This window comes from Paenibacillus sp. ALE2, from assembly GCF_054113385.1.
In genome coordinates this window covers 4,482,640-4,540,310 of sequence record NZ_CM134213.1, presented here as the reverse complement: position 1 = coordinate 4,540,310, position 57,671 = coordinate 4,482,640, and the positions used below count along the sequence as shown (strand labels likewise).

At 42.0% G+C, this 57,671-nt stretch carries 34 protein-coding genes (2 of these 34 only partly in view); 26 read left to right on the top strand and 8 right to left on the bottom strand.

The annotated features are described in order from the left end of the window. The 3 genes from ACXHJ1_RS19695 to bglS form a co-directional block, all read left to right on the top strand. Positions 1-11,562 carry the 3' end of a non-ribosomal peptide synthase/polyketide synthase gene (locus ACXHJ1_RS19695; protein WP_457905093.1) on the top strand. The gene continues 30,729 nt to the left of window position 1, outside the view, so 11,562 of the gene's 42,291 nt are visible here — the last part of the coding sequence; its start codon lies beyond the left edge, outside the window; its stop codon occupies positions 11,560-11,562. 1,358 nt (positions 11,563-12,920) lie between these two features. Beyond that, positions 12,921-14,828 carry a carbohydrate-binding protein gene (locus ACXHJ1_RS19690; RefSeq protein ID WP_107733611.1) on the top strand — a complete coding sequence of 636 codons (1,908 nt, stop codon included), beginning with the start codon at positions 12,921-12,923 and terminating at the stop codon, positions 14,826-14,828. A gap of 197 nt (positions 14,829-15,025) precedes the next feature. Then, entirely contained in the window at positions 15,026-15,739 is a 714-nt protein-coding gene (gene bglS, locus ACXHJ1_RS19685; RefSeq protein ID WP_017426919.1) for a beta-glucanase, read from the top strand. 135 nt (positions 15,740-15,874) lie between these two features. Here bglS and ACXHJ1_RS19680 read toward each other — a convergent pair whose 3' ends face one another. Then, positions 15,875-16,885, bottom strand: coding sequence for an AraC family transcriptional regulator (locus ACXHJ1_RS19680; RefSeq protein ID WP_457905092.1), 1,011 nt, complete (start codon positions 16,883-16,885; stop codon positions 15,875-15,877). A 431-nt stretch (positions 16,886-17,316) separates the two neighbouring features. Here ACXHJ1_RS19680 and ACXHJ1_RS19675 point away from each other — a divergent pair, with 431 nt between their 5' ends. The 12 genes from ACXHJ1_RS19675 (at position 17,317) to ACXHJ1_RS19620 (ending at position 36,400) form a co-directional block, all read left to right on the top strand. After that, a complete protein-coding gene (locus tag ACXHJ1_RS19675) occupies positions 17,317-18,297 on the top strand; it encodes a family 43 glycosylhydrolase (RefSeq protein ID WP_457905091.1) in 981 nt (326 codons plus the stop codon). A gap of 15 nt (positions 18,298-18,312) precedes the next feature. Beyond that, positions 18,313-19,695 carry a PTS transporter subunit EIIC gene (locus tag ACXHJ1_RS19670; protein WP_457905090.1) on the top strand — a complete coding sequence of 461 codons (1,383 nt, stop codon included), beginning with the start codon at positions 18,313-18,315 and terminating at the stop codon, positions 19,693-19,695. A 16-nt stretch (positions 19,696-19,711) separates the two neighbouring features. After that, entirely contained in the window at positions 19,712-22,135 is a 2,424-nt protein-coding gene (locus tag ACXHJ1_RS19665; protein ID WP_457905089.1) for a glycoside hydrolase family 3 N-terminal domain-containing protein, read from the top strand. Positions 22,136-22,267: 132 nt separating this feature from the next. Continuing rightward, a complete protein-coding gene (locus tag ACXHJ1_RS19660; RefSeq protein WP_457905088.1) occupies positions 22,268-23,449 on the top strand; it encodes a serine hydrolase domain-containing protein in 1,182 nt (393 codons plus the stop codon). 57 nt (positions 23,450-23,506) lie between these two features. Further along, entirely contained in the window at positions 23,507-24,376 is an 870-nt protein-coding gene (locus ACXHJ1_RS19655) for an SMP-30/gluconolactonase/LRE family protein (RefSeq protein ID WP_457905087.1), read from the top strand. A 634-nt stretch (positions 24,377-25,010) separates the two neighbouring features. After that, on the top strand, positions 25,011-27,677 hold the full coding sequence (locus ACXHJ1_RS19650; RefSeq protein WP_457905086.1) for a glycosyl hydrolase: 2,667 nt from the start codon (positions 25,011-25,013) through the stop codon (positions 27,675-27,677). A gap of 86 nt (positions 27,678-27,763) precedes the next feature. Continuing rightward, the gene (locus ACXHJ1_RS19645) at positions 27,764-28,309 is read left to right on the top strand and encodes a PTS sugar transporter subunit IIA (RefSeq protein WP_107733604.1); all 546 of its coding nucleotides are present in this window, start codon (positions 27,764-27,766) and stop codon (positions 28,307-28,309) included. A 325-nt stretch (positions 28,310-28,634) separates the two neighbouring features. Continuing rightward, on the top strand, positions 28,635-32,276 hold the full coding sequence (locus ACXHJ1_RS19640) for an S-layer homology domain-containing protein (RefSeq protein ID WP_457905085.1): 3,642 nt from the start codon (positions 28,635-28,637) through the stop codon (positions 32,274-32,276). Positions 32,277-32,542: 266 nt separating this feature from the next. After that, on the top strand, positions 32,543-32,995 hold the full coding sequence (locus tag ACXHJ1_RS19635) for an RrF2 family transcriptional regulator (protein ID WP_025364889.1): 453 nt from the start codon (positions 32,543-32,545) through the stop codon (positions 32,993-32,995). Positions 32,996-33,182: 187 nt separating this feature from the next. Next, complete coding sequence (locus ACXHJ1_RS19630; RefSeq protein WP_457905084.1) at positions 33,183-34,220, top strand: NAD-dependent epimerase/dehydratase family protein; 1,038 nt, start codon at positions 33,183-33,185, stop codon at positions 34,218-34,220. 509 nt (positions 34,221-34,729) lie between these two features. After that, entirely contained in the window at positions 34,730-35,431 is a 702-nt protein-coding gene (locus tag ACXHJ1_RS19625; RefSeq protein WP_016820924.1) for an SDR family oxidoreductase, read from the top strand. Between the two features lie 336 nt (positions 35,432-35,767). Beyond that, complete coding sequence (locus ACXHJ1_RS19620) at positions 35,768-36,400, top strand: GNAT family N-acetyltransferase (protein ID WP_457905083.1); 633 nt, start codon at positions 35,768-35,770, stop codon at positions 36,398-36,400. A 22-nt stretch (positions 36,401-36,422) separates the two neighbouring features. Here the strand turns inward: ACXHJ1_RS19620 and ACXHJ1_RS19615 are convergent, their stop codons facing one another. Continuing rightward, the gene (locus ACXHJ1_RS19615; RefSeq protein ID WP_019687280.1) at positions 36,423-37,232 is read right to left on the bottom strand and encodes a MerR family transcriptional regulator; all 810 of its coding nucleotides are present in this window, start codon (positions 37,230-37,232) and stop codon (positions 36,423-36,425) included. A 341-nt stretch (positions 37,233-37,573) separates the two neighbouring features. Between ACXHJ1_RS19615 and ACXHJ1_RS19610 the strand changes: the two genes are divergently transcribed. The 6 genes from ACXHJ1_RS19610 to ACXHJ1_RS19585 all read left to right on the top strand — a co-directional run bounded on the left by ACXHJ1_RS19610 (position 37,574) and on the right by ACXHJ1_RS19585 (position 46,239). Further along, entirely contained in the window at positions 37,574-38,314 is a 741-nt protein-coding gene (locus ACXHJ1_RS19610) for a LytR/AlgR family response regulator transcription factor (protein WP_457905082.1), read from the top strand. 1 nt (position 38,315) lies between these two features. Next, positions 38,316-39,617 (top strand): GHKL domain-containing protein, encoded by a 1,302-nt coding sequence (locus ACXHJ1_RS19605; protein ID WP_430212984.1) that lies wholly within the window; start codon positions 38,316-38,318, stop codon positions 39,615-39,617. 123 nt (positions 39,618-39,740) lie between these two features. Next, the gene (locus ACXHJ1_RS19600; RefSeq protein ID WP_457905081.1) at positions 39,741-41,783 is read left to right on the top strand and encodes a serine hydrolase domain-containing protein; all 2,043 of its coding nucleotides are present in this window, start codon (positions 39,741-39,743) and stop codon (positions 41,781-41,783) included. Positions 41,784-42,331: 548 nt separating this feature from the next. Then, positions 42,332-43,315, top strand: coding sequence for a LacI family DNA-binding transcriptional regulator (locus ACXHJ1_RS19595; protein ID WP_457906188.1), 984 nt, complete (start codon positions 42,332-42,334; stop codon positions 43,313-43,315). Between the two features lie 198 nt (positions 43,316-43,513). After that, positions 43,514-44,749: an oligosaccharide MFS transporter gene (locus ACXHJ1_RS19590; protein WP_457905080.1), complete on the top strand. Its 1,236-nt coding sequence runs from the start codon at positions 43,514-43,516 to the stop codon at positions 44,747-44,749. Between the two features lie 11 nt (positions 44,750-44,760). After that, positions 44,761-46,239, top strand: coding sequence for a glycoside hydrolase family 32 protein (locus ACXHJ1_RS19585; RefSeq protein WP_457905079.1), 1,479 nt, complete (start codon positions 44,761-44,763; stop codon positions 46,237-46,239). A gap of 312 nt (positions 46,240-46,551) precedes the next feature. Here the strand turns inward: ACXHJ1_RS19585 and ACXHJ1_RS19580 are convergent, their stop codons facing one another. Further along, positions 46,552-47,535: a LacI family DNA-binding transcriptional regulator gene (locus ACXHJ1_RS19580; protein WP_025364899.1), complete on the bottom strand. Its 984-nt coding sequence runs from the start codon at positions 47,533-47,535 to the stop codon at positions 46,552-46,554. A gap of 348 nt (positions 47,536-47,883) precedes the next feature. Here ACXHJ1_RS19580 and ACXHJ1_RS19575 point away from each other — a divergent pair, with 348 nt between their 5' ends. After that, the gene (locus ACXHJ1_RS19575) at positions 47,884-49,272 is read left to right on the top strand and encodes an MFS transporter (RefSeq protein ID WP_045245378.1); all 1,389 of its coding nucleotides are present in this window, start codon (positions 47,884-47,886) and stop codon (positions 49,270-49,272) included. A gap of 758 nt (positions 49,273-50,030) precedes the next feature. Here ACXHJ1_RS19575 and ACXHJ1_RS19570 read toward each other — a convergent pair. The 3 genes from ACXHJ1_RS19570 to ACXHJ1_RS19560 all read right to left on the bottom strand — a co-directional run bounded on the left by ACXHJ1_RS19570 (position 50,031) and on the right by ACXHJ1_RS19560 (position 52,499). Continuing rightward, the gene (locus tag ACXHJ1_RS19570; RefSeq protein WP_457905078.1) at positions 50,031-50,963 is read right to left on the bottom strand and encodes a poly(ethylene terephthalate) hydrolase family protein; all 933 of its coding nucleotides are present in this window, start codon (positions 50,961-50,963) and stop codon (positions 50,031-50,033) included. Between the two features lie 433 nt (positions 50,964-51,396). Continuing rightward, entirely contained in the window at positions 51,397-52,368 is a 972-nt protein-coding gene (locus ACXHJ1_RS19565; protein WP_457905077.1) for an alpha/beta hydrolase, read from the bottom strand. Further along, the gene (locus ACXHJ1_RS19560) at positions 52,365-52,499 is read right to left on the bottom strand and encodes a hypothetical protein (protein WP_016820903.1); all 135 of its coding nucleotides are present in this window, start codon (positions 52,497-52,499) and stop codon (positions 52,365-52,367) included. Before ACXHJ1_RS19560 ends, ACXHJ1_RS19565 begins: the two co-directional genes overlap by 4 nt. 350 nt (positions 52,500-52,849) lie before the next feature. On the opposite strand from ACXHJ1_RS19560, the gene ACXHJ1_RS19555 reads away from it, so the two are divergent. Continuing rightward, positions 52,850-53,365 carry a TetR/AcrR family transcriptional regulator gene (locus ACXHJ1_RS19555; RefSeq protein WP_457905076.1) on the top strand — a complete coding sequence of 172 codons (516 nt, stop codon included), beginning with the start codon at positions 52,850-52,852 and terminating at the stop codon, positions 53,363-53,365. An 87-nt stretch (positions 53,366-53,452) separates the two neighbouring features. On the opposite strand, the gene ACXHJ1_RS19550 is transcribed toward ACXHJ1_RS19555, so the two are convergent. Together ACXHJ1_RS19550 and ACXHJ1_RS19545 are read right to left on the bottom strand one after the other, a co-directional pair. Continuing rightward, complete coding sequence (locus ACXHJ1_RS19550; RefSeq protein ID WP_250247415.1) at positions 53,453-54,340, bottom strand: HAMP domain-containing sensor histidine kinase; 888 nt, start codon at positions 54,338-54,340, stop codon at positions 53,453-53,455. Between the two features lie 187 nt (positions 54,341-54,527). Next, entirely contained in the window at positions 54,528-55,205 is a 678-nt protein-coding gene (locus ACXHJ1_RS19545; protein WP_016820900.1) for a response regulator transcription factor, read from the bottom strand. A 204-nt stretch (positions 55,206-55,409) separates the two neighbouring features. Between ACXHJ1_RS19545 and ACXHJ1_RS19540 the strand changes: the two genes are divergently transcribed. The 3 genes from ACXHJ1_RS19540 to ACXHJ1_RS19530 all read left to right on the top strand — a co-directional run. Then, a complete protein-coding gene (locus ACXHJ1_RS19540) occupies positions 55,410-55,835 on the top strand; it encodes a glycoside hydrolase family 3 N-terminal domain-containing protein (protein WP_457905075.1) in 426 nt (141 codons plus the stop codon). Between the two features lie 452 nt (positions 55,836-56,287). Beyond that, positions 56,288-57,253, top strand: a complete 966-nt coding sequence (locus ACXHJ1_RS19535) for a poly(ethylene terephthalate) hydrolase family protein (RefSeq protein ID WP_290409878.1) — start codon at positions 56,288-56,290, stop codon at positions 57,251-57,253. Between the two features lie 249 nt (positions 57,254-57,502). Beyond that, positions 57,503-57,671, top strand: the 5' end (the start) of a protein-coding gene (locus tag ACXHJ1_RS19530; protein WP_457905074.1) for an alpha/beta hydrolase family protein. 1,340 nt of this gene lie beyond the right edge of the window; only the first 169 of its 1,509 coding nucleotides appear in the window; its start codon is at positions 57,503-57,505; the stop codon falls past the right edge of the window.

Here is a 57,671-nt window from a genome sequence, read left to right as displayed (position 1 = left end):
CTAGATTATCTGCAAGAGGTCAAAGAGCATGCGCTCCGTGCGTATGAGCATCAGGAATATCCGTTTGAAGAGTTGGTTGAAAAGCTGAATTTAACGCGGGATACGAGCCGGAATGCGCTGTTTGACACGATGTTTGAGCTGAAAACATTTGAGCAGCAGGAGTTCGAGCTGGAAGGTCTGGCCTTCAAGCCGTATCCGACGGACAATCATACATCCAAATTTGATCTGACCTTGGATGCCGTAGAGCAGCCAGAAGGTATTCTGTGTAGTTTGGAATACAGCACGGCGCTGTACAAGCCGGAGACCATCGCACGCTTGGCACAGCATTTTACTGAACTCGTACGTGCGATTACACTTCATCCACAGCAGCCACTGGCAGCTCTGGATATGGTAACTGTCGAGGAGAAGGCACAAATCCTCTATGGTTTTGGAGATGTAGGCGTATCGGAGGTTGCGGCTGAAGCAGAAGTCTTATTCCATGCCTATGTGGAAGAACAGGCACAGCTTGTGCCAGATCATGTGGCGGTGGTGTACGAGGAGCAGCAGCTTACGTACCGCCAGCTGAACGAGCGTGCGAACCAATTGACGCGCAGACTGCGAAAAGAAGGCATTGGACGCGAATCCATTGTCGGCATTCTGAGTGAACGCTCGGTAGACATGCTGGTCGGCGTACTAGCGGTATGGAAGGCTGGAGGCGCCTATGTGCCGCTGGATGCAGACTATCCGTCCGAACGGATTCGTTTCATGCTGGAGGACAGCGGTGCGACGGTGCTGTTGACTCAAACCAGTTTGCAGGAGCGCACGCAAGCATGGCTGAATGAAAGCCAAGGGGCTCTGGGCGAAGGAAAGACCGAGGGTGAGTTGGAAACAGCGGTTAGCGCTGAAACGATGGAAAGAGACAGCCTCAATGAGGGTGTAAGCTTGAAATCAGATTCGAAGTCTGGCCGCGAAGCAGCATCCGAGCTGGCAACAGGGCTGCGTCTGCACACTGTACTAGCATTAGACGATGAGTCGCTGTATACCGGAGATGTCACAGACGTCGATCACATCAACGAGCCGCACGATCTGGCGTATGTGATCTATACGTCCGGTACAACCGGGCGTCCGAAGGGCGTCATGATCGAGCATCGCAGCTTGGTGAACACGGCTGCGGCCTATCGCCGGGATTACCGTCTGAACCAGTTCCCGGTACGTCTGCTGCAACTGGCCAGCTTCTCCTTCGACGTGTTCGTCGGCGATATTGCACGGACGCTCTATAATGGTGGCACGATGGTCATCTGTCCGAAAGACGACCGCATTGATCCAAGCCGTCTATATGGCTGGATTCGCGATTATCAGATTACCGTGTTCGAATCGACGCCAGCCTTGATCGTACCGTTTATGCAGCATGTGCATGAACACGGGCTGGACATGAGCAGTCTGGAGCTGCTGATTACGAGCTCAGACAGCTGCAGCGTGACGGACTACCGAGTGCTGCAAGAACGGTTTGGCGCAGATATCCGTATCATCAACAGCTATGGCGTCACGGAAGCGGCGATCGACTCCAGCTTCTACGACGAAGAGCTGTCGAAGCTGCCAAGCAGCGGGAATGTGCCGATTGGTCAGGCATGGCTGAACGCACGCTTCTACATCGTAGACAGCCAGTTGAATCCAGTGCCGATCGGCGTACTGGGCGAGTTGTGCATCGGCGGCATCGGGGTCGCACGGGGGTACCTGAACCGTGCGGACCTGACAGCCGAGAAATTCGTAGTGAACCCGTACGTACCGGGTGAACGTTTGTATCGCACTGGCGATTTGGCACGGTGGATGCCAGACGGCAATGTAGACTTTATCGGCCGGATGGACTATCAAGTCAAAATCCGGGGCTATCGGATCGAGTTGGGCGAGATTGAAACGGCGATTCAGCGGGTGCCGGGTGTGCGTCAAGCCGTAGTCATCGACCGGACGGACGAGCGTGGACACAAGTATTTGTGCGGATACATCACGGGAGAAACCGAGCTGCGGATCGAGGAAGTACAGGCCGCGCTGGAAGCCGGACTGCCAGCGCACATGGTGCCAGCACGGCTGATGCGACTGGAGACGATCCCGCTGACCAGCAACGGCAAAATTGACCGTAAGGCCTTGCCGGAACCGGAAGGCAGCATCCATACGGGAGCAGCCTATGTAGCCCCGCGTACCAAGGTGGAGCAAGTATTGGCTGCGGTATGGGCCGGAGTGCTCGGCGTGGAGGCCGTAGGCACGCAGGATAACTTCTTCGAGCTGGGCGGCGATTCGATCAAAGCGCTGCAAGTATCGTCCCGCTTGCTACAAGCAGGCTATCGACTGGAGATGAAAGACCTGTTCAGCCATCCAACGGTGTCTGCATTGGCGCCGAAAGTCCAATCCGTTACCCGATTGGCGGATCAAAGCGAAGTGGTAGGCGCGGTGAAGCTGACACCCGTTCAACACTGGTTCTTGGAGCAAAACCTGGCGGATGCTCATCATCACAACCAGTCCATCATGCTGCATAGCAAGGATGGTTTTGATGAAGCGGCACTGCGCACAGCGATGGATCAAATGGTTAGTCATCACGATGCACTGCGGATCGTTTTCCGTCCTACCGAACACGGGTATGAAGCTTGGAATCGCGCGGTGGGTGAGGGTGAGCTGTATACGCTGGATCAGGCAGACTTCAGGAAGGAGTCGGAAGTGTCTGCGGCGATTGAGGCCAAAGCGAATGAAATTCAGGCGGGGATTCATTTAAGCGAAGGACCGCTGGTGAAGCTGGGGCTGTTCCATTGCCCCGATGGAGATCATTTGCTGATAGCTATTCATCACTTAGTAGTAGATACCGTTTCTTGGCGCATTTTGTTCGAGGATCTTACGACAGCCTACGAACAAGCATTGAACGGACAACCGGCTCGTCTTCCACACAAAACGGATTCGTTCCGTACCTGGGCTGAGGGACAGTCTCACTATGCGAACGGTCCAGAAATGGCAGCAGAGCTTGCCTTCTGGAGAGAAATGGAACAAGGGGTGTATGAGCCGCTTCCAAAAGACGAATCCCCTTCTCATTCCTTGAATAAAGACAGCGAGCTCATGACAGTCACGTGGACAGCTCAAGAAACGGAGCAGCTGTTAAAACAAGCACATCGTGCCTACAACACGGATATGAATGATTTGCTGCTGACCGCACTCGGCCTGGCTATTCATCGCTGGGCGGGGATTGAACGAGTGCTCGTCAACCTGGAAGGCCATGGACGGGAATCCATTCTGCCGGAGCTGGATATTACGCGTACTGTTGGCTGGTTTACGACCCAATTCCCGGTTGTGCTGGATATAGGCGCGGGGCAAGATCTTTCACAGCGCATCAAACAGGTGAAAGAAGGGTTACGCCGGATTCCGCAAAAGGGTATTGGCTACGGTATGCTGAGATACCTGTCCGCGGCATGTGAGCAAGAGCGTTTTGGAACCGAACCTGAAATCAGCTTTAACTATTTGGGACAATTTGATCAGGATATGCAAAATCAATCCATTGGCGTGTCTCCTTACGCTAGCGGTGCCGAGCTGAGCGCACATGCAGCCAGATCGCACACGCTGGATCTGAACGGACTGATTTCAGAAGGTCAATTGCAATTGACGATCAGCTACAGCCATCAGGAATATCGCAAGGAAACGATGGAGCAGCTAGCCGAAGCGCTCAGAACCAGCCTGCAGGACATCATCGCACATTGCGCGGACCGCAAACAGCAGGAGCTGACGCCAAGCGATGTCAAGCTTAAACATGTAACCTTGGCCGAGCTGGATCAGTTAGTAGAGCGGACTCGTGACATCGGGGAACTGGAAAATGTATATGCCTTGACACCGATGCAAAAAGGCATGTTGTTCCATAGCCTGATGGATGCAGCGTCAGGGGCTTATTTTGAACAAACGACCTTTGACTTGCGTGGTCGCTTCCAAGCAGATATTTTCCAAGATAGCTTGAATCATTTGGCGCAGCGGCATGAGATCTTTAGAGCTAATTTCATTAGCGGCTGGCAGGATGAGCCCGTGCAGGTGATTTTCCGGCGCAAGGATGTTGGTTTCAGCTATGAAGATTTGCGTCATTTGGATGATCAGGAACGTGACGCATATGTGAAGGAATTTATTCGCCAGGACAAGGCAGCCGGATTCGATTTGTCCCGGGATGCGTTGATGCGCGTGGCGATTTTACGGACAGGTGATGAGGATTATTACTTTGTGTGGAGCTCTCATCACATCCTAATGGATGGCTGGTGTGTGGCGTTGGTAACGGATGAGGTGTTTGAGGCTTATTTTGCAGCCGTAGAACATAGAGAACCAAAGCTCGCCCCGGTGACTCCATACAGTCAGTATATTGAGTGGCTTGAAGCCCAGGATGTAGAAGCAGCAACCTCATACTGGAAAGATTATTTGCTGGGCTATGATCAACAAACGTCGATTCCAACCGGAAAAGTCGGCGCAAAAGCGGACGGTGCACAATTTGAGCATGTGTTGTGCGATCTAGGTAAGGATTTGACAGGGCGCCTGGAAATGGTAGCCAAGCAGTACCACGTGACCCCGAATACATTACTGCAAACAGCCTGGGGCTTACTGCTTCAAAAGTACAACAGTAGTGATGATGCCGTCTTTGGCGGTGTTGTGTCGGGTCGTCCAGCTGATATTCCGGGGATCGAAAATATGGTGGGCTTGTTCATTAACACCATTCCCGTACGTATCCGCAGTGGAGCTGAGGACACCTTTGCCGACCTGATCAGAGTGAATCAGCAGCAGGCGCTGGCTTCTCAAGATTATGAGACGTACCCGCTGTATGAAATTCAAGCCTTGACCGAGCAAAAGCAAGAGCTGATCAACCACATTATCGTGTTTGAAAACTATCCGGTGGAGGAGCAGGTCGAGCAGCTTGGCGAAGGTGCAGCGTCGGATTTTGTAATCAGCAATGCAGGCATGATTGAACAAACGAACTATGATTTCAATCTGGTCGTCATGCCGCAGGAAGCGATGAAAATCCGATTCGAATATAATACAAAAATATTTGATCGGGAAGCCGTGGAACGGACTCAGGGACATTTAATACAGCTACTGGAACAAGTGGTAGCGAATCCGGCCATTCGGGTGCAAGAGCTGGATGTGTTAAGCGAGCAGGAACGCGAGCAAATTCTCAGCGTATGGGGAGATACAGCCGCCGAGTATCCAAGCCAGCAAACGATCCATGGTCTGTTTGAGACACAAACGGCGCACACACCAGAGCAGCCAGCGTTGTACTTCGAAGGAGAGCAGTTGAGTTATCGCGAGCTGAATGAACGTGCGAATCGTCTGGCTCGTACTTTGCGCAGTCAAGGCGTGACAAAAGATCGGCTGGTGGGTCTGATGACCGAACGCTCGATAGACATGATCGTGGGCATGTTAGGGATTTTGAAAGCCGGAGGCGCATATGTACCTATCGATCCGGCGTATCCGGAAGAGCGTATCCGCTACATGCTGGACGACTCGGGAACAGAGCTGTTGTTGACGCAAAGCCATCTGGTGGACAAGGTAGCTTTTGACGGTCACATGCTGGTGCTGAATGGGGCACAAAGTGTGTATCACGAGGATGGTTCTAACCTGGAGCCGTTGTCCGGTCCGAACGATCTAGCGTATGTGATCTATACGTCGGGTACGACGGGGCAGCCGAAGGGTGTTATGGTGGAGCATCGCAATGTCGTACGTTTGGTGAAAAATACAAACTACGCACAGTTGGATGCTGACACGCGCATATTGCAGACAGGCGCTATTGTTTTCGACGCATCCACCTTCGAAATTTGGGGATCTGTATTAAACGGTGGACAGCTTGTGCTAGTGAGTCAGGATGTCATTTTGGATGTGCTCAAGCTTAAGGATGCTGTCCACAGCTACGGCATTACCACGATGTTTTTGACCACACCGCTCTTTAACCAGCTGTCTCAACAGGATTTGACGCTGTTCGAGGGGATACGGGAGCTGCTGGTCGGTGGTGATGTAATGTCCGTACCACATATGAACCGGGTGCTGGAGGCCCATCCATCCCTGCGAATTAGTAACATCTATGGCCCGACTGAAAATACGACCTTTTCAACAGTGCATGCGATCATCGGTGTGCAATCGGAATCAGTGCCAATTGGCAGACCGATCCATAATTCGACAGCGTATGTCGTGGACCATTCGATGCGGCTTCAGCCCGTCGGGGTATGGGGTGAACTGTTGGTAGGCGGTGACGGGGTGGCACGTGGATACCGCAACCGTCCGGACCTGACGTCCGAAAAGTTCATCGACAGCCCGTTCCGCAGTGGAGAACGCTGCTATCGCACAGGCGACATGGTACGCTTGAATGCAGACGGTACGCTGGAATATAAGGGGCGGATCGACGCGCAGGTGAAAATTCGGGGCTACCGAATCGAACTGGGCGAGGTAGAAACGCAGCTGTTGAAGCTGGAGGCAGTGCAAGAAGCTGTGGTCATCGCACGAGAAGATGAGCAAGGGCAAAAGCAGCTCTGTGCTTATGTGGTCGCCAATGAGGAAGTTGTCGCAAGTGTGCTACGCAGCACTTTGAGCCAGAAGCTGCCAGGTTACATGATCCCTTCCTATCTGGTACAGCTGGAGCAGATGCCGCTGACACCAAACGGCAAAATCGACCGCAAGGCCCTGCCAGCACCAGAAGACAGCCTGCAAACCGGAGCCGACTATGTTGCACCGCGAACGTGGGTCGAAGTGAAGCTGGCGCAGATTTGGCAGGATGTGCTAGGCCTGACGCAGGTCGGCGTAAAGGAAAACTTCTTTGAGATTGGTGGACATTCACTGCGGGCGACGACACTGGCCTCGAAGATTCACAAGGAGCTGAACAAGCCGCTTCCCCTGCGCAGTATTTTTGAAGCACCAACGATTGAGCAACTGGCCGTTGTATTGGAACAGCTGGATCAAGTAACGTATGCGTCCATTCCGGTAACGGAAGAACGTAGCTTCTATCCCCTGTCCTCGGCGCAAAAACGACTGTACGTGCTACATCAGTTCGATCCGCAGGATGTGAACTACAACATGCCATCGGTGCTGCAAGTGAGCGGTCCGCTGGACGTGAAGCGAGTGGAACATGCATTCCGTCAACTGATCGCCCGTCATGCGTCCTTGCGCACCCGCTTTGATCTGATCGACAGTGAGCCGATGCAATGGGTTGAGGACACTGTGCCGTTCGAGGTGGAATATACGAAGGTACAAGAAGAAGGTGCGACTACGGATACAGACACGAGGGTCGGCAAGGAAGTGGATGAGCTGGTGAGTTGCTTTGTCCGTCCGTTTGATCTCAAAGCTGCGCCGCTGTTGCGGGTGGGCCTAGTAGATCTGGGCGTATCCGGAACTGAGCAGGAACCGCAGCATGTACTCATGCTCGACATGCACCACATCGTTTCGGATGGGGTGTCTATGGGGGTACTAACTAATGAATTTGTCCGCTTGTATGACGGTGAACAGCTAGCGCCATTGCGGATTCAGTACAAAGATTATGCTGTATGGCAACAAAGTGAGACCCATCAGGAATGGATGCAGCGTCAGGAAGCCTACTGGCTGGACACCTTCCGGGGGGAACTGCCTGTACTGGATCTACCGACGGACTTTGCCCGTCCGTCGATACGAAGTACGGCAGGCGATACCGTGGTGTTTGGGCTGGAACGCGAAGTGAGCGAACGCCTGAAGGAACTGGCGGCGCACACAGGCTCTACCCTGTATATGGTGCTGCTGGCGGCATACACCGCACTCTTGCATCAATATAGTGGCCAAGAGGACATCGTTGTCGGCACGCCGATTGCCGGACGACCGCATGCCGATTTGGAGCCAATCCTCGGGATGTTCGTCGGTACGTTGGCATTGCGAAACTATCCGACAGCGGAACATACCTTCCGCAGCTACGTGGAAGAAGTGAAGGTTCGGGCCCTGCAAGCCTACGAGCATCAGGACTATCCATTTGAGGAACTGGTGGAAAAGCTGAATGTGAAGCGGGATATGAGCCGCCATCCATTGTTCGATACGATGTTTACCCTGCAAACGACCGAGGAAGGCGAACTGCAACTGGCAGATCTGAGCTTCCGTCCATACGGCTTGGAGCAAACACCAGCGAAGTTTGACTTCACGCTGGAAGCCAGAGAGGAAGAGGCAGGCATCCAGTTCGGATTGCAATATGCAACTGCGTTGTATCAACGGGAAACCGTTGAACGGATGACACGTCACTTTATTCGCTTAGCCGAAGCCGTGGCGGTAAACCCGGATGCGAAGCTGGGTGAGCTGGAGCTGATTACGACCGAAGAAACCGAACAGATTCTGGAGGTGTTCAATGATCCGAACGCGCACAGCATGCGTGGAACACTCCAAGGTCTGTCGCTCAGCGAGCGTTTTGAAGAGCAAGCGAAAAACAGCCCTGAGCGGATAGCCGTTGTATCTGGGGACATAGGTCTAACCTACGCTGAGCTGAATGAGCAGGCGAACCGGTTGGCCCGTGTGTTACGGGCGAAAGGTGTTGAAGCAGATCAACCGGTAGGCGTACTGCTGGAACGTTCTGCGGATCTTCTGGTGAGCATTCTGGGGGTACTGAAGGCCGGAGGCGCGTATGTGCCAATGGATACGATGTATCCACAGGAACGGATCGACTATATGCTCCAAGACAGTGGGGCAAAGGTCGTGATCACCAGCAGAGCCGCCAGCCTTTCGCTGAGCTTGCCATCCACAGTACAAGCTATCGTTCTTGACGATGAGGACGTTCAAGCTCAATGGGGAGCACAGGATGCGAGCAACCTGATCCCTGTCGCCGGCCTGCATAACCTGGCCTATATGATCTACACGTCAGGTACAACCGGTCAGCCGAAAGGGGTTATGATTGAGCAAGGCAGTGTCGGCAATCTGGTAGACGCTTTATATGAGCGAGTGTACAGTCGGTATGATCAGCCGCTTCACATCGCATGGCTGTCCGCATTTGTATTTGACGCTTCGGTGAAGCAGATCTTTGCCAGCTTGCTGCTAGGTCATACCCTGCATGTGGTATCCCGTGACGTCAGCCTGAGCGGAGAGCATTTGATCGCCTACTACCGCACGCACCGAATTGATCTGTCGGACGGCACACCAGCGCATCTGCATATTTTGAACGAAAGCGTCAATGTGACAGAAGCGCCGGATGTGAAGCATTACCTGATCGGGGGCGAAGCCTTATCCGTGCAGCTGGTACAGGGGTTCCTGCACAAATGGTCCGGGTATCATCCGGTCATTACGAACGTGTATGGTCCGACCGAAGCGACCGTAGATGCAACCGCCTATACGATTGAAGATGTAGAGTCGCTGAATGTACTGCTGGAAAAAGGGGAGCACACGGTATCCATCGGAACGCCGATAGCCAACCAGGCTGCGTACATCTTGAACACTCGACAACAGCTGGTACCGATCGGTATCGCGGGTGAACTTTATATCGGAGGGGCAGGTATCGCACGAGGATACCTCAACCTGCCGGAACTGACGGCTGAGAAGTTTGTTCCGAATCCGTTTGCTGATGCGACGGCCGCTGATCCAGCGGACAGCACTTACGCAAACCGTATGTACCGGACAGGCGACCTGGCACGGTGGCTGCTGGATGGCAGTATCGAGTATTTAGGCCGGATCGACCATCAGGTCAAAATTCGCGGGTATCGGATCGAGCTGGGCGAGGTGGAAGCACAGCTGCTGACCGTGGACGGCATTCAGAAAGCCGTAGTCACGGCATGGGAAAACGAAGACGGACACAAGGATCTGTGTGCCTATATCGTAGCTTCGGAGTCGCTGAGTCTACCGGAACTGCGAAATGCGCTGCAGCCGAAGCTGCCGGATTACATGATCCCGACGTATGTGGTACAGCTGGATCGTTTCCCGCTGACGCCCAACGGGAAAATCGACCGGAAGGCATTGCCAGCACCAGAAGCACGCCTTGAAGGAGGCCTGGAGTATGTGGCACCGCGGACGCCACTGGAGGCCAAGCTAGCCCAAATCTGGCAGGATGTCTTGAAGCTGTCCAGCGTAGGAGTCACCGACTCATTCTTCGATATGGGTGGACACTCCCTGCGGGCCACGACGCTGGTGGCCAAAATCCATCAGGAACTGGGCAGCCGAATTACACTGCGTGAGGTGTTCCAGCACTTTACGATTGAGCAGCAAGCCCAGCTGATCACCGCGCAGGGCACAGACACCTATACGGTGATCCCTACAGCTGCCAAACAGTCTTACTATCCGGTTTCCTCGGCTCAAAAACGACTGTATATTTTGAGCCATCTGGACGGTGGGGAGGTCAGCTACAATATGCCGGGTGTATTAGTCGTGGAGGGGCCGCTTCAGGTAGATCGACTGGAGGATGCGTTCCGTCAGTTAATAGCCCGCCATGAAACGCTGCGAACTTCCTTTGAAATGGTGGATGGTGAGGTTGTGCAGCGAGTTTACGATCAGGTAGCGTTTGCAGTAGAGCGCCTGCAGGCCCATGAGTCTGAAGCCGAAGCCTATATCGAGTCTTTTGTACGCAGCTTCGATCTTCAGCAGGCACCTCTGCTGCGTGTCCGTCTCATTCAAACCGGACCCGAACGTCACCTCCTGATGTACGACATGCACCATATTATTTCAGACGGTGTGTCGTCTAACAATATCGTGCAGGAGCTGGGACAACTGTACGAGGGACAGGCCTTGGCACCGCTGCCCATTCAGTACAAGGACTATGCCGTGTGGCAGCAGCATGAAATGCAGCGTGAATCATACCAACGCCGGGAACAGTTCTGGCTGGAGCATTTAGCCGGAGAGTTGCCTGTACTGGAGCTGCCGATTGCTTACCCTAGACCTGCTGTTCGCAGCTTCGAGGGAGCAATGTATGAATTTACTGTTGACTCGAATGTATCCGAGCAACTGCGCCGAATCGCGGCACAGACCGGAAGTACGCTGTACATGGTGCTACTGAGTGCCTATACCGTCCTGCTGTCCAAATACAGTGGTCAGGACGATTTGATCATTGGTACGCCGGTAGCAGGCCGCTTGTTGCCTGAACTGGAGCCACTGATCGGCATGTTCGTTAATACACTAGCCATCCGGCACCAGCCGCAGGGCAACCAAACGTTCCACAGCTACCTGCTGGAAGCCCGAGAACGTACGCTGCAAGCCTTCGAGCATCAGGATTATCCGCTTGAAGAACTGGTGGAAAAGCTGGATGTAGCGCGGGATGCAAGCCGTAATCCGTTGTTTGACACCATGTTTGTACTGGAAAATACAGAGTCACAGGAAGCGCAACTTGAAACGCTGTCCTTTAGTCCTTATGTTAAGGAACACAGGACCTCCAAATTCGATTTGACCTTGTCCATGAGTGATGAAGACGGGCAGATCAAGGGTTCCTTTGAATATTGCACGAAGCTGTTTGGCGCAGATGCTATTGAACGATTAACCGGAGATTTGATAGCGATCCTGTCCCAGGTTGGAGCTAATCCAGATTTGCTATTAAGCGAAATTCAGGTGAACTCGGACGAGCAGCCGGAAGGCTTCTCGCCGGATTCCATCGACTTTATTTTCTAAATCAGTTTTCATTTTTTTAAAAGAAATGATTTCAGTTTGCAGGCAAGGGTAGCGGCTCAAACCGACGGCCCTGGCCTGCAAAATATTTTTTTCTGATATAACAACGATCCATTCTCATTTCGTTGCTCTCTCAAGTTTCGAAACATGCTCAGTCTGCTTTTCACCATTTGAAAAAAAGGCCAATTCCAGCACTCATTCGGTCAACGGTTCATCTGGACTATGTGCCTCACGAAGCACGTAAAGCCTCATTAAAATATCGGGCTATCCAATCCCTTCGGCATTGGTGGCCACAATCGGTCATCGTTATTAAGCGTTATGAGCCATAAATGGATATAAATGATTAAACCTCAGGGACCTTATCCATCTAGAAGGAGCCCTGAGGTTTTTTGTCATTGAGCAGGAAGGCCTTGCCTGTAGTAATACGAAGCGGTCTCAAAATCTTTTTGGTGATAATAAGCTTCAGCTATAAGGATATACAATCCGCTCAATTTTTTATGAGCTTGCTTTTGTTGATATATGGTGCGAGCTAAAAAGAAGTGATCCAGAGCTTGTGCTCCAGCTTGCCAATCCGAAAATTGGTTATTTCACTGGACAAACCATTGTCATGGATGGCGAACGCTATATGCAATAATCATATTCGTTTATGCCTGACAAACAGCTATGGGTTAGACGATAACCAGGTTGAAGAGACAATGCTTCTGGATCTTCCTCATCGGAACGATACCGACGGTAGTTATCTTGCCTTAATCAAGGTTGTAAATCGGCGCTGTCCAACAGAGGAGAGCGCCCGATTTTAGAAATAACCTAACTCAACTTTCGGTGGACCAAGCCTAAATTGTGATGTATTTAGCGGGTGGATTTTGCTCAATAACCCTAACAGACAGTCTGCCCTTAATTTGCTCGCCTACAATCAAACTCAACCCACTCAGGGCAAATATTATACTTAAACGGTTACGGAAAAACGTCAGTATTTCACAGAGCAAATCGGTAGGTTACATCCCTTTTGGTGTGCTCTTATAAATTAGAATGATATTGTTATATTTGATAGAGTATGGTATGATCGTTCCAAATAAATCCATTATTATGAATTGAATTACATATTAGTGCTTAATATTTTATATTCTATACTTTATTCAATTAATACTGAAGTTCACAGCATAAGGACAGAGATAAGTAAGTATTGACTTCTCTTGTAGAGCGTTTCCAAACAATAATTTGTAAGCGGTTTCAGATTATTTCTATCCCTTACCACTCTTTACGTCAGTTCTCCTTGCGGGTAGAGGTCTGAGCATATTCTTAAGTTTGATAAATTTACGGATAGCTCAGCTTTAGACCATATAAAAAACGGAGGTTATGTTATGATTAGAAAATGTCTAGTTTTATTTCTTTCCTTCGCTTTATTGCTCAGCGTCTTTCCCATGCTAAATGTAGATGCTGCCAATCGACCACTGGCAAAGCTACCTGGAAATTCCAATCCTCTAATGGATCATAAATTGGGAGCTGATCCCTATTCATTGGTGTATGATGGAAGAGTGTATATTTACATGTCAAGTGATACGTACGTGTATAACAAGGATGGATCGATTAAAGAGAACGACTTCAGTGCGCTGGATCGTATCCAGGTCATATCCTCTACAGACATGGTGAACTGGACGGATCACGGAACGATACCAGTCGCAGGTGCCAACAACAAAAACAGTGGAAGAGGCATTGCCAAATGGGCCTCTAACTCTTGGGCTCCAGCAGTTGCGCATAAAAAAATAAATGGCAGAGACAAGTTCTTTTTATATTTTGCCAATGGGGGAGCAGGTATTGGTGTCCTAACAGCAGACACGCCTATCGGACCTTGGACAGATCCCCTTGGCAAAGCGCTTGTGACACATAGTACACCTGGGATGGCTGGCGTGACTTGGCTTTTTGACCCGGCTGTACTGGTAGATGATGATGGCACGGGATACCTGTATAGCGGTGGCGGAATTCCTAATGAGTCGGATCCGGCTTCCATTGCAAATCCTAAAACCGCCAGAGTCATCAAATTAGGCGCAGATATGACCAGCGTTATTGGAAGCGCCACCACTATAGACGCTCCTTACCTGTTTGAAGATTCCGGTATTCATAAATACAACGGCAAATACTACTATTCGTACTGTATCAACTTTGCCGGAACACACCCTCAACAGTACCCTGCAGGTGAAATCGGTTATATGGTTAGCGACAACCCGATGGGTCCCTTCACTTATAAAGGTCATTTCCTAAAAAATCCGTATACGTTCTTCGGCGTTGGAGGCAACAACCACCATGCTGTATTTAATTTTAAGAATGAATGGTATGTCGTATACCATGCCCAAACGGTCAGCAAGGCTCAAATTGGAGCTGGAAAAGGCTATCGCTCTCCGCATATTAATAAGCTGGTGTACAAGGAGGACGGAAGCATCTCTGAGGTGCAAGGGAATATGACAGGAATCGCTCAGCTATCCAATATGAACCCATATACCAGAGTTGAAGCGGAGACCATTGCCTGGCAAGCAGGCGTTACGACCGAACCCACACAAGCCAGTGGCGGCCCGATTAGCAATCTGAATGTGACCAACATCCATAATGGGGACTGGATCGCTGTCGGGAAGGCTGATTTTGGCTCTGCCGGAGCGAAGACATTCAAAGCTAATGTGGCTACTAATGTCGGTGGCAACATTGAAGTACGGCTTGACAGTGAAACAGGCCCTCTAGTCGGCTCCTTGAAAGTACCTTCAACTGGAGGTATGCAGACCTGGAGAGAAGTAGAAACCACGATCAATAATGCAACGGGGGTTCACAACATCTATCTGGTGTTTACTGGGTCAGGCAGCGGCAATCTGTTGAATTTGGATGCCTGGCAGTTCACTCCCAACACGGGAGGGAATACGATAACCAAGGTTGAAGCCGAGAATATGAAGATTGGCGGCACTTATGCAGGCAAGATCAGTGCACCGTTTGACGGGGTCGCTTTGTATGCCAATGCTGACTATGTATCATATTCACAGTATTTTGCCAACTCTACGCATAATATCTCAGTGCGGGGGGCTTCAAGCAATGCTGGTACGGCCAAGGTGGACTTGGTTATTGGCGGAGTAACTGTAGGTTCCTTCAATTTCACGGGCAAAACGCCGACTGTCCAAACCTTGTCCAATATTACTCACGCTACTGGAGATCAGGAGATCAAACTCGCCTTGACGAGTGATGACGGCACTTGGGATGCCTACGTGGATTTTATTGAATTTTCATTATGATCGCTCATATAAACAGTAGTTGTTTTGGAGCTTTTGCAAAATCGAGGGACCCGCCCTGTTATTCCAAGAGAACGCTATTAGCGGGTAAATGTCCAGGCAAGCTCTATTATTTGGTTTTCGGCAGATCATATTACGTTTGCTGGAAACCACGTTCCACAACTTTCATTCATATTTGAAATTGTCCTTGGAGGTGTATGATGAAGAAGAAGTCTTGGTTTACGCTGATGATCACAGGTGTGATTTCTCTGTTTTTTTCGGTAAGCGCATTTGCGGGGAATGTGTTCTGGGAACCATTAAGTTATTTTAATTCAAGTACTTGGCAAAAGGCAGATGGGTACTCCAATGGGCAGATGTTCAATTGCACTTGGCGTGCCAACAATGTTAACTTTACGAATGATGGAAAGCTCAAGCTGAGTTTAACGAGTCCGGCGAACAACAAATTTGATTGTGGGGAGTACCGATCAACGAACAATTACGGATATGGCCTGTACGAGGTCAGCATGAAGCCTGCTAAAAACACGGGAATTGTCTCATCCTTTTTCACGTATACAGGACCTTCCCATGGCACGCAATGGGATGAAATAGATATCGAATTTTTAGGAAAGGACACGACAAAAGTACAGTTTAACTATTATACCAATGGAGTCGGTGGGCACGAGAAAATTATCAATCTTGGCTTTGATGCTTCAACGAGCTTCCATACCTATGCTTTCGATTGGCAGCCAGGGTATATTAAATGGTACGTTGACGGTGTTCTGAAACATACAGCAACCACGAATATTCCGAGTACGCCAGGCAAAATTATGATGAATTTATGGAATGGTACCGGAGTAGATAGCTGGTTAGGGTCATATAATGGAGCAAATCCGCTGTACGCCGAATATGACTGGGTAAAATATACGAGCAATTAGTATGATTACAGCAGAAGAGGCAGCCCTATAGGGCTGCTTTTGCCTATACAGGGAGAGATAGCTGAATAGACCCCGCTAGGGGATTTTTTAGTTAGCATAGTGATGGTATGAAAAACTTCAAAAAAGCAAATATTTTCACTTAAATTTTTGAATAGATTTAGAAATAGAATTGTCTCGAAATTCTTTTGGTGTTACACCAAAATATTCCTTGAACTTTTTGTAAAAGAAATTTAAATTGTTATAACCTATTTCGTTTGCGATCCCATAAATAGGAACGTCAGTATTTTCAAGTAAGATAGAGGCTCTAGTTAACTTTTGAAGTAATATAATTTCAGAAAAAGATCTATTAGTAGTTTTTTTAATTAAATTACTTAGATAGTTTGGATGAAAATTGAAATGCTTAGCTGTGGAAATCAAAGTACATGTCATATAATTTTTCTCTAAATAGTTAAGTATTTCTATAACAGGTGCATTATTTAATGATTTAGAGTTAGAGTGGCTAGAGTCGTACTGAAATACCCTCAATAATTCAGAAAATATAAGCACCATAAAGCAATCAATGATTTCATTTGAACATAAAGATTTATCAAAATATTCACAAAGAAGCTCTCTTATATATATAGGGATTTTTTTGTTATTTTCGGAATTAAATATTATATAATTATCATGATCCCTCTTATCAGAAATAGCATTAGTTAAAAACTCTGAGATAATGCCTTTACTTGATAGCCTGCTAAGAAAGGCAGTTGAAAAGTATTCTTTACTCATTAATATATTTATAATAATGTCATTTTCAGTAGTTGGTAAAATAGAATGAGGAATTCCTGTATCTATAATAGATATCTGTCCTTCTTTCAGTTTTACAGTCTTATCTTTTATGACCTCTGTAAATTCTCCTGAATATACATAACTAAGTTCGATATAAGTATGAACATGCATGGGTACTTCAACAAATCGTGTATGTTTACGTGGGGTGATATTTTCGCCCATATTCATATCATTATCATCAAATAAATAAGCATCATGCCCTTCACAGTTAATTATCTCCATTTTTTTATATCTTTCCGATATAACAGGATTTGATTTATATTTTAGCTCTTTTTCTGTTAAAACTCTAAGCATTCTATCTAATTCATCGTGATTCATAGTTGAAACCCCTCTCAAGGTTAGTCATTAAATAGTAGGTTATGATATTAAAATCGGTCAGTCAATATGTGTTTATTTGATATTAAAGAGCAATTAAGAAAATGCTATCCTTTCTTCAAGGGAATTATTTAATAGCTTCCTTGAGGTCACAAATATAGAGACGTCTATATAACTTCATCTAAAACTATAGTTTTTATCAGTTAGTATATCCAACGAAAACACTCATTTTACAGAAAACGTATTTATTGTCAGTTGACTTATTATTAAGTGTGAACAAGGAGCTATATGAGTGTTGAAAGGGGTAATTCCTGTAATTAAAAAAGAGACCAACATTAAGTTTCAATGTAGGATATATTTAAATTTTCCGTATTTAGATCTAATAATGTAAGATTAGGGATTTAACTATTATCTTTTATAAGGAGAAGTTTTAAATGTCTAATTCTATTCGACCAGGTCAGGTTTGGCTTGATACAAAAGGTAAGCGTGTACAAGCTCATGGTAGTTCTGTAATGTATGTAGATGGTGTCTATTACTGGTATGGGGAAAATAAGGAAAATACAATTCCGGGTAGTGGCGTTTGGCATAATGGTGTTAATTGTTATTCATCTGAGGATTTAATAAATTGGAAATTTGAAAAAACTATTCTGAAGGCGCCTTCAGATGTTAATAACCCGTTACATCCTTCTAGAATTATGGATCGTCCCCATATCATTTATAACAAAAAAAATGAAGAATTTGTAATGTGGATGAAATTAGCAGGGACAGATGAGAATCCACGAGATTGGAATTATCAATATATGGGAATCGCAACATCGAAAAGTATTAATGAAGAGTTTAAGCTTATTGACACAATAGTTCCTTTAGATATGAGCAGTGGTGATTTTGATTTGTTTGTTGATGATAATGATCAGGCATACATTATCTTTGGAAAAGTTCATACAGAAATTGTAATTGCAGATTTAACTGACGATTATAAAAATTTAACAGGAAAATATTCAACGCATTTGCATTTTAGTTCACCTCCATTGGCACGTGAAGCGCCTGCTATCTTTAAAAGAGAAAATGAATACTTTATGTTTACGTCTGGGACAACTGGTTATTATCCTAATCAAACGCTCAGTGCCAAAGCAGATAATATGCATGGACCTTGGTATATTATTGGAGATCCGTGTATAGAGGATACAGAAAAGAACACTTTCAATTCCCAAATAAGTAGTGTATTTAAAGTACCTAATCAAGATTTATTCATTGCGATTGGGGACCGTTGGGTTGTTGACTTAACAAGAAAAAAAGAGAAGAGCTCGTGGAACATTAATACAAGTGAGTCTGATTATGTTTGGCTACCTGTAGAATTTAGAGATAACATCCCAGTCATTCAATGGAAGTCGGAATGGAATCCAAACAATTTTTAATAAGGGGAAGTTTGTATGAATTTAAAAGATTCAGCAAAAGCAATCGTTGAAAAAGTTGGAGGAGCAGAGAATATTGTAAGTGTTACGCACTGTGTAACCAGATTGAGATTTATTTTAGCTGATGAATCAATTCCCAATGATAATGAAATCAAAGGTATTGATAAAGTACTGGGTGTTATGAAGGCTGGTGGGCAATATCAAGTAATTGTCGGTAACGTTGTTAAAGATGTTTATGCTGAAGTTGATTCTATATTAAAAGGCAATGCTAATGAAGATCATATTAAGGAAAAAATTGATAAAGTTAAAACAAAAAATAAAGCAAGTTTGATTAACAGGCTATCTAGATCACTTATGAAAATGATTTTTCCATTAGTGCCCACAATGGCCGCGGTGGGCATTATTAAAGGTTGTTTGGCTATATTCCTTATGGCAGGCGTATTGCAGACAACAGATGGTACTTTTATTATTTTGCAAAATATAAATGATGCTTTCTTATACTTCTTACCCATAATTGTAGCATTTTCAGTTGCGAAGACATTTGACTCCAACCCTTATGTTGCTGCTGCGATAGGAGCATCACTGGTATTCCCAGGTATTGTAAAATTACATGATGAGGGTACAGCTTTAACATTTCTGAAAATCCCGGTTATTTTAACTTCATACGGTAATTCGATTTTTCCTGTTATGTTTAGTACTTTTATTGCTGCAAAGTTAGAGAAGTATCTAGAGAGGTTCATACCACCATTTTTAGAATTCCTTAAAATTATGATATTACTTTTGGTAATGGTGCCTTTCACATTCATGGTGGTTGGTCCGATATTTGTAAAAGTAAGTGAGTTGTTAGCGAATGGTACTATGGGAGTTTATAATTTATTCCCTTTAGCTACTGGTGTAATATTCGGTGCCTTTTGGCAGCTTTGTGTGCTTTTTGGATTACATTATGCGTTTATTCCTATTTTGACCGATATCACCCTAAGAAATGGTTCTAATGCGTTGAGCCCGATTTTAGGTATGGGAGTTTGGGCATTAGCTGGAGCTGCACTTGGTTTTGCACTTAAGACTAAACGAAAAGAAAATAAAGCTACTGGTTATTCGGCCATGACTTCTGCACTGTTTGGTATTACTGAACCAGCCATATTCGGGATTGCTTTGCCATACAGGAAACCGTTTATTTGCGCAATGATTGCTGGAGGAATTGCTGGACCATTGAATACAATCTTAGGAACAAATCAATTTTCGCCAGCTGCTGTTGGAGGAATTTTAACATTTGGTGCCCAAATGGATCCGAGTGGTGATCCAGGCCCACTTATAGGATTTTTCATCTGCTTTTTCGTGAGCTTTACTCTCAGTGCAGTTTTAACATACTTTACAACGAAAGCGGACGAAGCACTGAAGTAAAAAGGGAGGATTTATCATGAATAAATTTAGATATAAAGATACAACATTGTCGGCAGAAGAGCGTGCTAAGGATTTAATTCATAGAATGAGCATAGAAGAAAAAGTTGCTCAGTTGCAATGCTATAACCCTAAGGATAAAAATGGTCCGAATTTAGAAAATTCTTTTCACAATGGGGTTGGTGCAATAGCTTTTTTGGCTGCTGCCTGGGATGATTCTAAGGAAATGGTAGCCGATAAGCTTAGAGACTATCAAAAAAAAGTAATGGAATGTAGTCGATTTGATATACCTGCTCTTTTTCATATTGAAGGATTAACTGGAGCATTGATGCCAGAAGCAACAAGTTTTCCTACAGGAATTGGTAGAGGCTCTGCCTGGGATCCAGAACTTGAGTATGAGGCAGGGAAAATAATAGGAAAAGAAATGAGTGCAGTTGGAATTAAACATGCTTTAGCTCCAGTTCTTGATGTTACTCGAGATGCACGTTTAGGTCGTCAAGGAGAAAGTTATGGAGAGGACCCTACTCTTGTTTCTGCACTAGGAACTTCATATGTTGTAGGTATCCAAAATTCTGGAGAAAATGATGAATATAATATTATGGCTACTAGCAAGCATTTTATTGGTTATCATGCTGGGCAAGGCGGAATTCATGCTGCTGCGACTAATGTTCCTGATAGGGAGCTGAAGGAGATTTTTGGAAAGCCGTTTCAATCTGCAATTAGCAAAGGAAATCTTCGCTCAGTCATGAATCAATACGGAAGTGTAAATGGTGAGCCAGTAGCTGCATCTAAATATTTATTGCAAGACCTATTGAGAAAAGAAATGGGCTTTGATGGGCTACTTGTCGCAGACTATGCTTCTATTGAAGAGCTTTTTACACGAATGAAAGTCTGTGAAGGAAAGAATGAAGCTGCAGTAAAGGCATTGAATGCTGGATTTGATTTAGAATTACCAACACCAAGTGCTTATGGGGACAATTTAATTCAACTATTGGAAGAAGGTACAATAAATATTCAGCTTCTAGATGAAACTGTATTAAGAGTTTTAACTGAGAAGTTTAGACTCGGAATTTTTGAAAATCCATTTCCTTCTTCATATGAAAAAATAAATGAAGTATTCAACAAGGAAGAATCAAAAAAGGTTAGTTTGAAATATGCCAGAGAATCATTAATTCTTCTTAAGAATAATGGGATTTTACCATTAGATGCAGCCGATAAAAAAATAGCTATAATTGGACATAATGCAAGATCTACAAGAAGCTTATTCGGTGGGTATTCATATGGTAGCGTATTAGAACTTGCTATGGGTGCTAGAAATACGATGGCAGGTATTGAAGTACAAACAGATGACGTGCTTTGGAGAAATAAAAAGAAAAACACATATCCTGGGAGTATTATTGATGTAGAAATTCCAAAGCTTGAACAAGTTGCAAGTAAAGCGTATAAGCATTGTAGGAATATTTTAGAACAGTTTAAGCAATCTTGTCCAAACTCTGATATTCAATATCAGTATGGTTATCCTTATGTAGGGAATGATGCTCGTCATCATGAAGATGCGTTAAAACTTGCGAAAGAATCTGATGTTACAATTGTTACGGTTGGCGGAAAATATGGATGGGGAACATCATGCTCAACAGGAGAAGGGATTGACTCAAGTAGTATTAATCTTCCTCAATGCCAAGAAGAGTTTTTAGTGAAATTAGGCGAGAGTGGAATTCCTTTTATAGTTGTTCATTTAGATGGAAGGCCTATATCTAGTGATGCTGCTGATAAATATGCTTCTGCAATTATTGAAGCTTGGAACCCTGGGGAGTTTGGTAGTCAAGCTATTGTAGAAACAATTCTTGGTACAAATAATCCAAGTGGTAAACTTCCAGTTTCTGTTGCATATAGTTCGGCTCAAGCGCCACTTTATTATAACCACAGTCAGGGATCAAGTTATCATGTTCAAACCGGTTCCCCATTTACTAGATATATCGATCTTCCCCATACTCCAAGATATTATTTTGGTTATGGTTTATCGTATACTACATTTGATTATCATAATCTACAAACAGAAAAATCAAAGATAAAACCATTTGAGAAGATTCATACTAGTTTTGAAGTAGAAAACTCAGGGGATACAGCTGGTGTTGAAATTGCCCAAATCTATGTATGTGATAAAGTGGCATCTTTAGTTAGACCAGCACAGGAATTGGTTGGATTTTGTAGAATACCTTTAGAAGCTAAACAAAAGAAAAAAGTAGATTTCTATATTGATCCTAGTCAACTTGCATTCCTAGATGAAGATATGAAATGGAAGATAGAAGCAGGGGAATTTGATGTGATGATAGGCTCTTCTTCGGAGGATATCCGGTTAAAAACGAATGTCTATATTTTAGAAGATGGCTATACGCAAAGTAAGAATAGGGAATATTACGCCTCTTATAAAATCAGTGAATAGGTTCCCACCAATTAATTAAATATGCAATTAGTAAGATATAGCAGGTTAGTATATAATCTGCTATATCTTATTTTCCAATTGTTTTATAAAAGCAAAGTAACAGTAAATAGTAGGAATATGGAGGGGTCCAAAATGATTAATGATACAGAAATCAGTCAGATAAAAAAAACTTTAAGAAATAGCATAGACAATGACTACATAGCCGGCGCAAATTTAATGATTATCAAAGATGGAAAAGAAATTTTCTACCATGAAGATGGTTGGGCAGATAAGGAAGCTGGAATTCCAATAAAAAGAGATTCCATTTTTAGACTGTATTCTATGACTAAACCTGTTACAGCTGCTGGTGTAATGATACTACTAGAGCGAGGCGATATAGATTTATATGATCCAGTAAGTAAGTATATTCCTAGTTTTAAAAATCAGATGGTTGATGAGGGAGGCAAGCTGGTTCCGGCGGTACGTGAAGTGAATTTAAAAGATTTGCTTTCAATGACCTCAGGCTTGGTTTACGGCGGGGATAACAGAGCTGGTCGGGATACTGAAGCATTATTCATAGAGATAAAGAATAGGCTATTAGGGGATTCTCCATTGAGTACTGTGGAAGCTATGAGCAGACTAGGAGAGTGCGCCCTTGCCTTTCAACCAGGAACTTCTTGGAATTACGGGACCTCTGCTGATGTACTCGGGGCTGTTATAGAAATAGCTAGTGGTATAAGCTATGGAGAATTTTTAAAGAAGGAATTATTTGAACCACTGGGAATGTGGGATACTGGTTTTTGGATACCATCAGAGAAAAGGCACCGTCTTGTAAGAGCATATGAAGACAATGGGCTAGGTAAATTACAGCCTTATACCGGAAATAATTTGGGTATTATTAATCAGATGGATATGGATCCGGCATTTGAATCTGGAGGAGCAGGACTTGCGTCTACAATAGATGATTACTCAAAATTTACTACAATGCTTATGAATGGAGGAAATCTTGACGACGTTCAGATTTTGCGACCTAAAACAGTGAAATATCTGACATCAGGAACTTTAAATGAGATACAGCAGAAAAGCTTTGATGAATGGCTAACGTTAAGCGGACACAGTTATGGAAACTTAATGCGTGTAATGACAGATTGCAGTAAAGCTGGAGATTTGGGATGCCTTGGGGAATATGGATGGGATGGTTGGCTTGGGGCATACTTTTGTAATTGTCCAGAGGACGATTTAACATTCCTATTCATGATGCAAAAAAAAGATGCGGGAACGACTACACTTACTAGAAAGCTGCGCAATATTATCCTAAGTTCATATTGTAAATAAATCCAAGTTAATCTTTTGTTTCTGGAAGTAATGTATATTGATAAGGAGATGTATATTATGAATTATGAAACTAAAATTCTTTTGGATGAACTGGTGTGGGGCGAAGGCCCGCGTTGGCATGCGCATAAACTCTGGTTTTCAGATATATTTGGTAAAAAAGTGATGAAAGTTGATATCAACGGCAAGGCTGAGATCGTTGTGGATGTGCCGACCTTGCCATCTGGACTAGGATGGCTTCCTGATGGTCGGTTGCTTATAGTTTCAGGAGATGGCCGAATATTGCGGCAGGACTCGAGTGGGCTGTCGGCAGTAGCAGACCTTAGCAAGTTAGCAGTGGGTATTAATGACATGGTAGTAGATCATAAGGGACGTGCTTACGTTGGAAGTTATGGTTATGACGTACGGTCTTATAAGCCTGGCCAAGAAGTAGAAGCATGGATAATACTGGTTACCCCAGAAGGGGATGTGCGTGTTGTAGCTGATGAAATGATTTGTCCCAATGGAATGGTCATTACTTCTGACGGAAATATGCTTATAGCGGCTGACACGTTTGCGAAACAACTCGTTGCATTTAACATTGAGGAGGATGGATCACTAACAGGACGCCGTGTCTGGGCATATATGGAAGCTGGTCCTGACGGGATTTGTCTTGACGCTGAAGGCGCTATCTGGGCTGCTACTCCGAATAGGGGTGAGGTGATTCGTTTACGTGAAGGTGGCGAAGTAACTCACCGCATAAAAGTATCAACTACACCTTTAGCATGCATGTTAGGAGGACCTGAGCGCAGGACATTATTCATTGTCACAGTAGATGCGCATAATGATTTAGATGTAGATACCTTAAGTAATCCTGAAGCTGCTCAGATTAAACGTGGCTCTCGAATTGAGGTTGTTGATGTCGAGGTTCCAGGTGCAGGTCTACCATAACTTTCTAACGTTATTTAAATATTAAAAAGCTAACATGTCTTTAATTCAGAACCTATTTATAAAAGCCTTAAAAGATATACTGGACAAACTCAAAACCTAAGCTATTGATACTACGAATTATGGTATCAGTGCTTAGGTTTTATTGTGCTAATCTGCAGGGAATTTAAATTATCAATTTAAAGAAAGAGCTCATGGCTAATCAAAAAGCAATATTATGCTTATAAAAGCACACTACTCATAGATATATTTTATAGGGTTATTTTTGTTTCAAGTTTAATGCGAGGAAAATATTAAGATAGGTCAGTGAATACGTGATGATTTGATATTTTAGAGTATTTGAGAAGATGATATCCTTTATTTATAGAGATCATACGCATTTGGTGGTAAAAGGAGGATAGTATGCGTATTTGAATTAATTCTCAAATATATAAAGGCTCAATTTTCAATGTTAAAAACGAATAAGTTTATTGTATGTTAGATTTGGTTAGTTATTTTCTTTTATTTTGATATTTAAATGCCTAAAGTATGGATACTATATGAAATAATTTATTTTTAATTGATATAAAATGAACTGCTATTCTACTTACATAAAAAGGTGATTGGTAGATAGTATCAAGAAAGGAACGAATAATATATGAAGAAATTAGATGAAGTTTTAGAAAATAAGGAAAGTAATTATATAATGCCGTTCTTCTGGCAGCATGGTGAAGAAGAAGGTATATTGCGCGAATATATGAAAAAAATTAATGAATCCGGAATAAAAGCTGTATGTGTGGAATCACGTCCTCATCCTGATTTTTTGGGGCCTAAATGGTGGGAAGACATGGATGTAATTATGGATGAAGCAAGAAAACGTAATATGAAAGTGTGGATTGTAGATGATTCTCATTTTCCAACAGGTTATGCCAATGGAAGAATTAAAAAAGAGTATCCAAATCTACAAAAATTATTTTTAAAAATCCATCAGCAAGATTTTGTAGGTCCCTATAAAGATGCAGGAATTATTGTAAAGTGGGCAGCCAATGGTTCAAGAGATGCTGTCATGAGCGTGGGAGTAGAAAAGTCTAAAAAGGAAACAAGCAAATTTAACTTGGAAGATAAGATCATAGGAGTAATTGCAGCGAAGATAATTAACAGTGATGAAATAGATCCTGATACTTTATGCGATATATCAGACAACCTAATGAATGGCGTTGTTTACTTTGATATTCCAGAAGGGCATTGGAGAATTTTTACTATTGTACAAACCTTCAATGGTGGAGAAAAGTCTACAGAAGGTTATTTGAATCCAATTGATCCAAGAGGAACACAAGTATTAATTGATACGGTTTATGAAGCACACTTAAGTAGATATAAAAAAGATTTCGGAACAACTATTGCTGGATTTTTTTCAGATGAACCACGTTTTGGAAATGTGAAAGGACCCAACGCTTCAATTGGAAGATTTGACATGGTATTGCCATGGAGAGAAGATCTGATAGACCTATTGCAAAAAAACACTTCAGAAGAGGTTGTTAAATATTTACCCTTGTTATGGGCGAATGGAAAGTCAAGAGAAAATAAAATTAGATATTTATATATGGATTTGATAACTAAGCTGTATTCTGAAAATTTTACCCAAAAGTTGGGGGAATGGTGCAGAGCCCATAATGTTGAATATATTGGGCATGTAATAGAGGATAATAATGCACATGCCAGATTAGGCTATGGAGCAGGTCATTTTTATAGAAGCTTGTGGGAACAAGATATGTCAGGGCTAGATGTAGTATTACATCAAATATTGCCCGGAATGGATAAAGGATATTTTAAATCATCTACATCATCAGGTTGGGATGGTGAGTTTTTTCACTATGCATTAGCTAAAATGGGAGCATCTTTGGGCCATATGGATGAAAAGAAAAACGGACGCACATTGTGTGAAGTTTTTGGAGCGTATGGATGGGGCGAAGGATTAAAGCTAATGAAGTGGATAACGGATCATATGCTCGTTAGAGGAGTTAATTACTTTGTACCACATGCGTTTTCGCCAAAAGAATTTCCAGATTTAGATTGTCCACCTCACTTTTATGCCCATGGTAAAAATCCACAGTTTAGATACATGAAGATTTTAAATGAGTATACGAATAAGATTAGCCATTTGCTGACCGATGGGATACATGTAGCACCCGTAGCTGTTTTATATCATGGTGAAGCAGAGTGGTCCGGTGAATATATGCTATTACAAAAACCGGCTAAAGAGTTAATGCAAAATCAAATTGATTTTGATATATTGCCCACTGATATATTAATTACGTCTGAAATTAAAGATCAGAAGCTTATTGTAAATAACGAATCGTTTTCAGGGCTAGTCATCCCATATTCTGAATCTTTACCTAAAAAACTAATAGAAAAACTATTAGTTTATTTAGAGGCCGGGTTTAAAGTTTATTTTATAGATGATCTTCCAAAGGGTTCTAGTGAAGGTATTAATATTGATAAGGAATTTCGAAAATTACAAGAAGTTGAAAATTGTAAAGTAATAGGGCTTGATAATTTAGTAACTGATTTAAAAAATTCAGATATTTATGATATCCAGGTTGATGATCAGCAACCATACTTAAGATATTATCACTATACCCATCAAGATGGAGATGTATTTATGTTCTTCAATGAACATCCGTATCATTCCATTAATACAGTGGTTGAGGTTCCTCTTCACTTAGATGCATATGTATATGATGCCTTTGAAAATAAAGTTCTTAATATAAATTTAGAGAGAACTCAAAAAGGCAGCAAGTTTAAATTAAACCTTGAAAAATATGAATCTAAAATAATTATTTTTAGTAAAAACATAACGGCGAGTATCGAATCCATAATAACGGATAAGCAGCAGATCGATATTCAGGAGATCAGTGGTGAGTGGAAAATTTCGTTATCTACCTCTGAAAAATATCCTGAATTTGAAACCACTACAGTATTAGATAAGCTGGTTAACTTAGCAGCACCGAATTTATACCCTGATTTTTCGGGTACGGTTAGATACGAAATAGACTTCAACGTAAGTAAAAACTTTGAAAATGCATTTATATTCATAAAAGATGCCTATGAAATTGTGAATATTTCCATGAATGGCTGCCATGTTGGAAGTAAAATATGCCCACCCTATAATTTTGAAGTGAGCAATTGCTTAAGAATGGGGAGTAATAATTTAGTAATTGAAGTGACGAATACTTTAGAAAAAGAGCAAAAGGACTTTTTTTCACAGTACCTTATACATGAACCAACTGGCATTACGGGTTCTGTTAATTTAGTGCTTTACTAACCGTATTATTGTAGCTTCGGTCTAAAGCGGTTTAAATGAGATATTATCCTAAATTTAATTATTAAAATTACAGAGGATGGGTTCTTATGAGTTTTTCAAATTTTATTAAGAACATGTTTAATATACAAGATAAAAAAGAAACAATTAAAAAAGATCCAGCACTTAATAATAAACAAAAATCAGAAATAATATACAGCCCATTAAGTGGTGAGGTTAAAAATCTTAGTGAAGTAAATGACATCACATTCTCCCAAGAATTAATGGGGAAAGGAATAGCAATTGAGCCGTCTATAGGTAAAGTGGTTTCGCCGGTTAATGGGGAAATTGCAGCGTTCTTTGTTACTAAGCATGCTATTGCATTGAAGACCGACGATGGAGTTGAGATTTTAATTCATATAGGCATTAATACAGTTGCTTTAAAGGGCAAATATTTTGTACCTCATGTAAATGAGGGGGATCGAGTTAATATCGGAGACCTATTAGTAGAATTTGATGTGGAAGCTATTAAAAAGGAGGGATATGAAGTTATAACTTCTATCGTTATTACTAATACAGATAACTATAGAGATATCAAGAAAACGGATAGCAATAAGGTATTAGCAAAAGATAGGCTGATGGAAGTTATATCATGATAGTAGTGTGAAAAGGTGGAAGAGTAAAATAAGGCAGCCACCAATATGAGCATTTTCAGTGGGACCAAACAACGTAGGAATATTGAGGTGTTACTTAATCCAATAGGAAAATGCCTCAATTTTCCGACGTGATTTGTACAGCTGTGCAATTTGTTCAACAACGGAACTAACAAATGGATGTACAGAGTCCAAATGGAGTCCTATGTTCGTTACAGTGTTCCTTTAAATATAGATATAAATGAAAACGATTACAACAGTATGGAAACGCTTACGTTAAGAGGTTTTGTTTATACCTGGTGTGTAGCTAAAGGAAGGGGAATAGTTAATGAAGAAAAGCAAAATCATCAGTGCAATTTTAGCGGCTCTATTATTTTTGGTAGCAAATACGACGCAAATCAGTGCAAATTCAAATTTTTCATTAGCTATACATGATCATGTGGCTAATACCTCAATTAGCGATTATAAAAGAATGGAAAACGCGGATCTGAGCGAACTGGTGTTATCGAGCGGGACGCTGACTCCTGCTTTTGCAGCTGGAACAACCGAATACAGTGTGAATGTTCCTTACGATGTAACCAGTATTTCGGTAACAGCCAGCGTCTATGACAGCAACGCCACAATGAAAGTAAACGGGAAACCTGTTGCAAGCAGTCAGGCAAGCGACCCAATGAGCTTGAGCGCTAATAATAACATCCTCACCATCGAAGTAACCGGACAAGAAGGAATGGTGACGAAACTATATAAGGTGACCGTGACGCGAGTATCAGGTTCACCTTCATCATCGGATTGCACACCGCAAGAAACGGGAGGGCCTCTTTGGGTCACAGCAGCGTGTATCGACTCACAGTATAATAATCCAGTTATTGATAGGGAGGTTGACCTAACATCTCCAGTTCCGCATCATAAAGTGTCAGGCCACTTTGAGGGTACTGAAGCGAAGTTCAACTTTTACTTGCCGCCGAAAGAACAGTGGAAGGGCCGCTTCTTCCAGAAAGTATATCCGCTTTATGATGAGAATGCCTTTGATAGTCATATTGCTTTCGGCGCAGCCAGCGGGGCTTATACGGTTCAGACGAATGCAAGTAGCGGATACCGAATTGATGCAGCCGCGGCAAAGTTCTCCAAGGTGTACGCGGCGGATTACTACGACACTGACGATTATATCTATGGATATATATACGGTGGAAGCGGAGGCTCTCTTCAGACGATTGGTGCAATTGAAAATACTAAGGGAGTGTGGGACGGAGCAGTGCCATTTGTCCCGGTTGTACCAACGTCCATTCCAAACAATGGATTCATATTGGCCTATGCGAACTTTGTGCTCAAAGACAAGGCTTTACAGCTAAAGGACGCATTGAGCCCGGGAGGTAGCGGTGACCCTTATTCCAGTTTGAATGACATGGAGAAGGCAGTACTGCAAGAGGTGACGAAGTTGGGAGTTCCTTTAAGAGGGTTGGAGGGGGCACTCAGCCAGAACGATCTTCAGAGTCTCCTCTTTGGTTTCGGAGACACGATTAAATCGATGGATAGCACCTATGTCGAAGATTTCTGGAACAAGCCAGGCTACCTAGGTACGGAACAATCGGATCTCGGAGATTTGTTCCGCAGCGCCAAGATCGATCAATGGGCCACCATTACTCAGGTTAGCCGGGACAAGCAGAATGCACCGACAAGCGTTTCTCTTGACAATGCGCCATCAACACTGCCTCGAACCGGTGCAGATTACACACTTTATACAGCTGACGGAACGACAAAGATCGGGACACTAAAAGGTTCGTTTGATCCGACTAAGAAAAACTTCACGATTGGGAGCGAAAACTCCAATAGCGTATTAAGCGCCCTAGAAAGCGGTGCCAAACTGCATATCGACAACCGATGGCATCTTGCGTTGCTATCGTACCATCGTCACCAGGTTCCGAGCGGACCCAACTTTTATTCCTGGGATCAATTTAAAACAGCTGACGGAACTCCCATTTATCCTCAGCGTCCTATGGAGATTGGCCCCATGATCATGAGTGGTGTTGCAGGAGGTGGCTCACACAACGGGCATATTCAAGGAAAAGTCATCCTTATCTCCAACTTGCTCGATATGGGATCTTTTCCTTGGCATTCGGACTGGTATAGTGCAAGGGTGAAGCAGTATCTTGGTGAAAGCTTTGATGATCATTTCCGTGTCTGGTTCAACGACAATGCGGATCATTACGATAATGGGGCAAGCACTTATACTGTTGTACAATATGATGGCATTCTCGAACAGGCACTTCGTGACCTAAGCGCTTGGGTAGAACAAGGGGTGGCTCCTGCAGAGTCAACCCAATACAAGGTAGTCGATGGTCAGATCAAGTTGCCGGAGAGTGCTGCGGATCGTAAGGGGATACAGCCGGTCGTCGATTTACTTGTTAACGGCACGACTAAAATTCATGTTAAGACCGGCCAACGTGTCACCTTCCAGGGCAAAGCTGCGGTCCCTCCTGGTAACAGTAAGGTTGTGAAAACTGAATGGGACTTCGAAGGTACGGGGAACTACAAGAAGGTATCCTTCGGTACCCCTAAGGCCTCGGTAACGGAGTCGGTATACTTTATCTATACCAAGCCAGGAATCTACTACCCAGCTCTAAGAGTGACCGCACAGCGTGATGGTGACGAAGAATCACCCTTTACACGAATTGAGAATCTAGAACGTGTTCGTGTAGTTGTAGAAGAAGAACAGAAAAATTCAGGGAAAGGAAAATCAAGCGAAGAAGAGAGCTCCTTAGGAAGTATACAAGACAAGGCTGGAGAAGAGAGCTCTATAGGAAGCCTACAAGACAATGTTGAGGTGGATAATGGTACAATAAGAGTGAAACCAACGATCAATGCTAATGGAAAAGCAACTGTTCAACTGAACGCTGAAACTGTAAAGCGGGCACTCAAACAAACAGATGGAGACAAACTTGGAATTAAAGTAGAAGCAATTGAAAATATGAATGAAATTGAAATTGAATTTCCTGTTGATGTATTGTTAAGCAATGGAAAATATTTAATTAATAATTTCGAAATCGAGACAGGATTAGCTAAATTAAATGTATCTTCAAAGTTGATTTCTAGAAGTTCAGCAGAGGCGAAGAATGTGAAGGTTTCTGTGACTAAAGTAAACTCATCCAGCCTATCACAGAAGATAAAAATTCCATTGGGCGATAGACCAGTTTACAGTTTTAGTTTGGAAATTGATGATAAAAAGGTAAGTGAGCTTGATGGAAGAAACGACGTTCAAGTGACAATACCATACAAATTGAAATCAGATGAGCAACCCAATAAGATGGTCATCTACCAAATTAGGGATAATGGAGATTGTAAAATTGTAGTTAATGGAAGACTAAACAAAAAGACAGATGGGATAGAATTTAAGCCTAAGCGATTGGGTAAGTTTGCAGTAGCTTTTACGGAAGTTAACTTCCAGGATGTAACAAAAGAGTGGGCAAAGGAGCCGATTGAGGCTTTAGCTGCAAGGGGCGTTATCATCGGAACAGGGGATGGAAAGTTCAATCCGGACGATAAAGTGACGAGAGCCGAATTCATTGCGATGCTGATGAATGTTTTTGAACTCACCGATAGCAATGCGACAACGACCTTTTCAGATATCAAAACAGGCGCATGGTACTATGATGAGGTTGCTACAGCACAACGGTTAGGTATTGTTAAAGGCAGACCGAACGGTAGTTTTGGTGCACAAGATGAAATCACGAGACAAGATATGGTTGTAATGGCCTATCAAGCAACGACCTATGCCGGGCTGACCTCAGATAGTGAAGCCCCGCTAAGCTTTGTCGATGCAAACGGCATTTCTTCATATGCGTTAGAAGGCATTACTGCAATGCACAACGCTGGAATAATAAGCGGAATGGATAAAGGAGAATTTGCACCAAAGTCTAAATCAACCCGTGCGCAAGCTGCAGTTGTAATTAATAATATTCTCTTCTCATTATAACGTTTGTTTTACAGAGGCTTACCCACTATCATACGATGGTAGGTAAGCCTTACTTCTTATAAACGTGCGTTGCTAGATACAAGATAATGAAGATCCATGAGGGTTAGTCGTCTTATACATCTGAAAACCTGGTACGAGAAATACGGGAATTTTACTCAACGCAACAAGAACCAATGCTAAAATTTAAGCCCACTTGTATATAGATGTTTCATTGAGTATAATGTGCTTATGGAAGTTGCATTTTAAAATGAGAAGGTGGGAGAAAATTGAGTACAGCGTCTCGGGGTGTTCACATTGGTCCCCCTCGTCTAAAAATAGCGATTCATGCCATTGTTTGGCTAGCTAAAAGTGGCAGCATGATCAGCAGTGCGTTGATAGCGAGACAAGTCGATTCGCATGCCACCTTTATTCGCAGAGTTATGCAGTCATTGAACAATGCTGGCATTGTTGAATCAAAAGGCGGACGAGAGGGTGGATATTTTTTAAAAAAATCTGCAGCAGAGATTACAATAGGCGATATATACGAAGCAATAAATAGTATTTCCAATGATACTGAAATTAATGTGGATTGCGGAGAAGACGGAGAAAAGTTAGATGTTGAGCAGTTAGATGTTGAACTTGAAAAGATTCTCCAGGAAGCTGAATTAAAGACAATTGAGTATTTGCGAAGTTATACGATTGCTCAATTAATGGATCGAGTCCAATTTTTTAAAGAATAATAAAGCTGGATAGCTAACATTAAGTTGCAGAATCATATGCAACTTTTTATTAGAATAAATTGTGCTTAATAAAAGCACAGAAAAAGAAAGGCATCTTGCTTAGCATGAGTTTGGACATTGACGGTTGCAAATCTATGAAAACGCGAGTGAATGGAAGGAAACATTCATTATAGTGGGAGGAATTATTATGGAAAAGAAACGTGCTGTGGTGATTGGAGCAACGGGGCAGATTGGGCGAGCAGCGGTGAACGCGCTGGCACGGGATGGCTGGGAGGTAACGGCGGTCTCCCGAAGCGGGGGGCGGGACGAAGGATGGCCTGATGAGGTACGCGTCGCGCAGGCCGACCGGGCCGATGATGCAGCCCTGGCCGCCGCAATCGGCGACGGCTGCGACGTGGTGGTGGATGTCGTCTCATACGGTGCCGCACACGCACGGCAGTTGACTGCTTTGGCTGATCGTATCGGCTCGGCGGTGGTCCTTTCCACAACGTTAGTATACGAGGACGATAAGGGACGTAACTTTAATACGGTAGCGGAACCGGACGGCTTTCCCCACTTTGCGGTACCGATCCTAGAAAGCCAGCGGACGATCCAGCCTGGTGAGACTACCTATAGTACTGGCAAGGTGGCTATGGAGCAAGAACTACTTGCGGCGGGCGACCGGTTGCCAACAACGATACTGCGCGCGGGCGCTGTTTACGGCCCGTATAGCTCATTCCCTTATGAGTTGTACTTCATCAAGCGTAACCTTGACGGGCGGCGTCAACGAGTTCTTGAGTACCGTGGGACAGGTCTTTTCCATCGGGTGAGCGTTCACAATCTCGCGGAGTTGATCCGGCTGGCGGCAGCGAACCCAGGCTCTCGGGTGCTCAACGCCTGTGACCCTAAGGTGCCAACAGTGGCCGAGATCGGAGCGGCAATTGATGCCGTGATGGGTGTAGAGACTCCCGAGACGTTACTGCTGGACGGTCCGGCTCCATCGCTGTCCGTGGGAAAAACACCGTGGATGGTTGATCACCCCATAATTTGCGACATGACCGCCGCCGAACGGGAGTTGGGTTATCGGCCGATAGCAGCCGACGTCCAGATCCTGACAGAGACGGTCGAGTGGCTGGCGGGACAACTGGCGGGACGGGACTGGAGAGAAGTATTCCCGTTGTTAGCCCAAGCGCAGCCACACCTCTTTGACTACGCAGCTGAAGACGCTTGGCTGCTAAAATCCTGAGGTGATAAACGAAGGGAGCGGTCGGAACTCCCAGCTCGCCTTTTATCCATCAAGCCTGTTCGGCCTTTGGGTTCAACGATTTGGCGAGCGGGGCGCACTTCATGTTGCATTTCATGTCGATTTTGCCCACCTTGCAGGTGAGGAGATAGATGTCCAAGCGCCATGCGTCCATTAATTATTGGAGGGGGTGATAACGTCAAAATAAAATAGTTATAGTTACAGATGCCAGGTTTCAGGATAGCAGGTCCAAGTGAATGGCTTGTACGTGGATTTACCCGTTTAGTTTTGCGGAATCGCCTGTCGGCCAGAAAATGCTCAGCGTTTTAGAAAAAGGCATTATACCATGTTACTAAATAGAACGGATAAAGCTTTCAGATTAGCGGGAAAAAACTTATTACGACTTGGTCATTTTCGACTTGACTTAAAGCGACAAATGAAACGTTCCTGGTCATTAAGCATAAACGAATGGTTTGCATGTCTAAAGAAGTGAAAATGAGGAGGATATCCATATGGGAAGAAAAATTGCAATCATTACAGGGGCGAATCGGGGGATCGGGTTTGAAATTGCTAAACAGCTAGGCAAGCTTGGCGTCACCGTCATTATGACGGCTCGCAAAGAAGATCAAGGGATGGCGGCCTGCGACAAATTGAAGCAGGAAGGGCTTGACGTTCATTTTCACCAGCTTGATATGACTAACGAGTCCAGTATTCGTAAGTTGGCTTACGACATGCGGGAGCAATTTGGAGTCGTTGACATTCTGGTTAATAATGCAGGCATCTCTATCGATGGTAATAAGGATACAACAAATATCGATTTGGAAACGGTTCGAACTACAATGGAAACGAATGTCTACGGTCCACTTCTCTTATCGCAAGTGCTCATCCCTTTAATGCAAGAAAGTGCAGACGGCAGAATCGTCAATGTATCCAGCAGCATGGGAGCTTTAAATGATGGTATGGGCGGCGGGTATTTTGCATACAGTATGTCCAAAACTGCCCTGAACGCGCTTACGTTAAAACTGTCAGCAGACTTAAGTAGCAGCAAAATCACGGTAAATTCAATGTGTCCGGGATGGGTTCGTACCGATATGGGTACTGCCGATGCTCCGAGATCGGTTGAGCAAGGGGCTGATACGGCTGTTTGGCTGGCGACGGGCGATGTAGGAACGACCGGCAAGTTTTTTAGAGATCGCTCCGTGATCAGTTGGTAACATAATAGTCCCTTTTATACAGGTGATATCATAGATGAAAGCTTTAGTTCTGGATCAATCGGGGCATCCTTATTGTCTGTAAATAATAAAGTTTTAGACTGTACGGAATCGCTAAACTAAATGGCGATAGTTCAATGAGTTTCATCTGAAAATGCCGAACTCTTTGTGATAGAGTTCGGCATTTTTTGGTTCTCCCAGTCTAACATAATTATTAGCCGTCTATTCTTGTAAGTGAGCCCTGTTGAAAAAGACACTGCATTAAATACTTGACTCTCCCCATTAGGGGAGACATTAAACTCAATTTGTAAGTTAATCGATTAAAAGGAGGAAGTCAAAATGAACTTAGATATTAGAGACATTAGAAAAGAGGATATAGAACCTATTAAAGCGATTATCGCAGATACCTGGAACGCAAAGGATTTTATCGAGGATGAAGGCATAATAAATGCAACAGTTACAATGATGTTCATAAGTCCAATATTAAATAAAAGTACTTTTGGAAGAGTAGCTACATTAGATGGAGAAGTCATTGGTGTAATTTTTGGTTCAAGAGTTGGTGAAATAACATCTTATAGATTGTTACAAGAAGATTATACAAGTGAATTGCTACAACTCTTAAATCTAAATGACATCGAACGAAAAGTATTTGTTGAACTCACCTCTATGACTAATGAGGCATACAGCAAGTTAATTAGAGGAAAAGAAGATGAGTTTCAGGGGTGCTTAGAATTCTTTGCTGTTTCTGAAGGAGCTAGAGGAAAAAAGGTAGGGAAACAATTATTTAATGAGCTCATCTCTTACTTAAAAAATACAAAAACAAATAAAATTTATGTGTATACAGATACAATGAGTAACTATGGATTCTATGATCATAATGGATTTGTCCGTCTTGATGAAGAAGTAACTGTATTTAATCTACCTAACGGCAAACTCGAAAATACAAATTTTATTTATGAATACAAGCTATAAGCTAAAAGTCAGCCCACCTTATTTATAGGGTGGGCTTTAGACTAATTTGAAATTGAGAGAAATGATTATATTGATTAAAAACATCTGTCACTAGATAAAACATATAAACCTTATTACACGTCAAACTGTTTTTCTCCAAATATTCTTTTACTAATTGAAATGTTTCAATTTCAGTATCTCCCGTGCAATTAATAGTTAAATATTCTCCTTTTGATAATTTAGATACATTAAAGGTATCTTTAAGCAATCTATAATCATCTGATGTTATTAGACGAAATACATCACTGATTTTCCAATTATCATGGTGACATGAATAAATTAATCCATACTGAAACGTTTGGACTGCCAATTCGCCTAATTTTTCATCTAACTTATCGAATGACTTTATCTCATTAAGTTCTCCAACTTGAGTAGGTAAACTTAAAAAGTATCTGTCTTTAAATGTTTGAATATTAAATCCATTGTTCATGAGTCCATCTTCAGATGAATGGATAGCTGTCTTTAATATTTCTATTTGTTTATTAAGTTGCTCTAATTTCTTTATTTCTTTATGAATTTCTTCATTTTTCTGTTCCAAGTAAAATTTAAGGTAATTAGTATCGGCTTTAGCAAATAAAGCTTTAATTTCTTTGACACTTACATTACTTTGCTTGCAAATTTTTATAATATCCAGATAGATGAATTGATTAATTGTATAATAGCGATAACCGTTTTCGGGATTAGTGTATGCAGGTATTAACAAACCAATATTATGATAATAACGTAGGGCTTTTATCGTAACATTTTTTAATCTAGAAACTTCTCCAATTGAAAAATACCTTTTATTATCCATAAATTCCTCCAATAAGTCTTATGTATGAAAGTCGTTCTCCTGATACATCAATTCCTATCTTCCTAATAAATCACAAGTTGTGTTCTTATTCAACGGGTCAAAATAGTCAAAACAGCAGCAAACCTCATTCCAGCGACATCGTCCGCAAACCGACCAACCTACGCAAGCCCTGATGGCAAAAAGGGAACGCCTAAGCATAGAGAACGAATAGCACACAATAAATCGCATTTAAGGGATTTGAATTTGCGTTTTATCCAAAAGCTATGTATAGAATATTAAAATATTGTATACTGTTCAGACTATACTTCCTTGCAACATGTAGTGGGAAAGAGGGGGCATTTATGTATAGAGTGGCTATTTGCGATGATGAGTACAAGCAAAGAGAGCTTGTTAAAAATATGCTGATCGCTTTATCAATCAAAACAAATATAGAATTTAAAGTTGAATTATTCGACTCAGGAGAACAACTAGTATCTCATTATCAAAACCATGAGTCTCCATTCCATATCTTAATATTGGATGTTGAAATGAATGGCATGAACGGAATTCAAACCGCCCAAAAAATAAGGAGTTTAAATCACCTAGATGAACAGATTATTTTTTTAACGAGCTACCCTGAATATATGGTGGAAAGTTTTGACGTAGTTACATTTCAATATTTAATAAAACCGATTGCTCCCTATATCTTTGAGGAAAAAATAATAAAGCTGTGTCAATATTTTCAAGCTCTCGATAAAAAATTCGTTATCATCAAGTCAGCTTATGAGGAAGTGCTTTTAAAATATGATGATATCATTAGTATTGAAGTGGCCAAAAGCTTGACCATAAAAAACAAGCTGCATTTTGTAACCTCTACACAAACCTATGATAGCAAAGGGATTCTTTCTGATTATGCATCAGCATTAAAGGAACATAATTTTTTACAAATTCATCGTTCGATTATTATAAATTTAATTCATGTCAAAAAATTTGCTGGCGGTGATGTTCTGATGTCAAATGATGTGAAGTTGCCTATTGGACGTTCTAAAATAAAAGAAGTTAAAGATTTGTATACCAAATTTATGATTATGAAGATGCATTAATATGATGGCATATAACTACCTGTTTCTTAACCTATGTGTCGTACTGGTGATGTGCTTTCAGGTCAATTTTTATTTCAACTCGGTTTTTGATAAGTCCAGTCGAAAGCCGAACAGAATGATGTATTTCATTATTTTCGGGTTGCTGAATTTTTTATATTTAACTGTTTATCTGACTCCTACGTTTTCCTCCATTTTGGCGTTATTTGTCATATTTAGCTTGGCTCAGTCTTATACCGTGGAAATAAAGACAAAGATCATTTTTTCCATTCTTTATGCTGTGTTGATCACCATCGTTAATCTTTTATCCCTGTATATTTTATATGCTGTAGACTCCGTTAAGATTAGCAACTTTAGTCATTTGAGCGGACAGGATCACTTGATATTTTCTAAGGTTATGCTACTCAGCTGTATTATCATGTTTGCTGTCATTCAGATTATACGGCTATTCGCCAAACGCAGAACCTTCCCTTTGCAGCATCGTTACTATTTTTTATTTTTAATCGTTCCCATCATAAGTATATACCAGGTTAATGTTTTATCTGTTTATAGTGAAAAGAATATGTATTATTTTGGCTCTATTATTGGCTTTATTTCTTTAAATGTTTTTATTATATACATCTTCGATAATGTTATTGAAAAATTCCAGTTAATGCATGAAAATGCTCAACTACAACATCAGATGGACTACCAAGATGCTAACTACGAAAAAACGGTTCACAGCTTCAAAAATATAAAAAGAATCATTCATGATACACATCAACAGTTTTTGTATATTGACGAATGTATCAAGAGAAATGAATTAGCTGAGGCGAGTGAACATATTAAGATCACATTAAATAAAATCGAAGGAGCATATCAAAGGGTTAATACCGGTAATCTGGTTATAGATGCCCTTGTCACGAATAGTCTTAATATTGGACAAGCTAATGGCATAAAGGTAGATACCCAACTTAACTTATATTCACAGAAAGTAAATATTGAACGTTATGATTTATGTGTTGCTCTAGGGAATATGCTGGATAATGCCATAGAAGCATCTAAAAAGGTCAAGATTGCTGAGGACAGGTTCATTCTTATTAAAATACAATCCAATGAGTCCGCGCTTTTCATTCACATTCTGAATCATGTGGAGAATGAAGTGTCTCATTTGCATAGTCAAAAATCAAACCCGGATGTTCATGGCATTGGCTTAACCAATATATCTAGAATATGTGATAAATACGGTGGGAATATGACCATTGAAACGAAAAATAAAGTATTCGATAATATGGTTTTATTACCATTTTATAAGGACATTCCTTAGACATCTTGTTGTTTAGGGATTGTTTTTTACGTTTAAGGGTGTTTTTTTATATAGAATCCTCGTTCGTTGTATGATCAGGTCAGTAATAAAGTCTGATGAAGCTATAAGAGGAGGAAATATGGAATGAAGAAAATAATAGCTGTGTTCGTTTCTGCTATGCTTTTTGTGCTGCCAATGGCGAATACTTTTGCTCAAGGCACTCCTGAACCCATCAAGGAAAAGGCTCGCAGTCTGGCCTCAGAGCTGGTATCCAAATACGGTGCTAGCGGTGTGCAGTATGCCATTATGGACCATGGAAACATCGTATTATCGGATAGCGTGGGTGTAAAGAATAAAGCAACCAACGAGCCGATCACCAAAGATACGATGTTTGGTATAGGCTCTACAAGCAAAATGTATGTAGCTGCTGCAACGATGATGCTGGTGGATGCCCATAAGGTAGATATTGATCAGCCGCTCACAACATACATTAAGGACTTTACAATGGCCGATGAAAGGTACAAAAAAATTACACCGCGTATGCTGTTAAATCATTCGTCAGGCCTTTACGGTGCCCACTTAAAAAATAGTATGTTATTTAATGACAATGATACAAAAAATCATGATGAGCTCTTGCTAAGGTTGCAATCAGAAACTTTAAAATCAAACCCTGGCGAATATTCCGTATATACCAATGATGGATTTCAATTGCTCGAAATATTGGTTGAGCGGGTGAGCGGTCTAAGTTACACCGATTTCCTGGCAAAGCATATTAGTGGACCTTTGGGTTTGAAATCTACCAAAACACCTCTCGATCAATTTGATAGACAACAGCTGTCCAAAACTTATTTTCCTGCGATTGAGGGGGCTTTACCGGTTGAAAATGCCAATGTCATCGGGACAGGGGGCTTATACTCCACCGCGGAAGAGGTGGTTATGTTTTCAGAAGTATTAACGGGGAACAAACCCGATATTTTATCTAAGCAATCAGCCAAGTCCATGCAAAGTCATGAATATCGAAATGGAGTATGGGTACCTGAAGAGACAAACAGCTTTAATTATGGACTTGGTTGGGATGCGGTTCAGTTGGCACCGTTTAGTGATTACGGAATAACTGCGTTATCCAAGGGTGGGGATACTGTTTTGTATCATTCTACTTTGATCACCATACCAGAGCATCATATTTCTATGGCTGTGCTTTCATCTGGAGGTTCTTCCATCCTGGATAGTATTTTTGCTTCTAATGTTTTATTGGAGCTTCTAAAAGACAAGGGCATCATTAAAGGCATTCTACCGGGTAAAACCTTTGAACCTCCTGTAAAAGTGGAAATGCCATCTGATTTACTTACTTATTCTGGATTATATGGCACTGTGGGTACAACCATCAATGTAGAAATTAAAAACGGAGAGCTTGAATTACCAGCTTTTCTGGATGGAATAGTCCCGGCGCAAAAATATGTGTATACAGGCAATGGAGAATTCAAAAGCAGTGATGGCAGTGTAGCGATAGGCTTTGACAAACAAAAAAATGGGAAAACGTATATTAAGGCTAACTTCTACGTAAACTTTCCGGGATTAGGTCAAATGGTTATGGTGACTTATGAATATCAAAAGCTGGATGCCAATCCTCTAAATACTACTGTTAAAAAGGCATGGGAACATAGAAACGGGAAAAATTATTATGCCCTGGATGAAAAGATATCTTCTATTTTTTATTTGGCCCCATCATTTATAACGAAAAAAATATCCGTTGATCATGATGGATACGCAAGTGGTACTAAAATTGTGGATGAGAATAAAGCCGTTAATGCTGTTGAGATTCCTGTTATGAGTGGAAGAGATGCATTTGATTTGAATTTTACTACCAAGGATGGTTCAGAGTATTTAACCATAGATGGACAGTCCTACATCAGTGAGGATGCTATTAAACCTGTCCTGGGCGGGAAATCAGTGTACACCATACCATCGAATGGTCAAGCCACATGGTTTAAAATAGATAAAAACGTAGCCCATAAAACAATGACCGTTGATGTTCCAACAAGTGGAGGGTTCGCTGTCTATGATGAAAACGGAACGGTTGTAGATTTTTCAACTGCCAGCCATAACAAAACGGTTGTGCTGCCCAAAGGTGGCTTGATCGTTTTAGGTGGCAATGCAGGGGATAGATTTAAAATCAATTTGAATTAAGCGTGTAGCCGCTCCTGAAAAATTTAGGAGCGGCTATTATGATAGGATGAGTTCTTTATTTTGGATTTTGTGTTTTTTTGTCCCTTTTGCAGTAACACTTACCCCCACGAGGAAGTTACTATATTATGTGATATACTTCATTCCAGGATTTCTGAGGGGTGTTTTTTTTGTTTACTAATGTCCTGCGACAACGACTTTTACGAAATCACATGTGAGATTCTTTTCACTACGGTAAATTCACATATTAGTCCATATAAAATGAGAAAAATATCGGGGTGTATACACTTTAATAGATACATTTATCCATAACTCTCTAGATGATATTTCAACCAAGTTTATTCACCACCTCATACATACTACATAGTGTATACAATATTCTCGAGGAGAGACAGGAACATATATTATTGAAATATGATGAACAATAATGGTTAAAATGATGTCATTGCATATAAAGCGAGGAATGATGAAGACATGTTTTTTCACGTTTAACAATGTTAAAATAATAGAATAATTGGAGACTTGGCATGAAGAGAAGGCAGGTTGAATCAATGAAACCAAAACTTAACGATGTTGCACAATTAGCTGGAGTTTCACCGACTACGGTTTCTCGCGTACTTAATAATCGTGGCTATATCAGTCAAGAAACGAAGGATCAAGTTCATAAAGCGATGCAGGAGCTAAATTATTTTCCTAATGATGTAGCTCGGTCATTATTTACTAAACGGACAAATCTGATTGGATTAATCATTCCAACTACGAGCAACCCATTTTTCGGTGAGCTGACTTTCCATATAGAGAATATTTGTGCGTCATTAGGCTATAAGCTGTTGCTATGTAACAGCTTAAATCAGCTGGATAAAGAAGAGTCTTATGTAGATATGCTTATGCGAAATCAAGTTGACGGTATTATCGTCGGTACACACAACCGAGGTATCGTAAATTATGAACAGAAGAATATTGCAGTCATTGCGATCGACCGTTTCCTATCCGATTCAATCCCAGTTGTAGGATCGGATAATTATATGGGTGGAAAACTGGCATCAGAGCTGCTTATTGAAAAGGGGTGCAAGCATATCTTACACATAAATGGCCCTGTTGAATTGGAAACACCAGCAAGTTTAAGAAGAAAAGCATATGAAGATGTGATGGAGCAGTATAGTCGAGAGGCAATTACCTATGAAGTACATGATCCCTTTCACCAACAGAATCACGATGAACCGATTAAACGCTTGCTCGATGAACATCCTGAAGTAGATGGATTGTTCGCGAGTAATGACATGGTGGCAGCGTCTTTTATTGCTGAAGCAAAAAGAAGAGGAAAACGGGTTCCTGAAGATATCCGCGTAGTTGGATATGACGGAACAGAAACAACCCGCAATCTTCTCCCTGAATTAACGACAATTCAGCAACCAATACAGGAGATCGCGAGATCTTCCATAGAGTTACTTATTAAAGAAATTGAAGGTGGATTCAGTGATGTCCCGCGAGAAACCTATCTACCAGTGAAACTGATTAAAGCTAGTACAGCTTAACACAATTTTCATAGTTTTCAGCATTGTGATATAAGATGGGCTATCCTTATTAGAGTAATTGAAATCAAAGAGGAGAGCTCTTTTTCTTTTGAAGATATGTCAAGCGGTTGACATATGAAAGCGGTTGACATATAATCGATCTGTAAATACGAAAGTGCTTTCATTTACATTAAATGTTCAACTAGAGGAGCGTTCGATATGAGAAAGTCAAAGAGCATGTACTGGAAACTAAGTGCCTATTTCTTCTTTTTTTTCTTTACTTGGTCAGCAAGTTATTCATTGTTCTCCATCTGGCTAGGGCAAGAAATCAGTCTGAATGGTGCTGAAACAGGTGTTATCTTTACTGTAAACGCTATCTTTGCGCTATGTATGCAACCGCTTTATGGCTATATATCTGATAAAATCGGATTGAAGAAGCATATTTTATTTCTCATCAGTTCTTTGCTCTTATTTGTTGGTCCTTTCTATATCTTTATCTATGGGCCGTTACTTCAATACAATGTATTTCTCGGCGCCATTGTAGGTGGATTATACCTGGGTATTTCTTTTTTGGCAGGGATCGGAGCCATCGAATCTTATGTCGAGAAAATCAGCCGAAAATATGAATTTGAATACGGGAAATCTCGTATGTGGGGCTCGCTAGGTTGGGCAGCAGCAACATTTTTCGCTGGTCAGCTCTTCAATATCAACCCTAACATTAACTTCTGGATTGCATCAGTATCTGCTGTCATTCTGTTTATCATTATGATGACAATTAAAGTTGAGATGACAGATTCCGAGGTGGAGCGAGCAGAATCTGTTAACTTTAAGCAAATCGGATATTTGTTTGCAAATAAGAATTTATGGTTCTTCATTTTATATGTTCTTGGTGTTACCTGTGTTTACAATGTGTATGACCAGCAGTTCCCGAATTACTTTTCATCAACGTTCTCAACGGTTGCATTAGGCAATCAAGTTTATGGTTACTTAAATTCCCTACAAGTGTTCTTGGAAGCAGGCATGATGTTCTTAGCGCCTTTCATTGTCAACAAAATTGGAGCAAAAAAGGGTCTGATATTGGCAGGGTTCTTGATGGCGTTCCGGATCATGGGTTCAGGCTTAGTTATTGGACCTTATGGTATCTCAGCTATGAAATTGATTCACGCATTGGAACTGCCAATCATGCTGATCGCCGTATTTAAGTACTTGGCTGCTAATTTCGATACGCGTCTGTCTTCGATCTTGTATCTGGTGGGATTCCAGTTTATGAGTCAGGTAGGAGCTTCGATCTTCTCGCCAATCGCCGGTATGTCTTATGACATTAGAGGTTTTGCAAATACGTACGTGATTATGGGTGTATTCGTATTTGTCTTTACAACAATCTCAATCTTTACCTTAAAGAAAGAACCGAAAAATCTGGATCCCAAGCCTAACAAGCATATTGAAACAGCATAGGAGGAAGACAAATGAACACATATCATAACAATACGAAGCAAGCTGAGGAAGCATTGAAACAGGCAGAAGCAAAAATGAACAAGCGGTACCGGTTAGGTTATCATATTATGGCACCAGCAAACTGGATTAACGACCCCAATGGATTAATCCAATTTAAAGGTGAATATCACGCCTTCTATCAGCATCATCCTTATGATAAGAACTGGGGTCCAATGCATTGGGGTCACGTGAAGAGTAAAGACCTTGTACACTGGGAGCATTGTCCGATTGCATTAGCGCCTGGAGATGCATGTGACCTTGATGGCTGCTTCTCAGGAAGCGCAGTAGATAATAACGGCGAATTGACATTAATCTATACTGGCCATCACTATATTGATCAACCAAACAATATCTTTTTCCAAAATCAAAATGTGGCAGTAAGTACAGATGGCATTCATTTTACAAAACTAGGGCAGAATCCCGTAATCGCTGAACCTCCAACAGATAGCTCACAGCATTTCCGTGATCCGAAGGTATGGAAGCATAAGGATACATGGTACATGATCCTAGGTAACAGCACGAAAGAAGATCTGCCGCGTGTTATTCTATATACATCTCCTGATCTTAGAACTTGGACCTATCATGGTGTGCTTCTGCAGGGAGATAAGAATATGGGCTTCATGTGGGAGTGCCCTGATTTTTTTGAACTGAACGGTAAGCATATATTTATGTTCTCCCCGCAAGGTATTGATGCGCAAGGAGATAAGTACAATAATTTGTTCCAGACGGGATATTATGTTGGCGAATATAATTATGATAGTAATGAATATAAACATGGAGAGTTCATCGAGTTGGATAATGGTCATGACTTCTATGCGGTTCAAACTTTTCTAGATGATCAAGGTCGCCGCATTGCGATTGGTTGGATGGATATGTGGGAATCGGATATGCCGACGAAAGCAGACGGCTGGTCCGGAGCATTGACGATCCCACGTGTAATTACGCTGGGTGCCAATAATAAATTGCTGATGAACCCAGTAGAGGAAATGAAGTTGCTTCGTCAAAGCGAACATGTTTTGTACCAATATTGCGCTATTTCTGGAAGTTACTTGACGGAAGTTGAAGCGGATCTGCTTGAAGTGAAGGTCGTGTTCGACCTGACGAAGTCAAGTGCAGATCTGGTAGGCTTGAAGCTTCGCGGAACAGGTGAGGAGGAAACGGTTATCACTTATTCTATCCCGGGTCAGAAACTTATGCTTGATTGTTCTAAATCAGGCAAAAAGACGGATGGAGTACGTCAAACAGCCTTAAGTGCAGAGGGGCAGATGACGTTACATGTATATCTGGATCGCTCATCCATTGAAATATTTGCTAATGAAGGGCAAGCTACGATGACAAGTCGCATCTATTCGAGTGAAAAACTGCTAGGCATAGAACTCGTAACGGAGGGCGGAGAGGCTCTAGTAAATGAGTTGACATACTGGAAATTGAAAGATATTTGGCAAGCTTAATAACTCGAAGAAAAGGTTGCTTTCTGAGTCCTTGTATTGACTTAGAAAGCAACCTTTTCTTATTGATAGTTAATCTGACTGCTATCGAAAAGAAAATTGAATACGAGCGAGTCCGGCAATAGCGACTTTCCCCGGAAATGCCCATCTACATGATAGCCAATTTTAAACCGAGCCTGGTTTCTGCGTATCCCCAATTATGCCCTTTTGCGAAAAAGTCTGCAAGAGAACGTTTCCATTATTCGGCGTTGGATTCGCTGAAAAGACCACCCCTGCCGGTTAAGCATTTCCCGCAACCCGTAGGAGCATCAAAGGTTAGGATACTCCAAGTTTTGTACTGCTGTCCCGAATTTCTAACTGATGAGATATGGACCAGTGGACAGCCGCCAATTCTTCTCCTCTAATAAGCTTAATGAGATTGCGGGCGGCGACCATGCCAAGTTCGGATGCTGAATATCGGACAGTTGACAATTTAGGCCGGATTATTGTAGCCATGTCAATGTCGTCAAATCCGAAGAAAGAGACCTGTTCAGGTATTTTCACCCCATTTTCGGCCAGAAAGTTCATAGCGCCTATGGCAACTCGGTCCGTTGCGCAGAACACCGCACTAGGCAGTGGGCCTGAATGATAAAGTTTTCTCATAGAGGTTATGCCATCTTCAACTGAAAAGCCGCTTTCCAACACACGTTCGGGGCGTACTGGCAGGTGAGCGGTCTTCAATGCCTGTTCATAGCCCAAAAAACGCTGATTGCTCACTGAAATATCCCCCGCTGGTCCCTGCAGCATCGCGATATCCTGATGACCCTGCTGTATTAGATAAGTTACCGCTTCAAAAGCAGCCGTTATGTTGTCAACATGCACGGAAGGAATGGTTTGGTCTCGGAAATCCCTTCCGACAAGGATGCAGGGAATTCCCGCCGCTTCAATGAGCGCGAATAGCGCATCCCGGATTCCGCTTACCGATATAATAATTCCGCTCGCCTGCATTTCACGGAACATATTGTAATAGTGTAATTCAGAGTCCGCGTCTCCCCCTGACAAGGCGATTATGACATCGAAGCCGTATAGATGCGCTACTTGATTGATGCCTTCAACCATGTCATCAAAAACGTTGTTTTTAATCGCGGGCAGAAGTACCCCAATCAAAGATGTATTATTCTTTACCAATGTCCGTGCTATGGCATTTGGACGGAATTGAGTGGCTTCAAGAACATCCAGAACTCGTTTGCGTATTTCACTGTTGACCGTCTGGCTATTATTGATCACTCTGGAAACTGTAGAAATGGAGACGTTGGCCATTCGAGCCACATCTTTTATAGTCATTTTCATTGTACACACCGACTTTCAAGCAAGTATTTATTTAGAAAATAGGTTCTCAAAGTGGATTGAATTTATTATATCAGTTTATTGAATTGTTTATTGAGTTTAACAAAGATTCTAGAGCAAAGAAAGCGCTTGACCTTGGTTTATAAGGAGAGTATAATCAACTCCGGAAAACGTTTTCTAGTATTTTTTGGACGAACATAGTTGTTTTTACCAATAATCGGCTGGATTCAGGGTATTTCAGCTTATTTTTTTGATAATTAAGAAAACGTTTTCTTGATAACCTTGAATTGTAGAGAATAACAAGGGAAAAGGAGCATGAGCATGAGAAGTTCAAGCGATATTGTTGTAAGGGGAAATGAGGCTTCAGTGCAAACCGGTTCAATTATTACGCTGAAAGAAAAAATTGGTTATGGATTCGGTGATTTTGCCAGCCAGTTGCTGTTTGCCGCCGCAATGACTTTTCTGTCCTACTTTTACACAGATGTAATCGGGATCAGCGCTGGGGTCATTGGTACTTTAATGCTAGTTGCACGCGTACTGGATGCGTTTATTGATGTCGCGATTGGGGCTTTGATCGATAAAACAAAGAGCAGACACGGGAAGGCACGTCCTTGGTTACTGTGGATGTCCGGGCCATTTGCATTGTCTGGAATTCTCTTGTTCACGGTTCCAAGTGGAAATATGACGATCACTATTCTATACATTTACGTTACCTATCTGCTGATGAACTTTATTTATTCCAGCATTAATGTCCCTTATGGTGTGCTTAATTCCATGATAACGCAGGATTCTTACCAGCGTTCTCTGCTTAATATTTTTCGTATGAGTCTGGCGAATATTGGTGCCTTGCTAATTAATTATTTCACCCTCCCGTTAGTGAAGTCATTCGGCGGCGGTCAAAAAGGGTGGATTTTCACCTTTATTATATTTGGCTTGCTCGGAACCTTCTTATTTCTTGTTACCTTCTTCAGTACCAAAGAAAGGGTTACTCCATCTGTTGTACAAAAGCCAATTCCGTTTGGACGCGCTTTTGGAGCGCTGATGCGTAATAAGTATTGGAAATTGATCCTTGGGTTTGCTGTGGTCTATTTTATAAATAATGCACTGGGCACAGGTATGAATATTTACTACGCACGTTATGTGTTAAAAGACGCCAATCTGATTGGAGTGCTCGGCATATCCTTACTGCTTCCTTCCCTGCTTGGTTATATGCTATTGCCCCCCATCGTCAAGCGGATCGGTAAACGAAATTCCTCCATTATCGGAAGTATCCTCCTTATTGTCGGGTCGCTTGTCATTGCCGTCAGTCCCACAAGTCTGATGGCGGTCTGTCTGGGACTCGTTATTAAAGCGCTTGGACATGCCGCTATTCTCGGAACCTTCTTTGCCATGTTGGCAGATACCATTGAGTATGGCGAATGGAAGACAGGGATGCGCACCGAAGGACTGGTGTACAGTGCGGGTAGTTTCGGCACAAAAGCGGGAGGCGGTTTGGGAGCGGCACTTATCGGTTGGGGACTGGCATTGGGAGGATATGCTGGTGGACAAGCTACAATCAGTGCTACTGCGTTAGCGTCTATTCATTTCATGTTTATCTACGTTCCAATTATCTTGGCTCTCCTGCAAATTTTATTGCTGGCATTTTACAATCTAGATAAATTATTTCCGGGTATTGTCAAAGAGCTTGAATTCTTAAAAAACGCTGAATAGCTACTGGGTAAATAAGGTAGCCCATGAATGAACTCACCCTATTGTTGAAGTGACTAGCAGTAGGGCAGTTCAAGAGGGGCTGCTTTTTTGATTGAAGTAATGGGCAGGATTATTCAGTGGGAGACAAATTAAAACGGCTAATCCCCGATCGGGCAAGAAAATAAGAATATTCGTAAGATGATTAATATTTATAAAAGATCTTTGAATAGAAATTCAGTCGAAACTATCAAATGTGTGCTGTGGCATAACCCTTGGATCATAATAAAGAGTTATCCCTGTATGTAATGGAGAATATGAGTTAGTAAATCCTATAACCATTCGGCAGAGGAAGCATCTAATATAAAGTTTAGAAAACGACAGATTATTCAGAGGTTAAAAACAAAGCCTTTAAAGGGTCAATAAACAAACTACCCTATCATATTCCGAATAAAACGCTTTAAACCCATCTACAAATAACCACTAGAGCAGCGATGTTTCCCATGAGTGAAGTATCGCTGCTTTGCTTTGTTGATTTATGGCATATGCGGATAATCAGTAGGCTGGAATCGTTAATGCGAATGAGTAAATTTCGTAATCTCCAGCATCTGGTCGGTCATATACAATGCCGAAAATTGAGAGTTAGACTGTACCGTTCTTTCCTAAAGGCACAGACTTTGCCCAAGTATCCGATGTGGCTTTGGAGCGTTCGCTTGATTTAATCAACCATTGCCCGAAAATGTATGGGGTGGAAAACCGCTCACGAATCTTTCACAAATCCCTTAATGGTTTTTTTTAATATCCTGCAAGTTTGCATTAGATAGAATTTCAGCATTCACTCCGAAGAATGCGTTTCCTGCTTCGGTATCGCCATTAAGATAGTACATAAACCATGCGGTTACATATCCGTCTGCATAGTAAAGCATTTGCCCATGATCGGCATCATTTCTTCTTGCCATCACTTTTGTGACATTATTGGGGATGTCATTATAAAGTTTTTGCAGGATTTCCAGAGGTGCAATCTGCTCATCTGTGTTGCCAGTGGAACCAATAATCATAGTTGGTGCTTTGATGAGCGTAGGATCAGATGTCCATTGCAGAGCTTCGCTCATCACGGTCTTCGCGGAACTCAACATTACAGCAGCTTTATAGATGTCAGAATGCTTCTGATCTGTAATGGCGTTTATTACACCTATGCCGCCCTGTGAATGTCCGGTAATACCAATATGGTCGAGGTCTATCTTCTTATAAAAAACATTATCCCCACCATTGATTTTATCTTTGTATTCATTCAAAAGCTCAAGATACCGAACAGACATTTCAGCGGAAAACCCATTCCATGCATACTCTTCTTCTGTGGCAATTGTGATAAATCCCCAAGAGGCAAGATGTTTTTGCAGTGCCTGATATTTAGAGCCTGTGATCCCTGTTCCGTTGACAAATACAACAACGGGGAGCGATCTATTCATTTCGGATATATCCGCCGGAAAAAAAATCTCATATTTCTTAAATGACATCATAGCGGCACTTTCAAAATAACTTACCTCGTACTCACCCATAGCTATATACTTTGCTTCCAACTCGCCGCCTGTTTTGACTGTTTCCGTATAATTATTCGGAACGGCAGGATTATTTGCTAAGTAAATCAACAAAGCGGCAATCAATACTGCAATGATAAAAATAATACAACCAGTAATTTTCAACATCTTTTTCATGCACGTAAATCTCCTTAACTCTCAATAAATTATAAATTTAGCGTAGGTCTTGTGGATTGTCTGCCTTGTTTCCTTGAAGTAGTATACCTGATCTGAATAAACTGAAAATAAACTGATGTAAGCATAGACCGATTACCGATTAGTTTAGTTATATATCTAAATAAAAAGCATATGTAGTTAACTTGAATAGGTAGCATAATGAAGTACGATTTCTCATTTCATATGACAAAAAGACTCAAGAAGAGATAAACACGGGCGGAAAAGCCTGCTCAGACATATGTTGAAGCCGTATAGTCTGAAAGAGCTGATTGACGGTTATTCTTAAGTTTTTCGTTTTCACTTTGGATAGTAGAGAAGGTAGTTTTTAAAAATAGTACCTTCTCTAAATCTGCACATTTTGTTGCCTCAAACAGAACAGCGGATCTAATCTGTCTTATTCACTCCCCATATATCGTTCCAGGTACTCATTCAACTTTTCTATATATTTAAAATATAGCTTATTGTCATTTTGCAGACCGTGCCCCGAATGAGGAAACTCGAAATAATCATGGGGAACATTGTTTTCTTCCAGTGCGTTGATCAGATATTTTACTGTTCCGAACGGAGCAACCTTATCGTATTTTCCATAGGCAGCTAGCGTTGGTACAGAATTTTTATCAATCCACATAAATGGTGAAATATCTTTGACTGCTTCATCATAGCTTGCTTTTCCTATCATATCTGTTGTAATCGTGTTACCAGACATAACGCTGAATAAATTTGCTGCTGCCTCTGGATTCTGATCCAAACCGTAGGCAGCCCAGTCCTCTGGATAAAAGCTCGGTGGTCCTACCATCTCAAATACCATTTTTACAGGAATAGGAGAGGTGTTCGCATCACGGTAAGCATACAATAGCGCCAAAGTTCCACCTGCCGAGCCACCGGATATCGCCATTCTATCGAGATTGTAGCCTAACTTTTCCGCTTCCGCTTTTACAACTGGAATACTTTTTTTGATTTCCTGTGACATAGTATATACACTGGCTTCGGGATTGTTTTCATTACGCAGCGTATAATTAATACCAACGGTGACATAACCTTTTGAAGTAAGCCATTTCAGCATATTGGCGTCATCACTTTTGTCACCAGTTGAAAAACCTCCTGCATGGAGATATACGACAAGACCATAGCTTTTCTTTGTATTATCTGCTGGAACATAGAGATCAAATTTATTTTGCTCCTTATCGTCATAGGCGATATCTGAATATACATGCCCAACGGTGTCATTCCAATGAACTTGCATCTCTCCAGACAGTGGATTGTATGTCATTTTGATGATTGCTGAAGCTGCGAACACAAGAATAAAAACACCAACATAAATAGATCCCCACAACATTTTTTTTCTGCCTTTTCTCTCATTTTTCATAAGAAGTTACCTCCAAACAGTGTACCGCCGAGCAAAAAATTCATAAATGCCCGCACCGCAAGACGGCCCAAAACGGCAGCTACGATGATAACTAAAATCAGAATAACCATGCGTTTTTGTGAAAGTGTCATCTCTTAATCTCCTTATCAATTTCTTCGTGATGTTACCCCTTGAGTTGTTTTATCCTAATGTTCAGACTTTTTTCCGTGCCGGAATTTGGGCCTTTTTACAACATACCGAACTATACGCTAGGGAGCTGATATCGAGCTGATATCGATTGGTCACTTAATTGGCTCAACTACAATTTTAACAAGAGTGATCAGAGGTCTTTTGTTATCATATTTTCTCCTTTATTTAGAATACATCCGTTGTATGAACTCCATAAAATAGACGTATCATTTTTTGTGTAACAAATGTATCATTGGTTAAAATCAGAATCAATGAATCAATAGAAAATGATACAGAAAGGAAAAAATGTAACGTGGAAGATAAAAGATTGAAAAACACACATGTGAAGCTTCAAATTACAAAATCACTTCTTGATTTGTTGAAAATGAAAGAACTTAAGGCGATTTCAATCAGTGCTCTTACCTCAACAGCACAAGTAAGTCGCGTTTCGTTTTACAGGAATTATGATGAAAAAGAAGATGTGCTGAAAGAATATCTTTATAAATTAATAGACAGTTGGTATAAGGAATATCAAGATAGTGGTGGTACATCGGAAGATGAACTTTTGGGGAGTTTGTTTGGACACTTTAGTAAAAATAGAGATTTTTATCTGCTTCTTAGCCAAAGGAAATTGTTCTATCTGCTGAAGGAAATACTCAAAGAACTATTCGGACCAAAACCAGAATATCCAAACTTCGGTGCTTATGTAGCAGCTTATTTTTCATATGGATTGTTCGGATGGATTGAAGAATGGTTTGCTAGAGGTATGCAGGAAACTTCAGAAGAGATGACTTTACTTCTGAAAAATCGTGATTTAAATAAAAATTAATCTCCTGAGGTTGTTGGGATTTGGACATTTTCCAGAAGTGAATAATCCCATTTTCTCAATTTAGATGCTGAGAAAATGGGATTATTTCTAGGTTGAAGGAAGAATCACTTCAAAAGTTGTACCTGTGTCATCTGAGCTTGCAACCCGGATCGTCCCACCATGCAGAATAACAATCTTTTGCGCAATACTTAAACCCAATCCATTGCCCGGGGAGGCGTGAGAAGGATCTCCTTGATAGAATTTATCAAATATGTGTTTTTGCTGATAGGCATCAATCTCTGGACCGTTGTTGTGAATAGATATACTAACATGTTGAATCTTCGAATTCATATCGATTGTGATCTCGGAATTCGAAGTCGAATACTTAATGGCATTGTCCAGAAGATTGATCCAAACTTGACTAAGCATATCTTCATTTGCAGTAACCATCAGTTCAGACGAATCAAACTGAAAGCTTATATTTTTCGCCGACCATTTCGGCTCCAACAATACAATAACCGTTCGGATGTGTTCGGTTAAGTTAAAAGTCGTTTTCTCAGTGATGATGGCTTGGCTTTCGATCTTGGATAACTGAAGCACATTTGTGGCAAGTTCTGCCAAACGTTCCGATTCATTGATGATGATATCCAAATACTCATTGCGTTCCTCATCTGATAAGTTTTTTCTTTTCAAAACTTTCGCGTACCCTCGTAAGGAAACGATCGGTGTTTTAAATTCATGCGAAAAATTATTAATAAAATCGGACCGCAGCATTTCAAGACTACCGAGTTCTTCAGCCATGTGATTAAAACTTCTGTTCAACTTTCTTAACTCTTTTGGCCCCTTAAGGTGAATACGGACGGAAAAATTCCCTTTGGCCAGCTCTTCAGAAGCATGTATAACTTTTCGAATGGGAGAGAGCGGGATTCGGCTAAATATCAACGATGCAAGAATACTGACCAGAATACTCACTGTTCCAAAATATGTAACAAGCACTAAGCCACCTCCTGAATTTGGATCTTCGGCAGGAGGGGAACTGTAGAGTCCGATATACACGAAAAACACGACAATGACCAACGAAAGAAAAATGGATATGAGCAAAATAAACAACACAATGAACGTAAACATAAAAGTTAGTCCAAACCCACGTAAAGATCTCTCTCTGATAAAGTTTATTATCCTTCTACTCACTATGTTTTACCGCCTTATAGCCAATTCCTCGGATGGATATGATTTCAAATTCCGGATAATCGCCAAATCGCTTTCTTAAACGGTTGATGTGAACATTTAACGTGATATCACTTGTTTCAGAGTCCATGCCCCAAATTTCATCCATTAACTGAATACGGGTAAAAATTTTATCTGGGTACGACAGCAATTTGTACAATAAATAAAATTCCTTCTGCGGCAGTGTCTGCACTTCATTCTCTCTTGACACCGATAATTCATCGTATTGCAGCGTGATTTTTCCTATTTGAAGCTTCCGTTCATTCTGGATCTTGGCTCGCCGAAGCAAAGCCTTAATCCGAAGTAGCATTTCGTCTTCGTCCACAGGTTTGACCATGTAATCGTCTGTTCCTGCCATAAAGCCTTTACGTTTGTCTGCCGGTAAATGTTTGGCACTAACCATCAGAATAGGAATATCATTTTTGCTCTCGCGGATCGTTTGAGTCAACTCGAATCCATCCATTTGAGGCATCATGATATCAAGAACAATTAAATCAATATGCTGCTTGTCTAATAATTCTAATGCCACGATGCCATTCTCCGTCAAAAACACCTCGTATCCTGCAGACCCAATGATAGTTTTCATTAATTTGGCCGTATTTTTATCGTCTTCTACAACGAGAATTTGAAACATTCCCCTCAATCCTTTCCGTTACTCTTTAATAACTGAACTGGCATTCTATCACAATGTACTGCTTGAAGTGAACAACGAGCACGACGCTTTTGTTTATTTTCAGTTTATATACTCATGGTAATATATGTCCAGCGAAGTACAATTCATCAAACTCCCGGATGTTCTGAATATCTAATATTTTCATTTGATTGTAAAATTAGGTGTTTGCCGGAGGCGCTGCTGAATATTCTGCTGGGCATCTCCCCCGCTGCGGCAGGCCAGAATCGCAATGGTGAGATCCGCGAGCAGAACTGTACGGCCATTCCCGTAGGCACGGCCCTTGCCCAGAGCTGGAACCCGGCGGGTTGCCAGGAGTGCGGCGACATTGTGGGGGAGGAGATGAAACGGTTAGGCGTGCACCTGTGGCTGGCACCGGCGATGAACATCCATCGCAATCCACTCTGTGGCAGGAACTTTGAGTATTTCTCGGAGGATCCTCTTATCAGCGGCAAATTGGCGGTTGGCATCATCTTGGGAGCCCAGAAACATCCGGGCTGCGGTGCCACGGTCAAGCATTTTGTCTGCAACAACCAGGAGACCAACCGCTTCAATTCTAATAGCGTGGTCAGCGAACGGGCAATGACATCATGATGCCTGGCGGCAGGAAAACCATGAAGATTTGATGAACGCTTTGAACAATGGGACGGCAGCCTATCCGCTGACCCGCGCAAATCTGGAGAAGTGTCTTCGAGAGAGGCGCAGAACCCTCTATGTTTGTTATAATGACATATTTTATATTGTTTCTTCTAAGACATTAAGGGGATGAATACTGAAGATAATGCCGTATTTGAAGGCAAAACGATTGCCAGATAATTTGCCGGTATATAATTATGCACCCGATGTTGTATAGTTTATTTCATATTAGCTTAATGTTAGTAAAGGTGTAAAACAGCAGACATTAATTAATGGTGTTTGCTGTTTTTTTTATCAGCATGTTACATTTAATGCTTTATGTATCGTTTTGTCTTGGTTTATTGATTCAACTATTATCTGATGATACATTTGTTACACGAAAAAACTATCATCATACTCAGGAGGAAATAGTGAAAATATTAAAAAGGATATTGTTAGTTGTGTTTATCATAGTTATTGTAATTATTCTGGCAGTTATAGCGTTGTTTGCATTTCAGTCATACCGCTTTGATAATTATTATAAGTTTGTAAAGACTGATAAGCCAATAGAGGCACAATATACAGCTCTTGGACCAAATGAGGTTTCTTCTGTAGAATTCGATGCAGAAAATGATACCTATAAAAAATATGAAATTTGGTATCCGTCCGAAATGAAAGATCGTTCATCTGCATATCCTCTCGTTGTATTGGCAAACGGGACGGGAACCCCGGCATCAAAATATAAATCTGTTTTTAAACATCTTGCATCATGGGGGTTTATTGTTGTTGGCAATGAGGACTTGAATTCTCGAACGGGAGCTTCATCGTCTGCAAGCCTTGACTTTATGCTAAAGCTGAATGAGGATAGTGAGAGCGATTTTTATGGGAAAATTGATGTTGATAACATTGGGATCGGCGGACATTCGCAGGGAGGCGTGGGAACAATAAATGCCGTAACCAATCAGGAGAACGGTGATTTCTACAAAGCTATGTTTACGGCAAGCGCCACTTCAAGCTTCTGGGGACAGCAAAGCCAATTGGGAACCGATTGGAGTTACGACGTATCCAAGATCAAAATCCCTTACTTCATGGTTGCTGGTACGGGAGATTTTGATGCGGGAACTGCAGAAGACATAACGGCTACAGAAGGGCAAGGAATTACTCCGCTTTGGTCACTTAATACGAATTATTCCAATATTCCCGATACGGTAACCAAAGTTATGGCTAGGCGCGTAAACACTGACCACAGCGATATGGTGAACCATGCAGACGGATATATGACAGCCTGGTTTATGTATTGGCTGAAAGGTGATGTACAAGCGGGTAACGCATTCTTTGGTGACGATGCAGAGTTATTTGAAAATGCGAACTGGCAGGATGTTATTAGAAGTCAATGAATTATTTTTATATACAATTACAACAATGTTATATACCTGATAAAGGACTGGATTCCAGTCCTTTTTTAGTTGAGTTGGAATTACTTCGTAAGATTGCTACAGAACAGAAATATTAAGTTAAAAATGTCCGTTTGTGTTTTATTTGGTTATAGGCATCATCATATCAGTTTATTCAGATCAGGTATATTACTTCAAGGAAAATAAGACACAAGACAGTAGACATCCTCAACAAATATCAAGGAGAATTCAATGAGAAAAATGATTAAAATAATAGGCATGTGTATATTGATATTCATTCTTTTGATCGTGGGACTAAGAATTAAAAATATGTTATTCCCTCCAAAAGTTGATAGCAGTGAACTAGATATTGAGAAGATATTTGCACAACAGGCGCAATCCCAAGAAGGACTTCATCCTC

Excerpts from the sequence above, each read along its gene's own strand:
- ACXHJ1_RS19605 (WP_430212984.1), top strand. The coding sequence starts at position 38,316 with ATGATGGCATATAACTACCTGTTTCTTAACCTATGTGTCGTACTGGTG.
- ACXHJ1_RS19640 (WP_457905085.1), top strand. The coding sequence starts at position 28,635 with ATGAAGAAAAGCAAAATCATCAGTGCAATTTTAGCGGCTCTATTATTT.
- ACXHJ1_RS19570 (WP_457905078.1), bottom strand. The coding sequence starts at position 50,963 with ATGAAAAAGATGTTGAAAATTACTGGTTGTATTATTTTTATCATTGCA.
- ACXHJ1_RS19610 (WP_457905082.1), top strand. The coding sequence starts at position 37,574 with ATGTATAGAGTGGCTATTTGCGATGATGAGTACAAGCAAAGAGAGCTT.
- ACXHJ1_RS19545 (WP_016820900.1), bottom strand. The coding sequence starts at position 55,205 with ATGTTTCAAATTCTCGTTGTAGAAGACGATAAAAATACGGCCAAATTA.
- ACXHJ1_RS19630 (WP_457905084.1), top strand. The coding sequence starts at position 33,183 with ATGGAAAAGAAACGTGCTGTGGTGATTGGAGCAACGGGGCAGATTGGG.
- ACXHJ1_RS19595 (WP_457906188.1), top strand. The coding sequence starts at position 42,332 with ATGAAACCAAAACTTAACGATGTTGCACAATTAGCTGGAGTTTCACCG.
- ACXHJ1_RS19690 (WP_107733611.1), top strand. The coding sequence starts at position 12,921 with ATGATTAGAAAATGTCTAGTTTTATTTCTTTCCTTCGCTTTATTGCTC.
- ACXHJ1_RS19660 (WP_457905088.1), top strand. The coding sequence starts at position 22,268 with ATGATTAATGATACAGAAATCAGTCAGATAAAAAAAACTTTAAGAAAT.
- ACXHJ1_RS19645 (WP_107733604.1), top strand. The coding sequence starts at position 27,764 with ATGAGTTTTTCAAATTTTATTAAGAACATGTTTAATATACAAGATAAA.
- ACXHJ1_RS19615 (WP_019687280.1), bottom strand. The coding sequence starts at position 37,232 with ATGGATAATAAAAGGTATTTTTCAATTGGAGAAGTTTCTAGATTAAAA.
- ACXHJ1_RS19575 (WP_045245378.1), top strand. The coding sequence starts at position 47,884 with ATGAGAAGTTCAAGCGATATTGTTGTAAGGGGAAATGAGGCTTCAGTG.
- ACXHJ1_RS19560 (WP_016820903.1), bottom strand. The coding sequence starts at position 52,499 with ATGACACTTTCACAAAAACGCATGGTTATTCTGATTTTAGTTATCATC.
- ACXHJ1_RS19585 (WP_457905079.1), top strand. The coding sequence starts at position 44,761 with ATGAACACATATCATAACAATACGAAGCAAGCTGAGGAAGCATTGAAA.
- ACXHJ1_RS19625 (WP_016820924.1), top strand. The coding sequence starts at position 34,730 with ATGGGAAGAAAAATTGCAATCATTACAGGGGCGAATCGGGGGATCGGG.
- ACXHJ1_RS19580 (WP_025364899.1), bottom strand. The coding sequence starts at position 47,535 with ATGGCCAACGTCTCCATTTCTACAGTTTCCAGAGTGATCAATAATAGC.
- ACXHJ1_RS19620 (WP_457905083.1), top strand. The coding sequence starts at position 35,768 with ATGAACTTAGATATTAGAGACATTAGAAAAGAGGATATAGAACCTATT.
- ACXHJ1_RS19665 (WP_457905089.1), top strand. The coding sequence starts at position 19,712 with ATGAATAAATTTAGATATAAAGATACAACATTGTCGGCAGAAGAGCGT.
- ACXHJ1_RS19670 (WP_457905090.1), top strand. The coding sequence starts at position 18,313 with ATGAATTTAAAAGATTCAGCAAAAGCAATCGTTGAAAAAGTTGGAGGA.
- ACXHJ1_RS19680 (WP_457905092.1), bottom strand. The coding sequence starts at position 16,885 with ATGAATCACGATGAATTAGATAGAATGCTTAGAGTTTTAACAGAAAAA.
- ACXHJ1_RS19675 (WP_457905091.1), top strand. The coding sequence starts at position 17,317 with ATGTCTAATTCTATTCGACCAGGTCAGGTTTGGCTTGATACAAAAGGT.
- ACXHJ1_RS19565 (WP_457905077.1), bottom strand. The coding sequence starts at position 52,368 with ATGAAAAATGAGAGAAAAGGCAGAAAAAAAATGTTGTGGGGATCTATT.
- ACXHJ1_RS19650 (WP_457905086.1), top strand. The coding sequence starts at position 25,011 with ATGAAGAAATTAGATGAAGTTTTAGAAAATAAGGAAAGTAATTATATA.
- ACXHJ1_RS19590 (WP_457905080.1), top strand. The coding sequence starts at position 43,514 with ATGAGAAAGTCAAAGAGCATGTACTGGAAACTAAGTGCCTATTTCTTC.
- ACXHJ1_RS19655 (WP_457905087.1), top strand. The coding sequence starts at position 23,507 with ATGAATTATGAAACTAAAATTCTTTTGGATGAACTGGTGTGGGGCGAA.
- bglS (WP_017426919.1), top strand. The coding sequence starts at position 15,026 with ATGAAGAAGAAGTCTTGGTTTACGCTGATGATCACAGGTGTGATTTCT.
- ACXHJ1_RS19600 (WP_457905081.1), top strand. The coding sequence starts at position 39,741 with ATGAAGAAAATAATAGCTGTGTTCGTTTCTGCTATGCTTTTTGTGCTG.